This window comes from Arthrobacter sp. 05T423 (genome assembly GCF_056396245.1).
Genome location: NZ_JBFTLC010000038.1, coordinates 1 through 49,548 on the forward strand (window position 1 = coordinate 1; position 49,548 = coordinate 49,548).

Annotated in this window: 47 protein-coding genes, 1 tRNA gene and 2 riboswitches; of the genes, 27 read left to right on the plus strand and 21 right to left on the minus strand. The window is 67.4% G+C overall.

Annotation, left to right across the window (positions count from 1 at the left end; genetic code table 11):
- The coding region (locus tag AC1DFE_RS20815; RefSeq protein WP_476907763.1) for an L-serine ammonia-lyase, iron-sulfur-dependent, subunit alpha at nucleotides 1-189 on the plus strand (189 nt) is incomplete at its 5' end.
- 33 nt (nucleotides 190-222) lie between these two features.
- On the opposite strand, the gene AC1DFE_RS20820 is transcribed toward AC1DFE_RS20815, so the two are convergent.
- Nucleotides 223-795: a TspO/MBR family protein gene (locus AC1DFE_RS20820; RefSeq protein WP_476907764.1), complete on the minus strand. Its 573-nt coding sequence runs from the start codon at nucleotides 793-795 to the stop codon at nucleotides 223-225.
- A gap of 85 nt (nucleotides 796-880) precedes the next feature.
- On the opposite strand from AC1DFE_RS20820, the gene AC1DFE_RS20825 reads away from it, so the two are divergent.
- The 3 genes from AC1DFE_RS20825 (at nucleotide 881) to AC1DFE_RS20835 (ending at nucleotide 4,459) form a co-directional block, all read left to right on the plus strand.
- Entirely contained in the window at nucleotides 881-1,711 is an 831-nt protein-coding gene (locus AC1DFE_RS20825; protein WP_476907765.1) for a DNA/RNA non-specific endonuclease, read from the plus strand.
- A gap of 125 nt (nucleotides 1,712-1,836) precedes the next feature.
- Nucleotides 1,837-2,910 (plus strand): lipid II:glycine glycyltransferase FemX, encoded by a 1,074-nt coding sequence (locus AC1DFE_RS20830; RefSeq protein WP_476907766.1) that lies wholly within the window; start codon nucleotides 1,837-1,839, stop codon nucleotides 2,908-2,910.
- A gap of 52 nt (nucleotides 2,911-2,962) precedes the next feature.
- On the plus strand, nucleotides 2,963-4,459 hold the full coding sequence (locus AC1DFE_RS20835) for a threonine/serine exporter family protein (RefSeq protein WP_476907767.1): 1,497 nt from the start codon (nucleotides 2,963-2,965) through the stop codon (nucleotides 4,457-4,459).
- 8 nt (nucleotides 4,460-4,467) lie between these two features.
- Here the strand turns inward: AC1DFE_RS20835 and AC1DFE_RS20840 are convergent, their stop codons facing one another.
- Together AC1DFE_RS20840 and AC1DFE_RS20845 are read right to left on the minus strand one after the other, a co-directional pair.
- On the minus strand, nucleotides 4,468-5,307 hold the full coding sequence (locus tag AC1DFE_RS20840; protein WP_476907768.1) for a siderophore-interacting protein: 840 nt from the start codon (nucleotides 5,305-5,307) through the stop codon (nucleotides 4,468-4,470).
- A gap of 15 nt (nucleotides 5,308-5,322) precedes the next feature.
- On the minus strand, nucleotides 5,323-6,132 hold the full coding sequence (locus AC1DFE_RS20845) for a uracil-DNA glycosylase (RefSeq protein WP_476907769.1): 810 nt from the start codon (nucleotides 6,130-6,132) through the stop codon (nucleotides 5,323-5,325).
- Nucleotides 6,133-6,300: 168 nt separating this feature from the next.
- Between AC1DFE_RS20845 and AC1DFE_RS20850 the strand changes: the two genes are divergently transcribed.
- From AC1DFE_RS20850 to AC1DFE_RS20875, 6 genes are all read left to right on the plus strand, one after another.
- Nucleotides 6,301-6,675, plus strand: coding sequence for a DUF3263 domain-containing protein (locus tag AC1DFE_RS20850; protein WP_476907770.1), 375 nt, complete (start codon nucleotides 6,301-6,303; stop codon nucleotides 6,673-6,675).
- 48 nt (nucleotides 6,676-6,723) lie between these two features.
- Nucleotides 6,724-7,365 (plus strand): LytR C-terminal domain-containing protein, encoded by a 642-nt coding sequence (locus tag AC1DFE_RS20855; protein ID WP_476907771.1) that lies wholly within the window; start codon nucleotides 6,724-6,726, stop codon nucleotides 7,363-7,365.
- 158 nt (nucleotides 7,366-7,523) lie between these two features.
- Entirely contained in the window at nucleotides 7,524-7,727 is a 204-nt protein-coding gene (locus tag AC1DFE_RS20860) for a cold-shock protein (RefSeq protein WP_476907772.1), read from the plus strand.
- A gap of 47 nt (nucleotides 7,728-7,774) precedes the next feature.
- Nucleotides 7,775-9,046 carry an ABC transporter substrate-binding protein gene (locus tag AC1DFE_RS20865; protein ID WP_476907806.1) on the plus strand — a complete coding sequence of 424 codons (1,272 nt, stop codon included), beginning with the start codon at nucleotides 7,775-7,777 and terminating at the stop codon, nucleotides 9,044-9,046.
- A 290-nt stretch (nucleotides 9,047-9,336) separates the two neighbouring features.
- The gene (gene groL / locus AC1DFE_RS20870; protein ID WP_476907773.1) at nucleotides 9,337-10,965 is read left to right on the plus strand and encodes a chaperonin GroEL; all 1,629 of its coding nucleotides are present in this window, start codon (nucleotides 9,337-9,339) and stop codon (nucleotides 10,963-10,965) included.
- A gap of 105 nt (nucleotides 10,966-11,070) precedes the next feature.
- The gene (locus tag AC1DFE_RS20875; protein WP_476907774.1) at nucleotides 11,071-12,108 is read left to right on the plus strand and encodes an RNase H family protein; all 1,038 of its coding nucleotides are present in this window, start codon (nucleotides 11,071-11,073) and stop codon (nucleotides 12,106-12,108) included.
- Nucleotides 12,109-12,131: 23 nt separating this feature from the next.
- On the opposite strand, the gene AC1DFE_RS20880 is transcribed toward AC1DFE_RS20875, so the two are convergent.
- From AC1DFE_RS20880 to AC1DFE_RS20905, 6 genes are all read right to left on the minus strand, one after another.
- Nucleotides 12,132-12,419, minus strand: coding sequence for a WXG100 family type VII secretion target (locus tag AC1DFE_RS20880; protein WP_476907775.1), 288 nt, complete (start codon nucleotides 12,417-12,419; stop codon nucleotides 12,132-12,134).
- Nucleotides 12,420-12,546: 127 nt separating this feature from the next.
- Nucleotides 12,547-14,142 carry a sensor histidine kinase gene (locus AC1DFE_RS20885; protein ID WP_476907776.1) on the minus strand — a complete coding sequence of 532 codons (1,596 nt, stop codon included), beginning with the start codon at nucleotides 14,140-14,142 and terminating at the stop codon, nucleotides 12,547-12,549.
- Between the two features lie 2 nt (nucleotides 14,143-14,144).
- Nucleotides 14,145-14,858: a response regulator transcription factor gene (locus AC1DFE_RS20890; protein ID WP_043419482.1), complete on the minus strand. Its 714-nt coding sequence runs from the start codon at nucleotides 14,856-14,858 to the stop codon at nucleotides 14,145-14,147.
- 61 nt (nucleotides 14,859-14,919) lie between these two features.
- Nucleotides 14,920-16,563 carry a DNA repair helicase XPB gene (locus AC1DFE_RS20895; RefSeq protein WP_476907777.1) on the minus strand — a complete coding sequence of 548 codons (1,644 nt, stop codon included), beginning with the start codon at nucleotides 16,561-16,563 and terminating at the stop codon, nucleotides 14,920-14,922.
- A gap of 12 nt (nucleotides 16,564-16,575) precedes the next feature.
- On the minus strand, nucleotides 16,576-19,068 hold the full coding sequence (locus tag AC1DFE_RS20900) for a helicase-associated domain-containing protein (RefSeq protein ID WP_476907778.1): 2,493 nt from the start codon (nucleotides 19,066-19,068) through the stop codon (nucleotides 16,576-16,578).
- A 10-nt stretch (nucleotides 19,069-19,078) separates the two neighbouring features.
- On the minus strand, nucleotides 19,079-19,312 hold the full coding sequence (locus AC1DFE_RS20905) for a hypothetical protein (RefSeq protein ID WP_476907779.1): 234 nt from the start codon (nucleotides 19,310-19,312) through the stop codon (nucleotides 19,079-19,081).
- 183 nt (nucleotides 19,313-19,495) lie between these two features.
- On the opposite strand from AC1DFE_RS20905, the gene AC1DFE_RS20910 reads away from it, so the two are divergent.
- Together AC1DFE_RS20910 and AC1DFE_RS20915 are read left to right on the plus strand one after the other, a co-directional pair.
- Nucleotides 19,496-19,879, plus strand: a complete 384-nt coding sequence (locus AC1DFE_RS20910) for a cold-shock protein (protein ID WP_476907780.1) — start codon at nucleotides 19,496-19,498, stop codon at nucleotides 19,877-19,879.
- Between the two features lie 8 nt (nucleotides 19,880-19,887).
- On the plus strand, nucleotides 19,888-20,433 hold the full coding sequence (locus AC1DFE_RS20915; RefSeq protein WP_476907781.1) for a DUF3027 domain-containing protein: 546 nt from the start codon (nucleotides 19,888-19,890) through the stop codon (nucleotides 20,431-20,433).
- 145 nt (nucleotides 20,434-20,578) lie between these two features.
- Here AC1DFE_RS20915 and serC read toward each other — a convergent pair whose 3' ends face one another.
- A complete protein-coding gene (gene serC / locus AC1DFE_RS20920) occupies nucleotides 20,579-21,709 on the minus strand; it encodes a phosphoserine transaminase (RefSeq protein WP_476907782.1) in 1,131 nt (376 codons plus the stop codon).
- Nucleotides 21,710-22,055: 346 nt separating this feature from the next.
- Here serC and AC1DFE_RS20925 point away from each other — a divergent pair, with 346 nt between their 5' ends.
- From AC1DFE_RS20925 to AC1DFE_RS20970, 10 genes are all read left to right on the plus strand, one after another.
- Nucleotides 22,056-22,751, plus strand: a complete 696-nt coding sequence (locus AC1DFE_RS20925; protein ID WP_476907783.1) for an iron-dependent transcriptional repressor DtxR — start codon at nucleotides 22,056-22,058, stop codon at nucleotides 22,749-22,751.
- 150 nt (nucleotides 22,752-22,901) lie between these two features.
- A riboswitch (cyclic di-AMP (ydaO/yuaA leader) is annotated at nucleotides 22,902-23,146 on the plus strand.
- 11 nt (nucleotides 23,147-23,157) lie between these two features.
- Nucleotides 23,158-23,982 (plus strand): M23 family metallopeptidase, encoded by an 825-nt coding sequence (locus AC1DFE_RS20930; RefSeq protein ID WP_476907807.1) that lies wholly within the window; start codon nucleotides 23,158-23,160, stop codon nucleotides 23,980-23,982.
- Nucleotides 23,983-24,118: 136 nt separating this feature from the next.
- A riboswitch (cyclic di-AMP (ydaO/yuaA leader) is annotated at nucleotides 24,119-24,288 on the plus strand.
- A gap of 52 nt (nucleotides 24,289-24,340) precedes the next feature.
- Entirely contained in the window at nucleotides 24,341-25,051 is a 711-nt protein-coding gene (locus AC1DFE_RS20935) for a C40 family peptidase (protein WP_476907784.1), read from the plus strand.
- 103 nt (nucleotides 25,052-25,154) lie between these two features.
- Nucleotides 25,155-25,940, plus strand: a complete 786-nt coding sequence (locus AC1DFE_RS20940; RefSeq protein ID WP_476907785.1) for an NlpC/P60 family protein — start codon at nucleotides 25,155-25,157, stop codon at nucleotides 25,938-25,940.
- A 221-nt stretch (nucleotides 25,941-26,161) separates the two neighbouring features.
- On the plus strand, nucleotides 26,162-26,662 hold the full coding sequence (locus tag AC1DFE_RS20945; RefSeq protein ID WP_306921098.1) for an HNH endonuclease: 501 nt from the start codon (nucleotides 26,162-26,164) through the stop codon (nucleotides 26,660-26,662).
- Between the two features lie 35 nt (nucleotides 26,663-26,697).
- Nucleotides 26,698-27,291: a molybdenum cofactor guanylyltransferase gene (gene mobA / locus AC1DFE_RS20950; protein WP_476907786.1), complete on the plus strand. Its 594-nt coding sequence runs from the start codon at nucleotides 26,698-26,700 to the stop codon at nucleotides 27,289-27,291.
- 36 nt (nucleotides 27,292-27,327) lie between these two features.
- Nucleotides 27,328-27,675, plus strand: coding sequence for a DUF6457 domain-containing protein (locus AC1DFE_RS20955; protein WP_476907787.1), 348 nt, complete (start codon nucleotides 27,328-27,330; stop codon nucleotides 27,673-27,675).
- Nucleotides 27,672-29,207: a molybdopterin molybdotransferase MoeA gene (locus AC1DFE_RS20960; protein ID WP_476907788.1), complete on the plus strand. Its 1,536-nt coding sequence runs from the start codon at nucleotides 27,672-27,674 to the stop codon at nucleotides 29,205-29,207. The genes AC1DFE_RS20955 and AC1DFE_RS20960 overlap by 4 nt, the downstream gene beginning before the upstream one ends.
- Nucleotides 29,208-29,330: 123 nt before the next feature.
- Nucleotides 29,331-30,215, plus strand: a complete 885-nt coding sequence (gene fdhD / locus AC1DFE_RS20965; protein ID WP_476907789.1) for a formate dehydrogenase accessory sulfurtransferase FdhD — start codon at nucleotides 29,331-29,333, stop codon at nucleotides 30,213-30,215.
- A gap of 176 nt (nucleotides 30,216-30,391) precedes the next feature.
- Nucleotides 30,392-33,418, plus strand: coding sequence for an alpha-mannosidase (locus AC1DFE_RS20970; protein ID WP_476907790.1), 3,027 nt, complete (start codon nucleotides 30,392-30,394; stop codon nucleotides 33,416-33,418).
- 157 nt (nucleotides 33,419-33,575) lie between these two features.
- On the opposite strand, the gene AC1DFE_RS20975 is transcribed toward AC1DFE_RS20970, so the two are convergent.
- The 7 genes from AC1DFE_RS20975 to AC1DFE_RS21005 form a co-directional block, all read right to left on the minus strand.
- Nucleotides 33,576-34,430: an amino acid ABC transporter ATP-binding protein gene (locus AC1DFE_RS20975; RefSeq protein ID WP_476907791.1), complete on the minus strand. Its 855-nt coding sequence runs from the start codon at nucleotides 34,428-34,430 to the stop codon at nucleotides 33,576-33,578.
- A complete protein-coding gene (locus tag AC1DFE_RS20980; RefSeq protein WP_476907792.1) occupies nucleotides 34,417-35,082 on the minus strand; it encodes an amino acid ABC transporter permease in 666 nt (221 codons plus the stop codon). The genes AC1DFE_RS20975 and AC1DFE_RS20980 overlap by 14 nt, the downstream gene beginning before the upstream one ends.
- Nucleotides 35,083-35,907: an amino acid ABC transporter substrate-binding protein gene (locus AC1DFE_RS20985; protein WP_476907793.1), complete on the minus strand. Its 825-nt coding sequence runs from the start codon at nucleotides 35,905-35,907 to the stop codon at nucleotides 35,083-35,085.
- Between the two features lie 301 nt (nucleotides 35,908-36,208).
- Nucleotides 36,209-36,946, minus strand: coding sequence for a hypothetical protein (locus tag AC1DFE_RS20990; protein WP_476907794.1), 738 nt, complete (start codon nucleotides 36,944-36,946; stop codon nucleotides 36,209-36,211).
- A complete protein-coding gene (locus tag AC1DFE_RS20995; protein ID WP_476907795.1) occupies nucleotides 36,943-37,689 on the minus strand; it encodes a hypothetical protein in 747 nt (248 codons plus the stop codon). The genes AC1DFE_RS20990 and AC1DFE_RS20995 overlap by 4 nt, the downstream gene beginning before the upstream one ends.
- A 35-nt stretch (nucleotides 37,690-37,724) precedes the next feature.
- The gene (locus AC1DFE_RS21000) at nucleotides 37,725-38,459 is read right to left on the minus strand and encodes a hypothetical protein (RefSeq protein WP_476907796.1); all 735 of its coding nucleotides are present in this window, start codon (nucleotides 38,457-38,459) and stop codon (nucleotides 37,725-37,727) included.
- Nucleotides 38,456-39,229 (minus strand): hypothetical protein, encoded by a 774-nt coding sequence (locus AC1DFE_RS21005; protein WP_476907797.1) that lies wholly within the window; start codon nucleotides 39,227-39,229, stop codon nucleotides 38,456-38,458. Before AC1DFE_RS21005 ends, AC1DFE_RS21000 begins: the two co-directional genes overlap by 4 nt.
- Before the next feature lie 195 nt (nucleotides 39,230-39,424).
- Here AC1DFE_RS21005 and AC1DFE_RS21010 point away from each other — a divergent pair, with 195 nt between their 5' ends.
- Nucleotides 39,425-41,089: an ABC-F family ATP-binding cassette domain-containing protein gene (locus AC1DFE_RS21010; RefSeq protein ID WP_476907798.1), complete on the plus strand. Its 1,665-nt coding sequence runs from the start codon at nucleotides 39,425-39,427 to the stop codon at nucleotides 41,087-41,089.
- On the plus strand, nucleotides 41,086-42,999 hold the full coding sequence (locus AC1DFE_RS21015; RefSeq protein WP_476907799.1) for an ABC transporter ATP-binding protein: 1,914 nt from the start codon (nucleotides 41,086-41,088) through the stop codon (nucleotides 42,997-42,999). The genes AC1DFE_RS21010 and AC1DFE_RS21015 overlap by 4 nt, the downstream gene beginning before the upstream one ends.
- 7 nt (nucleotides 43,000-43,006) lie before the next feature.
- On the opposite strand, the gene AC1DFE_RS21020 is transcribed toward AC1DFE_RS21015, so the two are convergent.
- The 3 genes from AC1DFE_RS21020 to AC1DFE_RS21030 all read right to left on the minus strand — a co-directional run bounded on the left by AC1DFE_RS21020 (nucleotide 43,007) and on the right by AC1DFE_RS21030 (nucleotide 44,060).
- Nucleotides 43,007-43,411: an NUDIX hydrolase gene (locus AC1DFE_RS21020; RefSeq protein ID WP_476907800.1), complete on the minus strand. Its 405-nt coding sequence runs from the start codon at nucleotides 43,409-43,411 to the stop codon at nucleotides 43,007-43,009.
- Nucleotides 43,408-43,986, minus strand: a complete 579-nt coding sequence (locus tag AC1DFE_RS21025) for a DUF6314 family protein (RefSeq protein ID WP_476907801.1) — start codon at nucleotides 43,984-43,986, stop codon at nucleotides 43,408-43,410. The genes AC1DFE_RS21020 and AC1DFE_RS21025 overlap by 4 nt, the downstream gene beginning before the upstream one ends.
- A 1-nt stretch (nucleotide 43,987) precedes the next feature.
- Nucleotides 43,988-44,060: transfer RNA gene (locus AC1DFE_RS21030), tRNA-Arg, on the minus strand.
- 88 nt (nucleotides 44,061-44,148) lie between these two features.
- Between AC1DFE_RS21030 and AC1DFE_RS21035 the strand changes: the two genes are divergently transcribed.
- Nucleotides 44,149-44,931, plus strand: coding sequence for a DUF998 domain-containing protein (locus tag AC1DFE_RS21035; protein WP_476907802.1), 783 nt, complete (start codon nucleotides 44,149-44,151; stop codon nucleotides 44,929-44,931).
- A 14-nt stretch (nucleotides 44,932-44,945) separates the two neighbouring features.
- Here the strand turns inward: AC1DFE_RS21035 and AC1DFE_RS21040 are convergent, their stop codons facing one another.
- The gene (locus AC1DFE_RS21040; RefSeq protein WP_476907803.1) at nucleotides 44,946-45,605 is read right to left on the minus strand and encodes a hypothetical protein; all 660 of its coding nucleotides are present in this window, start codon (nucleotides 45,603-45,605) and stop codon (nucleotides 44,946-44,948) included.
- 85 nt (nucleotides 45,606-45,690) lie between these two features.
- Here AC1DFE_RS21040 and AC1DFE_RS21045 point away from each other — a divergent pair, with 85 nt between their 5' ends.
- The gene (locus AC1DFE_RS21045; protein WP_476907804.1) at nucleotides 45,691-46,539 is read left to right on the plus strand and encodes an inositol monophosphatase family protein; all 849 of its coding nucleotides are present in this window, start codon (nucleotides 45,691-45,693) and stop codon (nucleotides 46,537-46,539) included.
- Nucleotides 46,540-46,658: 119 nt separating this feature from the next.
- Nucleotides 46,659-49,202 carry a DNA helicase PcrA gene (gene pcrA / locus AC1DFE_RS21050; protein ID WP_476907805.1) on the plus strand — a complete coding sequence of 848 codons (2,544 nt, stop codon included), beginning with the start codon at nucleotides 46,659-46,661 and terminating at the stop codon, nucleotides 49,200-49,202.
- Nucleotides 49,203-49,548 lie beyond the last annotated feature (346 nt).

Here is a 49,548-nt window from a genome sequence, read left to right on the forward strand (position 1 = left end):
ATCGAACGGAACGCCATCGCTGCGGCCAAGGCCATCAACGCCGCCAAGATGGCGTTGTGGGGCGACGGCTCGCACCGGGTCTCGCTCGACGAGGTCATCGTCACCATGCGCGAGACCGGCAAGGACATGAGCTCCAAATACAAGGAAACCGCGATGGGTGGTCTGGCGGTCAACGTCGTCGAGTGCTGACCGGTGATTGAGCCTTTCCCCGGCGGCTGAGACCTAGTTATGGCTGGCCGCCCAGAGGTTCAGGCTCGCCGCGAAGATCACCCATGACAGGTAGGGCAGCATCAGCAGCCCCGCGGTGCGGCGGATCGGCCCGAACAGGAGCACGGCTCCGGCGACGGCCGCGGCCAGCACTACGATGATGCCCAGCGCCAGCCAGAGCGCCGCCGCACCCCACACCGGGTACAGCCCAAAGAAGACCGGCGTCCACGCCAGGTTCAGGGCCAGCTGCACGCCGTAGACGGTGAGCGCCGTCCTCCGGCCTGGGCTGTGGCTTCGCCACACCAGCCAGCCCGCCACGGCCATGGCCGTGTACAGCACCGTCCAGACTGGCCCGAACACCCAGTTGGGCGGGGACCACGGCGCCTTGTCCGCCGTCGCGTACCAGCCGGTGACGTTGCTGATGGTTGCCTGCGAACCCAGCCAGGCCACCAAGGCGGAGGCCGCCAGGAAGGCCAGGAGTGCAAGAAGGTCGACGGCGGTGCGCCGCTGCCGGGGATGTGCGCCGTCGCCTTTGATGTGGGCGTCTTTCCCGGCTCCCGCGGCTGGCGCACGGTCACTGCTTGTCATTTCACTACAGTTGCCAAGGCCGCAGCCAGAGTCAAGGCGGGCCGGCCTCGGGGGCCGGCGCAAATTGTCAGGCGGGCATGCCACCATGGGAGTCATGGGCGATGGCTACGATCCCGGCTTCCTGCGCGAAGCCCTTGACCTGCCAGGCCCGGACGCGCCCACGGTCCTGCTCAACTACACCCACTTTTCCGTGCGCCTCATGCCCGCACGCAGGCTGGCGGCCATAACAGGTGTCAACATCGACGGAAAATCGCTGGTGCCGCTCCAGCGTTCGGGAACCTGGCACTACGATTCCCGGGTGCCGCAGGAGCTCCAGACCGGACCCGATGTGTACCAGCACAACGACCTGGACCGGGGCCACCTTGTCCGCCGCCTGGACCCCGTGTGGGGTGATGACCCCACCGCTGCGACCGCAAACCAGGACACCTTCTCATACCCGAACGCGGCGCCGCAGGCAGCTGAATTCAACCAAGGCAAGGAACTCTGGGCAGGCCTGGAAGACCATGTGCTCAACCATGCCAGCCAATACGACGCCAGAATCAGCGTTTTTACCGGACCCGTCCTCGACGCCGGCGACCTTCCTTACCGCGGGATCCAGATACCCCGGAAATTCTGGAAGATTGCCGCCTGGACCATGGATGGCCTGCTGGCCGCGGCCGGCTTCCTGCTGGACCAGTCCCCGCTGCTGGGGCCGGAGGAACTGGCGCGCACCGTCCGGGAACGACTGCTGGCCGACGAGCCGCCGCCGCTCGGCCCCTACCGCACCTTCCAGGTCCCCATCCCGCACATCGCGGCCCTGACCGGCATGGCGCTCACCCGCCTGGCCGGCGCGGACCGGTTCGCCGCCGGCGTTCCGGAAGGCACGCCGGGCGGGGCCGCGCTGGCGCTCACTGACCTTCGGCAGGTGCGGCTCTGACCAGGATCACAAACCGCCCGGGATCACGTGCCCGGGTCAAACGGGCCGGGAGGCCGGCCGGATAGACTTGAGGCTGCTTCTCCGGCACCTGCACGAAACGTAAGCGAAGATTGGACACGGCACACTTGCGAGAATTCACTGCCCGCTTTGCCACCTCCGAAGAGGTCGCAAACTGGGACGCCCACGTCACCGCGAATCCGAACGGCGGAAACCTGCTGCAGTCGGAGGCCTTCGCCGAGGTCAAGCAGCACTTCGGCTGGAAGACCCTGCACCTCGTCTACGAGACAGCCGACTACACGAGCTACAACCTGGTGCTGGAAAAACGCTTCCCGGTCCTCGGGAAGCTGTGGTACCTCATCAAGGGACCGGACGTGGCCGGCGTCGAGGACATCCCGGGCATCGCCGCGGCAAATGCAGAACTCGTCAAGCGCGCACGGCTGGGCGTCTTCGCCATCAAGATCGAGCCGGACATCGTGCTCAGTGACGCCGCCCGCCGGGTCATCGAGGGGGCCGGACTGGTCAAGACCCACAATCTGCAGCCCAACGACTCCACGGCGCTCCTGGACATTTCCCCGGAGGAGAACCAACTGCTCCGCAACCTCCACTCGCGGGGACGGAACGCCGTCCGCCGGGCCATCCGCGAGGGCGTGGAGGTGCACAACGTGGAGCCCAGCGAGGAAAACTTCAAGGCGATGTATGCGCTGATGACGGACACGGTCCAGGCGAAGTCGCAGGTCCGGGTCCGGGAATACGACTACTACCGCCAGTTCTGGACCAACTTCATCAAGCGCAGCCAGGGCAGGCTCCTGTTTGTGTACGAAAACGGCGTGCCGTCGGTGGGTGCCTTCGTCATCAACTACGGCCGAAAGGGCACGTACAAGGACGGCGGATCGCTGCAGAAGCGCAACCAGTACGGCGACTCACACCTGGTGCAGTGGACCGCGATCAACCAGCTCAAGGAGCTGGGCTGCACGGAATATGATTTCTGCGGAACGCCGCCAAGCGACAAGCTCAAGGACACGTCGAATCCTTTTCACGGACTGGGGCTGTTCAAGACGAGCTTCAGCAAGACCGTCACGGATTTTGTGGGGTGCTATGACCAGATCATCAGCCCGCTGAAGTACAAGGCATGGATTGCCGCCGGCGAACGCGTCGCCCGGCAGCTGTACACCCGTCGCACGGGGCAGCAGTTTTACTGAGGACAACGGCTAAGGCACTGAACGGCTGAGGCACTGAACGGAGGGAGCCCTGATGGCCAAACAACCCCGCGGCGCCAACCGGCCGCCCACGGACGGGCTGCCCAAGACGGAGCCGCTCACGCCCTCGCAGATGCACCAGGACGCGGCAGCCAAGCGCATGCTGCGCCGGCTGGTCCAGAGCGAAAGCCCGCCGACGGCGCCGCTGAGCATCGTGGACCGGCTCGCCGGGAGCCCCTACGCCAACCCCATGATCCAGGTGGGCGGCGTCGACACGTCGGCGCGCAAGACCATGGACTTCGCGCTGCATCTTGCCGAGTCCATGTTCCGCTACGGTGCAGGGTCCCTCGAGGTGGAGACCAGCATCATTGCCGTCACCGCCGCCCTGGGGCTGAAGAACATCGAGGTGGACATCACCAACCAGTCCGTGGGCATCAACTATGCCCCCAAGGACCAGACACCCATCTCCCTGCTGCGGGTGGTCCGCTCCTGGACCAACAACTACGCCGGCCTGGCCAAGGTCCACCAGCTGGTCACCGACATCGTGGCCGGAGGCGTTGGCAGGGACGAGGCGATCCGGCGGCTGGACGAGATCATCCGCAGCCCCAAACCGTTTCCACGCTGGATGGTAACGGCCGCGTTCGCTGTGTTCTCGGCCGTGTTCGTGGGCGTGATCGGCGGCGGCCCCGGCGCGTCGGCGGTGGCTTTCGCCTCCAATATCCTGATCAGCCTGCTGGCCAGGAAACTGGGCCGCTGGCGGACGCCTGACTTCTTCATCACGGCGGCGTGTTCCTTCGTGGTGACGGTGGTCGCGCTGCTCATGTGGAAGTTCGGCAGTCCCGTGGGGTTCCGGCTGGCGCCCGCCATTGTGGTGGTGGGCGGCATCCTGCTGCTGCTTCCCACCGGGCGTCTGGTCTCCTCGGTGCAGGATGCCATCAACGGCTTCCCCGTCACGGCGGCCGGACGGTTCCTGTCCACCCTGCTGACGTTCGGTGCGGTGGTCGCCGGGATCGCCGTCGCGTTCGTGGTGGGGGACCGGATCGGCATGGAGCCGATCGACGTCACCGAGACGTTCCCGCCCGCCTACCCGCTGTGGGTGCAGGTGATCTTGGTTGCCGTCGCCGTTGTGGCGATCGGCATCACCGAGCAGACGGACTGGAAACTGCTGCTTCCGACGGCTGCTGTCGGCGTGGTGGGGCACCTGGCCCTCATCGGCAGTGACGTGCTCGGCGTTGGCCCGCGGTTCTCGCCGGCGCTCGCCGCCATCATAATCGGCCTGCTGGCCCGCGTGGTGGCGCTGAGGATGGGCGCGCCCCAGCTTGTGGTCGCCGTGCCGGCCGGCCTGATTCTCCTGCCCGGCCTCACCATATTCCGGTCTATGTATGTCCTGACCATCGAGGAATCCGAGATCCTGCTCGGGGCCGGCGGGATGCTCAGTGCCGGGGCCATCGTGTTCGGCGTGGCCGGCGGCATTGTGCTTGGTGACACGCTGGCGCGGCCGCTCACGCGCAGCCTGGCCAGCAACGAGCGACGGCGGGCGCGCCGCCGCTAGAGGCCGAACTAGATCTTGCCGATCGGCAGTTTCTTCTCGGCCTGGAAGACATCCTCGACGCGGCCCTTGGCCCAGTAGCCGGACAGCGAAACCTGGCTGCGGTCCAGGCCGCGCTCGCGGAAGAGCACCTCCCGGAGGCCCTTCATGTAGCCGCGTTCGCCGTGCGCAAAAACATCAACCTTGCCCTCGGGCCAGGCGGCGTCGCGAACCGCCTGCACCAGCAGGTCACTCTCGCCGGCGGGAACGTCGCCGCGCCGCAGCCAGACCAGTTCGAGTCCGGCCGGCGCGGCTATCTCCTGGACGTCCGCGTCGGACCCTGCCTCGAGGAAGGCAACACCGCGGGCGTGCGCGGGGAGTGACTCGATGACGGCGGCAACGGCCGGCAGCGCTGCCTCGTCCCCGGCCAGCAGGTACCAGTCCGCTGACGGATCAGGGTTGTAGCCGCCGCCGGGGCCGGTGAAGATGAGGTTGTCGCCCGGTTTGGCCGACGCGGCCCAGGGGCCGGCCAGGCCTTCGTCTCCGTGCACGACGAAATCAATGGCCAGTTCGCCGGCTGCCGTATCCACCCAGCGGACCGTGTAGGTCCGGGTGTGCGGCCACTGCTCCCGCGGCATCGTCTCCCGGACGGCCCACAGGTCCAGGGGCTCGGGGTAGTCCACGCCGGGCTGCGGAAAGACGATCTTGACGTACCGGTCCACGAAGTCGTTGTTGACGTAATCGGCAAACCCCGCGCCGCCGGCCACGATCCGCACCATGTGGGCGGAAAGCTGCTCCCGCCGGAGGACAGTCAGGGTGACCTGCGGGCGGGATTTCTTGGTGGCGGTGGTGTCGGCCGGAAGGGAAGTCATGCAGGTGAGCCTAGCCTAAGTACCTTGGCCGGAGCTGAGTAGCGGCACCGCCGGGAGTTCCCAGTCCACCGGCCCGGCGCCCTGCTCCGTCAGCAGGGCGTTGGCGCGGCTGAACGGCCGGGAGCCGAAGAAGCCCCGCGAGGCGGACAGCGGGCTGGGGTGGGCGCTGGCCACCACAGGGGTGCTGCCCAGCAGGGGGCGGACGCTCTCGGCATCCTTGCCCCACAGCACGGCGACCAGCGGCGCGGTGGTTCCCTCTGCCGTGCGGCGCCCGGCGACGGCGGCAACGGCCGCCGTCGAAATCGGTTCCCAGCCCTTGCCGCGGTGGGACCCGGCTACGCCCTCCCGCACGCTCAATACCCGGTTGAGCAGCAAGACGCCCTGGTCAGCCCAGGCGCCGAGGTCGCCGTGGATCCGTGGCGGCAGGCCCAGGTCCGATTCAAGCTCCTTGTAGATGTTGGCCAGGCTGCGGGGGATGGGACGGGTGCCGGCGTCCACGGAAAAGGCGAGCCCCACGGCATGTCCGGGGGTGGGGTAGGGGTCCTGGCCCACGATCAGGACCCGCACCTCGTGCAGCGGCTGCCGGAACGCCCGGAGAACGTTCGACGCCGACGGCAGCAGCCGGTGCCCGGCAGTCTCTTCGCGTGCAAGGAAAGACAGTACGGACCTCAAGTCGGCCTCGGCTCCGGCCAGGGCGTCGGCCCAGTCGGGCGCCATCAGCTCGCCGAAGGGCAGCCTGGCAAGCTCCGCAAAGTCCAGGCCGGCCACCCCGGAGGGCTCCAGCTCGAAGAGTGGTTCAGGCTCGAAAAGAGGTTCAGGTTCCATCACGGTGTCCATTGTCCCAAACCATGGCCCGGCGGCTCCCGCCGGTCACCGACGGCCGCCATGCCCGCGCATCTAAGGCCGCTGTGGCCCGTGCCACAAATGACAATGCTGTTATTCCTCCGTAACATAGGGGAGGTACTTTGACCGGATTCAGCTAAGGAGAGCGCAGTGGCCGAGCCGTTGCAGGACCACCTCGCGGAGCGGGATTCAGGGCAGGAATCAGGGCAGGATTCACCGCAGGAGCACGGGCTGCGGAGCGGCTCGCTGCTGGACGACTTCAAGCTGCGGGACTCGCCGCTGAGCGAGCGGGAACAGCAGATTCTCGCCCTGGAACGGCAGTGGTGGAAGTATGCCGGTGCCAAGGAACAGGCCATCCGCGAGCTGTTTGACCTGTCCGCGACGCACTACTACCAGATCCTTAACGCCCTGATTGATACAGAGCACGCACTGGCCCACGACCCCATGCTCGTGAAGAGATTGCGTAGACTACGTACGTCACGTCACCGGGCTCGCACCGCACGCCGCCTTGGATCTGACGCGTAACTGCTAGTGCCGGACTGCCGGCGAAACCAACAAGGACACCCCTTCACCATGACTAATTTTGCTCGGGACGAATTCGACAGGGTACCTGAGGTCTCCTCCCGGCAGGGCGTACACCGCGCTGTCTCCGCGCCGTCCCGCCCGAAGTTGTGGCCGATACTTTCCACGGGAATCGGCGCGCTTGCCGTGGGTCTTATCGCTTTTCTCCTGTTGCCGCAGCTGGGTTTCCAGCCCGCCGTCTCGTCGCCCTCCGCAGCGGCAGCCGTTTCCACGCCATCGGACAGTCCCAGTCCGTCGCAGACGCCGTCAGCACGTGCGACGTCCGGCGCTGCTGCCTCGGCATCGCCGTCCGCCTCGGAGACTGCTTCCCCCTCCGCCGTGGAGCCCGCCACCTCGGAAACCATTGCCGGAGCGGCAGTGGACAAGTCGCAGCCTGTCTCCATCTTCAACGGAACGCTGACCTCCGGACTGGCCGGACGCGTGGGTGCCACGGTCAAGTCCGACGGCTGGGTGCTCGGCAAGGTGGCCAACTGGCAGGGGTCGCCCCAGCGGCAGTCGGTGATCTTCTACTCTGACGCCGACCACCGGGCCAACGCGGAGGCGCTCGGAGCTTTGCTGAACATCCCCACGCTGGTGGAAAGCGCCGAGTTCCAGACGCCCGTGGCGGTGGTCCTGGGCCCGGGCTACCAGTAGCCATTCCGGTTACGCCTGAATAACTATTGCCTCCTCTTCGGGCCGCTGGCCTGCGCCCCGAAGGTCCTGAATGGATAGAGTGATGGCAGGCTTCGAGGCGTAATTTACGGCACACACCGACGTGGGCCTTACGGAAGCAACCTGAAAGTGTGGGGATCATGGCATTGGGAACCGTGAAGTGGTTCAACGCGGAAAAGGGCTACGGCTTCATCACTGTTGACGATTCAGGCGACGACGTCTTCGTGCACTGGTCGGTCATTCAGACCGACGGGTTCCGGGCACTGGATGAGGGCCAGCGTGTGGAGCTGGAAGTGGGCGAAGGCGAAAAAGGTCCACAGGCAGAAAAGGTCCGGCCCGTCTAGTGGCGCGCCGCACGGGTCCCCGGGATTCAGCTGTCCGGGGAACAGCAATCCGGGACACGGCTGCCTGGTGGGCAACTGTCTGGGGTACCGCCGTCGTCCTGACGCTGGCTGCCTGCTCCGGAGCCGGGGACACCGCCCGGACAGCACCGGTTGAGGCCAGCGGCGACGGGATCCTGCGGATCGGGCTGATCCTCGACAACACCGGACCCCAGGCCTTCCTGAACGCCGCCCAACAGGCCGCGGCCAAACTCGCAGTCCAGGAGATCAACGCGGCGGGCGGGCACAAGGGCCGGCCGGTGGACCTGCTGCCCGCAACCACCGTGGGCGACACCGCCGCGCAGGCCCGGGAACTCGTGGATGCCGGGGCGGACGTAGTGATCGGTCCCACCGACTCAAGCCGCGCACCGGCCGCCATTGACGTGCTGTCCAAGGCCAGGATCACGCTCATCTCTCCGGCCAATACGGCCCCGGAACTGAGCAGCTACAAGAGTGGCGGCTACTACTTCCGCACCGCGGCGGCGGACATCGCCCAGGCTCCTGTCCTGGTGAAACTCGCCAAGGACGCCGGGGCCAGAAGCCTCGCCGTGGTGTACGAAGACGGCAACTACGGTCAGGACGTGTCTGCAGCAGTGTCCGCTGCCGCCAAGGCCGGCGGGCTGAACCCCGTCACGCTCTCCGGCTTCACGCGCGGCGAGGCACAGAAGTCCGTGGCGGCTGCACGTGACGCGGCCCCGGATGCTGTCGTCGTCATTGCCCGGGACGGTGCGCAGGGCGCGATCGCCGAGCTCACCAACGCCGGATTGGCGGGCAACAAACTCATTCTGGGCGACGGCGGCTTCAGGCAGTACGGCTCCGCGCTCGGGTCGAAGTCGCTGGAAGGAACGCGCGCCCTGGTGCCCGGCGTCTTCCCCTCGGCGCACTTCCAGGCAGAACTCGTGGCCATCGATGCGGGGCTCAAGGACACGACCTTTGCGCCCGAGACTTATGATGCCGTAAACCTGGCAGCGCTGGCCGCCGCTGCGGCAGAGGACGACGCCGGTGCCTCCATCGCCGGTACGCTCATTTCCGTCTCGGGCGGCACCGCCGGGGGCCGGGCATCCTCCGCGCCCTCCGGCCAGCCGGCCGTCTGCACGACCTACAAGGATTGCCTTGCGGCCATCCGGGCAGGAAAGGCCATCGACTACGACGGCGAGTCGGGGCCCGTCCGCTTCGACGCCAACGGTGACGTCACGGCCGCGAAGTATATGGTGTTCACGTACGGAGCGGACAACAAGGCCAGGCTCACGGGCAGCGAGGCCGCCGGCAGGTCCGCCCGCTGATCGCTGGTAGCGAATACTCCGCCCGCGCGCGGGATAAACAAGCGCATCTGCTTGCACTCTCCCCGGGGGAGTGCTAATTATTGATTAGCACTCCAGCGTGCCGACTGCTAAAGGGTGGCCCCGGTTCAGGCCGATACCACCCCGGCAGCGGCGCAAGGAGCGAAAGAAAAACCTGGTTGGGGTGAGATCCGGACCGTCGGGCGTACAGAGGCCTGCGGAAAGGATCGTCCGTCGCGGGCACCGCAGCAAGGGTCCTTCTTAACGACTGTCCCGAAAGGACTACTGCCGTTATGGCCAAGATCATTGCATTTGATGAAGAGGCACGCCGCGGTCTTGAGCGGGGCCTGAACACCCTCGCCGACGCCGTGAGGGTCACCCTCGGCCCGCGTGGCCGCAACGTCGTCCTCGAAAAGAAGTGGGGCGCCCCCACGATCACCAACGATGGTGTTTCCATCGCCAAGGAGATCGAGCTGGACGATCCCTATGAGAAGATCGGCGCCGAGCTGGTTAAGGAAGTTGCCAAGAAGACGGATGACGTCGCTGGCGACGGCACCACCACGGCCACCGTGCTGGCCCAGGCACTGGTCAAGGAAGGCCTGCGCAACGTCGCGGCCGGCGCTGACCCGCTGTCCCTCAAGCGCGGCATCGAGAAGGCCGTTGAGGCCGTCACCGCTGAGCTGCTGAACTCCGCCAAGGAAATCGAAACCAAGGAAGAGATCGCAGCCACGGCTTCCATCTCTGCCGGTGACGACGAAATCGGCGCCCTGATCGCCGAAGCCCTGGACAAGGTGGGCAAGGAAGGCGTAATCACGGTCGAGGAGTCCAACACCTTCGGCCTCGAGCTGGAGCTCACCGAAGGCATGCGCTTCGACAAGGGCTACATCTCCGCTTACTTCGTCACGGACACGGAGCGCCAGGAAACGGTCCTCGAGGACCCGTACATCCTGATCGTCAACTCCAAGATCTCCAACGTCAAGGAACTGGTTGCTGTCCTCGAGAAGGTCATGCAGTCCAACAAGCCGCTGCTGATCATCGCCGAAGACATCGAGGGCGAGGCCCTGGCCACCCTGATCGTCAACAAGATCCGTGGCACCTTCAAGTCCGTCGCCGTCAAGGCTCCGGGCTTCGGTGACCGCCGCAAGGCGCAGCTGGCCGACATCGCCATCCTCACCGGCGGACAGGTCATCGCCGAGGAAGTCGGCCTCAAGCTTGAGACCGCCGGCCTCGAGCTCCTGGGCAAGGCACGCAAGGTTGTCGTGACCAAGGACGAGACCACCATCGTCGAAGGTGCAGGCGACGCCGACCAGATCGCCGGCCGCGTTTCCCAGATCCGCGCCGAGATCGAAAACTCCGACTCCGACTATGACCGCGAGAAGCTGCAGGAGCGCCTGGCCAAGCTGGCCGGCGGCGTTGCCGTCATCAAGGCCGGTGCCGCCACGGAGGTTGAGCTCAAGGAGCGCAAGCACCGCATTGAGGACGCTGTCCGCAACGCGAAGGCTGCCGTTGAAGAGGGCATCGTCGCCGGCGGTGGCGTTGCGCTGATCCAGGCAGGCCTCAAGGCATTCGCCAACCTGAACCTGACCGGCGACGAAGCAACGGGCGCCAACATCGTCCGCGTTGCCATCGACGCCCCGCTGAAGCAGATCGCTTTCAACGCAGGCCTCGAGCCCGGCGTAGTGGTTGACAAGGTCCGTGGCCTGCCCGCAGGCCACGGCCTGAACGCTGCCACTGGCGAGTACGTCGACCTGCTGGCTGCCGGCATCAACGACCCGGTCAAGGTAACCCGCTCTGCCCTGCAGAACGCGGCTTCCATCGCCGGTCTGTTCCTCACCACCGAGGCCGTCGTGGCCGACAAGCCGGAGAAGAACTCCCCGGCCGTCGGCGGCGGCGACGAGATGGGCGGCATGGGCGGCTTCTAGCCTCCCGCTGCTCCCAGCTGCCTGAAGAGTGCGGCCCCCTCCAACGAGGGGGCCGCACTCTTTTGCCGGCACATTTTTGTCCGCGCAGTCTGGCAGGATGGTTCGGTGACGATTACTGCAGCAGCCGACGGTTCGGCATTGGGAAACCCGGGGCCCGCAGGGTGGGCCTGGTACGTGAATGACGACTGCTGGCGGGCCGGCGGCTGGCCCCACGGCACCAACAACCAGGGTGAGCTGATGGCCGTTCTGGACCTCTTCCGTTCCACCGCGCACCTCCCGGACGAGGACCTGCACATACTCTGTGACAGCCAGTACGTGATCAACTCCGTGACAAAGTGGATGCCCGGGTGGAAGCGCAAAGGGTGGCGCAAGGCTGACGGCAAGCCCGTACTGAACGTGGACATCCTCAAGGACATCGACCGGGAGCTCGCCGGACGGAAATACAGGTTCGAATGGGTCAAGGGCCACGCCGGGCACGAACTGAACGAGGCCGCGGACGAGCGCGCCAGGGCCGTGGCAACCGCCTACCAGCAGGGCGTTGCCGCCCGATCAGGGCCGGGATTCCCCGACGCCGAACCCGTGCCGGGCCGGCGGCCCGTGAAGGAGGGCCGCGGGGAGGCCGGCATACCGGCACTCTTTGAACCTGAAACGCCGGCCCGTGGTGGCGAGAACCGTTCGTCCCGCAGCGAGGCCGTTACTCGGGGCCGCAGCGACTCCGGGACGCCGCCCCTCTTCGGATCCGACGAGCCTGATCTCTTCAGCGAACTGGGCACCGAGGCGTTTTCGGAGCCCCCGGTGGGCACCCGGCCGGAACAAATCGTCGAGGAACTGGAACGCGAACTCCTTCTGCCGGACGTCCGCAGCGACATCGGGCGGACGGGGCAGCTCCTGCACCCTGACTTCATGGAAATTGGCACCGCCGGACGGCTCTGGACCCGCGACGCCATGATGATGTCCCTTGAGGAAAGCCCGGCCGGTCATGTGGACCTGGACGTGCTCGGCGCCGACCGGATTGGCCCGGACACGGTCCTGCTGACGTACCGGAGCCACTCCCGTGCGGGCTCAGCCCTGAGGAGCTCCCTGTGGGTCCTGGATGGTGAACAATGGCGCCTTAGGTTCCATCAGGGCACACCCGAGGCCTGAGTTCGGGACCCAGCCGCCGGCAGTCAGCTGAACCGCTGCGCGTTGCCCTGCTCCGCCTGCGCATAAGTGTCCGCAGCCGATGACAGGGCCATGGTGATGGAGGCGAGGGAGGCCTCCACCTTGCCCTGCGTCAGGGTCCACTCGGCAACCAGCGCCTGGAAGTTGGTGGCAGCCGAACCGCGCCACGTGGCCTGCAGTTCGTCCAGGCCATGCTTCATCGCCTGGACGTCGGCGCTGATCCGGTCAACGGTTGCCCGCACGTTAGCGGACTTCACCTGCAGTAAGTCTGTATCGACGGAAATGATGCTCATGGCGGGCCTCTCGACAACGTGTGGGGCTGCCCCTGCGGGGCAGTCGCTGTGGCTGGCGGACCGGCCGTTCCGGTCCGCTATGTCGAGCCTAGGAAACCGCCCGCAGGCCGTGCCACACCGGGTTCCCCTATGTGGATAAACGGTTCCCGCCCGCAGCCCGGTTACCGGCAGAGCTATCCCCGCCGACACTGTCCCGGTCAACGCGTGCCTCTGCAGCGTCGTCCGAGAATGTCCCGATGCCGTCCACGTCGTGGCCCTCGACCTCTATGCCATCCACATAGTCGCCATCCGCCTCGGACGGGTCCTCGCGGAGAGGGAGGCTGACCACGAGAGTTGCGCCTCCGCCGTCGGTCCCGTCCACCCGGACGGAGCCGCCGTGGGAACCGACGATGGCGGCCACAATCGCCAGGCCGAGCCCGCTGCCGCCCGTCTCCCGGGTTCGCGAGGTGTCGGCCCGGTAAAAGCGCTCAAAGACCTTGGGGGCCTCCGTGTCGGAGATTCCGGGCCCGTGGTCCCGGACCTCCAAAACGGACTGGGCGGAGCCGTCGTCGGCGCGGCGGACGCCCACGGCGAGTTCGATCGGTGTTCCCGCGGGCGTGTAGCGCAGCGCATTGCCCACCAGGTTGCCGATGACCTGGCGCAGCTTCGCCTCGTCGCCGAGCACAGGTGCCGGTTCGGCACTGCCGTTGTGCAGGCCGGTCAGGGTGATGGCGCGCGTTCGTTCGCTGGCCTGGGTGTCCACCACGGCGTCATGCGCGAGGAGCTGCAGATCGATCGGCTTGCGCTGCAGCGGCCGCTGCTCGTCCAGCCGTGCCAGCAGCAGCAGGTCCTCCACCATGGACCCCATCCGTTTGGCTTCGCTCTCGATCCGGCCCATGGCGCTGGCAACATCCTCCGGGGACTGCAGCGCACCGTGCCGGTACAGTTCCGAGTAGCCCCGGATGGTCACCAGCGGGGTCCGCAACTCGTGGGAGGCATCCGCGGCAAACCGGCGCATCCGGTCCTCGGAGGCCATCCTGGCCGCGAAGGCCGCCTCGATATGGGCGAGCATGGCGTTCAGCGACCTGCCGAGGCGGCCCACCTCCGTGGAGGGGTTCTCCACGTCCACACGGCGGGACAGGTCTCCGGCGGCAATGGCGGCGGCGGTCTTTTCCACCCTCGCCAGCGGGCGGAAGGACCGGGTCACCGTCCAGTTGGCGATGAAGAAGGCAAGGATGAGGGTCAGCAGGCCGACACCCACCACTACCAGGCTGATGTGGCGCAGAACCTCATCCACCGTGGACAGCGGAAGGCCGATGACCACCACTGCCCGCTGCTGTTCAGTCCCGACAACAACAGGTACTGCCACCACGCGCCAGTTCTTGCCGTCGGTGCCCCGCACCTGGTACGGCCGGAAGTCGCGCTGGTGGGCCTCATCAACGGAGATCGACGCGATGTCGGGGCGGGCGCCCTTGTCGTCGATGGGGTCCGGCGCAGTCCCCGGATAGTAGAGCGTCACCGTGTAGTCCGTCGGTACTGCGGGGTTGGCAATGGGGGAGATGGACCGCTGTGACTGGGCTGCAGAGACGGCGGCCTGCAGTTTGCCATCCACTTGGCCCTCGAGGTAGCCGCGCAGCAGCGTCAGCGCGCCCGCCCCGGTCACCGCCAGGGCCACCAGCAGGAGGGCCATCATGATGGCCACCAGCTGGGACCGGAGGGTGGCGGACTTCCAGCGCTCCAGCAAAGTCAGCGCTTTTCTGCTGTCCGCAGCACATAGCCGACGCCGCGTTTGGTCTGGATGAGGGCCGGGGCGTCGGGATCGATGTCCACCTTGCGCCGCAGGTACGAGATGTAGGACTCGACAATGGAGGCGTCACCGTTGAAGTCGTATTCCCACACGTGGTCAAGGATCTGCGCCTTGGACAGGACCCGGTTCGGATTGAGCATCAGGTACCGGAGCAGCTTGAACTCGGTCGGGGACAGTTCGATCACCTTGCCGCCGCGGCGCACCTCGTGGGCGTCGTCGTCGAGCTCCAGGTCATCGACCCGGATGACGGCCTCGTCATCCTCCAGCATCGGCTGCGTCCTGCGGAGCACGGCACGGATGCGGGCCACCACCTCATCGAGGCTGAACGGCTTGGTGACGTAGTCGTCCCCGCCCACTGTCAGCCCGGTGACCTTGTCCTCGGTGTCGTCCTTGGCGGTCAGGAAGAGAACCGGGAAGTGCTTGCCCGCGGCGCGCAGCCGGCGGGTGACGGTGAAGCCGTCCATGTCCGGAAGCATGACGTCCAGCACCGCGAGATCGGGGGCGTGCGCCTCGACGGCAGCCAGCGCCTCCCGCCCGTTCCCGGCGGACACCACTTCAAAGCCGGCGAAGCGCAGGGACGTGGAAAGCAGCTCGCGGATGTTCGGTTCGTCATCAACCACGAGGAGCTTCGCTTCGGCGCTGTTCTTTTTCATATTTCCCATGATGCTCCCAGAATCTGGGAGTTTTCTGGATGTACGTTGTGTGTTGCTTGAGTCAGCAGGATTCGACGTCCTTGGCGTCCATGATCCGGTACGCGTAGCCCTGCTCGGCCAGGAAGCGCTGGCGTTTGGCTGCAAAATCCTGGTCCAGGGTGTCGCGGGCAACCAGCGAGTAGAACCGCGCCGCCCGTCCGTCCTGCTTCGGTCGCAGCAGCCGGCCGAGCCGCTGGGCCTCCTCCTGACGGGAGCCGAAGGACCCGGAGACCTGGATGGCCACGGACGCCTCGGGGAGGTCGATGGAGAAATTGGCCACCTTGGACACCACCAGGGTCTGGATCTCCCCGGCCCGGAAGGCGTCAAAGAGCTTCTGCCGCGACTTGACGGACGTTTCGCCCTTGATGACCGGGGCGTTCAGCCGCTCGCCGAGTTCGTCGAGCTGGTCGATGTACTGCCCGATCACGAGGACCTGCTCGCCCCGGTGGCGCTCCACCAGCTGAACGGCCACGAGGGTCTTTGTCTCGGACGTGGCGCATAGCCGGTACTTGTCCGCGTCCTCGGCCATGGCGTACGCCACGCGTTCGTCCCGCGGAAGATCAACGCGCACCTCCACGCAGTCCGCGGGGGCGATGTAGCCCTGGGCTTCAATGTCCTTCCACGGCGCGTCATAGCGCTTGGGGCCGATGAGGCTGAAGACCTCGCCTTCCCGGCCGTCCTCCCGCACCAGCGTTGCCGTGAGGCCGAGGCGCCGCCGGGCCTGCAGGTCCGCCGTCATCCGGAAGATCGGCGCGGGCAGCAGGTGGACTTCGTCGTAGATGATCAGGCCCCAGTCATGGCCGTCGACGAGCTCGAGGTGCGGGTACAGGCCGCCGCGCTTGGTGGTGAGGACCTGGTAGGTGGCGATCGTCACCGGCCGGACTTCCTTGACGGCGCCTGAATATTCGCCGATCTCCTCCTCGGTCAGCGAGGTGCGCCTGAGCAACTCGTCCTTCCACTGCCGCGCCGAGACCGTGTTGGTGACGAGGATCAGCGTGGTGGTGGAGCTGGTGGCCATCGCCGCGGCGCCCACGAGCGTCTTTCCCGCACCGCAGGGGAGCACGACGACGCCGCTGCCGCCGGCCCAGAAGTTTTCCGTGGCCAGTTTCTGGTACGGCCTCAGCGTCCAGCCCGACTCGTCGAGCATGATGGGGTGCGGCGTGCCGTCGACATAGCCTGCCAGGTCCTCCGCCGGCCAGCCGATTTTCAGCAGCAGCTGCTTCAGCTGCCCGCGCTGGGAGGAATGGACCACCACGGTCTCGGCGTCGATGCGCGGGCCCAGCAGCGGTTGGATCTTCTTGGCCCTGCTGACCTCCTCCAGCACCGGGTAGTCGCTGGTGCGCATGACCAGCCCGTGCTGGGGGTCCTTCTCCAGCCGGAGCCGGCCGTAGCGGGACATGGTCTCTTCGATGTCGATCAGCAGCGAATGGGGCACCGGGAACCGGGAGTACGTCAGCAGCGTGTCCAGAACCTTTTCCGCATCGAGCCCTGCGGCCCGCGCATTCCAAAGACCCAGCGGGGTGAGCCGGTAGCTGTGCATGTGCTCGGGTGCGCGCTCCAGCTCGGCGAAGGCCGCGATGGCGTGCCTGGCCTCCGTCGCCTGCTCGTGGTCCACCTCGAGGAGGATGGTTTTGTCGCTTTGGACGATCAGCGGGCCGTCATTCATGCGGTGGAACCTTCACTGCTGGAATTCCTCTGCTGCTTCGATATCGATGATCCGGTGGATGGAGAGCACCCGCTCCGTATCCTTGGCGGGGTCGAAGACCCGGACGCGTCCGCCCGCCACGGATACGGGAACAACCGTTTCCAGTTTCGCATTCCCCAGGCTGTCCACCACGTTCATCACGACTTTCTGCCGGAGCCGGATGGCCTTGTGCAGGGTCTCCAGTCCCAGCTGGGTTGCCTCCTCGCCGCCGGCGGCAGCCGGACGGGAACCGTTGGGGGCGGAACCGGCGCCCACATGGCTGCGGAGGACGGCGAGCTGGGCGGCGACGTCGGCGTCGGGAAGAGCGGTGCGCGGAGCGCTGTAGAGGGGACGCCCGCTGCCCGGAAGCGGCGCGGTGCGGTTCAGGCGGACGACGGCGGACGCGGCGTCTTCGACGGCGGGCGACAGTCCCAGCCCGCGCAGCACCAGGGCCGTCTGCCGGGGGGAGGCCGTGGAGACCAGGACGGTGGGGGCGATCCGGACCAGGCCCAGGGACGCGGCCGCCGCCTCGCGGGCCAGCTCCGTGAGCGCGGCTTCGTCGTCGCTCTGGATGAAGCTGGCGGCCGCGCCGACCCGCAGCTTGCCGTGCCTGGCGGCAGTGTCCTCCACCAGGTACTCCAGCGGCTGCGGCACGGCGGTGGCGGAGTGCCCGCGGAGGAAGTCGAGGATGGCTGCCGCGTCCTGGCCCGAGTCCAAAGCCCGGCGGATGGACTCTACGGAGAAGCGGTACGTGGTGGCCGGGCCCTGCCCCTCGGCGTCGGCCATCCGCAGGAGCTGTGCCGTCAGGTCGGGGGCCAGGTATCCCGGCGCCACCGCGGTGAGGTCGGCCTGCAGGAGCACGTGGTTCAGGGCCGCAGGAAGGTGCTCGCCGAGGAGGTCCATGGCTTCGTCGGCAGCGTCTGCGGCAATGGCGGCGCCAAGCTGGCTGAGCGCGCCGGAGCCGATCAGCCCCAGCATCTCCGCCTCGGCAAGAACGCCGCCGATCAGGGAACTGAACCGCCGCGCCATGCGGGGCTGCGACCACTCGGCACGCTGCAGCACGGCCTCCGCGTTGAGCACCGGCGCCGCCCCGTCGGGCATCTCCGCCTCAAGCGTCAGCTCCCGCAGGATCTCGAGGATCCTCTTGCGGACGACAGGCGCGTCGGACCGCTGGGCCTCGGCGGAGAGGGCGTTGACGGTGGCCCCGGCGACGGGCCGGTGATTGGCTGGCCCGGCAGATTGACCATTGACTGGCTGTCCTACGAGCGACGGAGCGCGCTCGCTGGCCAGCCAGGCGTTGACGAGCCACAGCCACTGTTCCTGCCGCGGCAGCCCAAGCCACTCCAGGTGGGGTGGCTGCACCCAGCACGAGCTGTCCACGTCCAGCCGGATCAGGCCGGCCAGCGCGCAGAGCTCCAGGAACACGGCTGTGGTGTGGTGGTCCACGCGGAGCGCCTCGGCGAGCCGGCGCATTTCGCGGATGCCCACGCCGCCGCTCCGCAGGGTAGCCAGGGGCTGGTCCTTCACTGCATGGAGCAGTTCGCCTGAAAGGCGCAGGGTCTCGGCGATGGCGCCGAGCGAGGCGTTGCGGCGGAGTGCGGCGGTGGTGATACCCAGCGACGGCGCCGGGGGAGTCATGGAGAAGTTGTCGATGATGGCGCCGCCGCGCAGGGAGATGCCCACACTGTGGGGCAGCTCCACATGGGCGGCGTCCAGCGGCACCAGCAGGCCCCGGGCCAAGAGCCAGTCGACCGGCCCGACGTCTGGACCTTCAGTTGTGACGGAAGCCTTCCGCTGTGCCTGGGGGACGGCACCCATGGCCCAGTTGCTGAACCGCGCCAGCAGCGCTGTCGTGCGTTCCGGCGCGGCGGCAAGGAGCGAGTGCAATCCCTCGGGGGAGGACGTCCAGTGCTGCAGCGCCAGCGCTGCGTCCATCGGAGTGGTGGCCGCCTGCACGGCGGCGCCGCTGCGGTGCAGTTCCGCAACGAGCTGGACGACGCGCTGGGCGAAGGCCGGCTGGAGCCTGACCAGCTCGGTGTAGCTGCGCCCCAGCCCGGCCGGATAGATCCCGACCACGTCCTTCAGGCTGCTCACCGGAAGGTAGAAGCGCTGCCTCTGCGCGCCGGGGCCTGCGCCGTGCGGCGGTTCCGCCCGCTGCACGAGGGCGAGGTCGTGCAGGGACTGCAGAAGCTGTTCGACGGCGGCCACTGTTGACCCTGCGATGGCCTTCTTCAGCACGGCTGCCGATGCGCTGTGCCCGGTGTCCGTGTTGGTGCACAGGTGCAGGGTCTCTAGGACCTGCATCTGCGGACGGTTCAGGCGTTCGAGGGCCCGCTGAACGCTGACCCTCGCGCTGGCGCGTGCGGCCAGGGCGGGGAAGTCGGGAACGCCCGGGGAGATCAGGTCCGGCCGCGCAGCGAACAAAGCACGGAGCGACTCGTCGCTGCGTGCCTCCAGTTCCTTGCTGAGCGCACGAATGAGGGACATCAGTCCAACGTTACCGCCCGCCGGGGGTTCCTGCCCGGCGGCGGGCGGCAACGCCGTCGGCCACCAGGACGAGCATCAGCAGGAAGGCCGCCGGAAGGCCGTAAAGTGCGGCTGACGTGATCCACTGCGGCGCGGCCTGGCCCGCCGCGGCCAGAGCCATGACCGTCCCAACGGCAGCGACGGAGAAAACTGCAAGGAGCACTGCGGCGGCCATCAGTGGCCGCCGGATACGCGCGGATGTCATGGATGTAACGCTAACAGCAGCGCCGCGGCCGCGCCTCAAAGCGGGATTAGCCTGCCAATCAGGATAACCTTGAAGGAACAGACCAACATGGACCAGGCAGTCATACCCTGAACCCGCACATCGGTGCGGATGCGGTGACAGCCGGCCATGTTCCAGAACACCAGAACGAAGAAGGTTGATTAGGTGCCTACCGGCAAGGTCAAGTGGTACGACAAGGACAAAGGTTTCGGATTCCTCGCGGGCGAGGACGGGCAGGAAGTGTTCCTGCCCAAGTCGGCGCTGCCGGCAGGCCTTACGGAACTGAAGGCCGGCACCAGGGTTGAGTTCGGCGTCGCAGACGGGCGCAAGGGAGCCCAGGCCCTCGGCCTGCGCGTCCTCGAAAAGACGCCGTCCATCGCCAAGGCCAAGCGTCCCAGCGCGAGGGATCTTGCCCCGCTGGTGCAGGATCTGGTGACCGTACTGGACAACCTGTCCGGGACGCTGTCGTCCGGCAAGTACCCGGACGGCAACAAGGGCAAGGCTATTGCCGCTGCCCTGCGTAAGGTTGCCGACGAGCTGGACGCCTAGGCCTCCCGATGAACCCGGAACCTGAACAGGCCGAATCCAAGGCTGAACCCAAGGCTCCCAGGAACCGCGCCGGCGTCCCGGTGTGGCGGACAGGGAAACCCGACGCCGTGCTGGCCGCTGCCGTGGACGCCGCCCGGACCGCCATTGAGGGCATTGCGAAGGCATCCGAGATCGGGGACCACCTGGCCGCCCGCACCGAGGGCGACCGCGTCGTGACGCACCTTTTCGAGTCACGGCTGCCGGGATATCTCGGCTGGCAGTGGTATGCCGTCCTGACCCGCAACTCGCGCTCCAAAGTGATCACCGTGAACGAGCTCGGCCTGCTCCCGTCCGAGGACTCGATCCTCGCCCCGGAGTGGGTGCCGTGGGCCGAGCGGGTCCGCCCGGAGGACGCCCAGGAGCAGGACGCGGAAGACGCGCAGGACGGCGCCGCCGACGGCTCTGCTGACGCGGCCGCGGAAGCGGGTGCCGACGGAGTTCCGGCGGAGACTACGGAGGACTCCGAAGCAGTGCCGGAGTCCGAGACAGAGCCGGCCAGCCCGGAGCAGGACTGATCACTTCGCACAACGGCAAACGGCGCCGTCCGGACGCAAGCCCGGACGGCGCCGTCGAACTTTAAGGGAAGAGTTTTTGTCCAGATAATGGGGCTAAACGGCCTTCGAACCCCGAATATCTGGACAAAAACTCCCCACTGGCGGCTTACTTCTTCAGCTCGCCCACCACGTAGTCGATGCACTCCAGCAGCGCCGAGACATCGGAAGGCTCGATGGCCACGAAGGTGGCGATGCGCAGCTGGTTCCGTCCCAGCTTCCGGTAGGGCTCGGTGTCCACGATGCCGTTGGCGCGGAGCACCTTGGCAATGGCGGCGGCATCAATCGAATCGTCGAAGTCGATGGTGGCGATGACGTTGGAGCGCTCGGCTGCGTTGGCAACGAAAGGCGTGGCAAATTCGGATGCTTCCGCCCACTTGTAGATGCGCCCGGCCGAGTCCGCCGTTCGGCCGGCGGCGAAGTCCAGGCCGCCGTTGGCGTTGAGCCACTGCACCTGCGCGTCCAGCGTGATGAGCGTGGACAGGGACGGGGTGTTGTACGTCTGGTTCAGCTTGGAGTTGTCGATGGCGGTCTTCAGGTCCAGGAAGTCCGGGATCCAGCGTCCGCTGGCCTTAACGCGCTCGGCCCGCTCCAGCGCGGCCGGGGAGAAGAGGCCCAGCCACAGCCCGCCGTCGGAAGCGAAGTTTTTCTGCGGTGCGAAGTAGTAGACGTCCGTCTGGGCCACGTCAACGTCCAGTCCCCCGGCAGCCGAGGTTGCGTCCACGAGCATCAGGGCGCCGTCGTCAGCACCGTTCACCCGCTGGACCGGCGCGGCGACGCCCGTGGAGGTCTCGTTCTGCGGCCAAGCGTACACGTCGACGCCCGCTTCGGCCTTGGAAGCTGGGCAGGTGCCCGGCTTCGACTTGATGATGGAGGATTCCGCAAGGAACGGTGCCTTATTCGTGGCCGCGGCGAACTTGGACCCGAACTCGCCGAAGGACAGGTGCTGGGCCTTCTCTTCCACCAGGCCGAAGCTGGCAACGTCCCAGAACGCGGTGGAGCCGCCGACGCCGAGGACCACCTCATAGCCTTCGGGAGCGCAGAAGAAAGTGCTGAGGCCTTCGCGGACGGATCCCACGAGGTTCTTCACCGGGGCCTGGCGGTGCGAGGTGCCAAGGAGCGTCGTGGCCGCGGCGGAGAGCGCCTCGATCTGCTCGGGCCTGACCTTGGAGGGACCGGCGCCGAACCGCCCGTCCTTGGGCAGGAGGTTTGCGGGAATAGTGATGCTGGTGTCGCTCACAGGGGCTCCAATTTTCGGCATGGAAGTGCGGTTCGGCTGGGTCGCGGCGGAGGCCGGCAGGCAACCATGACCGCCACGAAGACCCTCCTTATTCTGCCCGAAGCGCGGATACCGCGGGAACATGCCCCGTCATAGTCCAGTCATTGAGACGGTGCCCGGCGCCGCTCGGCGGAATTATCCGGACTAATTCAAAATAGGCTAAGCTTGCCGTGGACGTACGGGCAGACAGCAGATGCTGCACCGCCGTCGAAAAAGCGACCGCCGCTGCAGCTTGCCGGATCCCGGTGCGGCGGGCCCGCGGTACGGTGGGACGGCCACAAATACTGTGCTCGAGGAGCTGAGCTGAATGACGGATCTGATCGACACCACGGAGATGTACCTTCGCACCATTTTGGAGCTGGAGGAAGAGAACATCGTGGCGCTTCGGGCACGCATCGCCGAACGTCTCCGCCACTCGGGACCCACCGTTTCGCAAACCATCGGACGAATGGAGCGCGACGGCCTCGTCGTCGTCTCCGGCGACCGCCATCTTGAACTGACTGAGGTGGGGCGGAAACGTGCCACCGAGGTCATGCGCAAGCACCGGCTTGCCGAGCGCCTTCTGGCGGACGTGATCGGCCTGGACTGGGCCTACGTTCATGACGAAGCCTGCCGGTGGGAACACGTTATGAGTGAGCGGGTGGAGCGCAGGATCTATGAGCTGCTCGACCATCCCACGGAGTCCCCCTACGGCAACCCGATTCCCGGGCTGGCCGCACTTGGCGGGCAGCCCGCCCGCCCGTTCTCCGACGGCGTGGTGAACCTGCTCGACGCCATGACCAGCTACGGCCCGGAGTCCAAGGTCACAGTCAGCCGCCTGGCGGAACCCATCCAGGTGGAGCCGGAACTGCTGCTCCAGCTGGATGAAGGCGGGATCCGTCCCGGCGCTGCCGTCTCGCTGGAGCGAGTGGGGGAGTACATCTCCGTCCGCGTCCCCGGGTTTGAGGGCGCACTCGAGCTGCCGCCGGAAGTCGCTGCGCACGTGTTCGTGCGGCTCGACTAGTTCCTTCATACGCGGCGGACCGGACGCTCCCGGCTGTCTGACATCTGCAGGCAGGATGACCTACCACTTTTGCACAGTGTATATAACGGAATTATTACCGCCCTCTTTAATCGCCTATAGTTAAACGGCAACGCCGATACAAAAACGTTACCTGATCTGGAGCCGAACCCTGCCAGCAGATCAGCAGCACGAGTCACCCACTGGCAGGGGCGGGGGAACCACAACCGGCTGTTCCGACAGCCTTGGGGTGAAGTCCGCAGCAGCAAGTCTCTTCCGCAGAAGGAATCCTTCAGGGGATACCCCTGTGCCGGGATGGCTTGTGTAGCGGACCGGGTCTACGAACTCTCTGACCCGAATCCGACAGCTAACTTCGCAGGCTATTCCAGAGAGGAAGCAGTAGTTGTCCATGCAGAATGCCCGGGGCCGACGCCGCGCGTCCGGTCCCGCTTCGGAGCCGCGCCTCGCGGAGGCCATTGCCGCGGACCGTCCCCGGGACGCCCAGCGCGAAGCGCGCCGCCGGCGCCGGGGTCCGTTCCGACAGGTTACGGACTTCGCCTCGGCCAGTGGCGTTGGGCAGAAGGCCGGCGTAGCCCTCGCCGCCACCGGCTTGCTGCTGACCGTTACTGTCCCGGCGACCAGCCCGGTCCTGGCTGCCGGTGACCAGCAGGGAGGGGCGTCCTCATCTGCCGCCTCGCTGGCCCAGCCCAAAGTCTCGGCCGAAGCGGCCGCCAAGATTGACTTCAGCCGCACCTCCGTAGCCACCACTGGTGACCCGGACGGAAAGCTGAAGCAACTCCTGAGTGCCCAGTCGGCCGGCAGCATCAGCCGGTCGGCATCGCTGGGCACCCTGGGAGGTCCGCTGACCACGCTGGTCAAGTCCTCGCCGTTCGGTTACCGGGTCAGCCCGATCACCGGCGGAGCCGGCGAGTTCCACCGCGGCCAGGACTTCGCTGCCCAGTGCGGGACGCAAGTGCTCGCTGCGGCCAGTGGCAAGGTCACCTTCTCGGGCTGGCATCCGTACGGGGGAGGCAACCGCGTGGTGATCGACCACGGCAATGGCCTCGAAACCACGTACAACCACCTGTCGTCCTCCAGCGTTCAGGTTGGACAGAAGGTGACCCGCGGCGAAGTGATTGCCCTCAGCGGGACCACAGGCGCTTCCACCGGCTGCCACCTCCACTTCGAGGTGATGGTCAACGGGGATGTCGTTGACCCCATGGGCTGGCTTTAAGCCAAGTCGATGGAGCACTCTCATTCCTGTGACACGCCGTGACCTGAATGTGACATTCGTTCCGAACTGCTGTACCGTCTAAACCGCGTCAACTTTTCCGAAGTTGACGCTCTTGAGTGGATTGCCTAACTCTGCCACCGCTCAAGGTCCGTTCGCATTACATCGTCTGGCAGGGGCGGGGGAACCAATTTTGGTCTTCGCAAGAAGGCCTTGGGGTTAAGTCGCAAAGCTTCCCAGGAAGCAGAGTGGCCGGGTGACTCCCATCCGAATCCGACAGCTCACCTCGCAGGCATTGGGAGAGGCTACCTTCGTGTCTTCACGCCACAATGCCGCGCGCCACCGCGCGCAAACGGTTCGTATGAACCCATTGGACTCCGTGTCCAAGGCGGTTAGCGCCAATGCCGGCACAGTAGGTCGCCAGGCAGCTGTCATCGCGGCTGCTTCAGGTCTCATCCTGAGCGTTGGCATGCCGGCCAACGCAGCCGACGCCAACATTGGTGTTTCCGCCTCTTCGGAGACCGGAACCCAGGCCGCGCAGCTCGCTGTGACCGCCGCGCCCACCGCCACTGTCTCCTTCGAGCGTCCTGCTGTCACCACCGTGGCAGCCCCGGTCGTCGAAACCGTCGCCGCTCAGTCGAGCGATGACAGCAAGGCGGGCGACGCAGGCCAGACCAGCGACGAGAACGCCGGTGCTGCCAAGGCCGTCACCGCCAAGTCCACCGATGGTGCGGCCTCCGCCGCAGCCGCCGGACTGGCCGCCATCGCGTACACCGGCATCGGTCACCCCTACGTGTGGGGTGGCACCACCCCCGACGGCTGGGACTGCTCCGGCTTCACTCAGTGGGTCTACGCTCAGGCAGGCATCAGCATTCCCCGCGTCAACGCGTGGAACGCCATGAAGCCCACCTCCACGCCTGCTCCCGGCGACCTGGTCATGCAGAACGGCGGCGCCCACGTGGGCATCTACGTCGGCAACGGCATGATGATCAGCGCGCTGAACCCCTCGGACGGCACGCTCCTGCTCCCGGTGACCGCAACGGGCACGTCCGCTTTTTACACCCTTCGCTAAGAATCCCATTCGAGACGGGCCGGCTTACCCCCAAGATGCCGGCGCGTCGATAACCCACGTCCTGCTACCGCGGTCCGTGGAATACGAAAGAGAGAAATTTTAAATGACTACACGTGCGACCATTGCACGCCACCGCGCCGAGGTCACCAAGACCAACTCGCTGGCCGTCATTGCCAAGGCCGTCGGCGACAACGCCGGTGGTGTGGGCCGCCAGGCCGCAGTTATCGCTGCTGCTTCCGGTCTTGTCCTGACCAGCGGCATCGCCGCCAACGCTGCTGAGGCCAACGTTCAGCGCGAATCCGCTCCGGCCTCCACGCTGGAGGTCCAGTCCGCTGCGCCGGCCACCATCTCCGCTGCTTCCAGCATCGCCATCTCCTACGAGAAGCCGGCCGTCTCCACTGCACCGGCTCCCGTCGTCGAGGCCCCCAAGCCTGTTGTCAAGGTCCAGGAATCCACCCCCGCCGTTGACGCTGCACCGGTTGCAGACGCCGCACCGGCAGTTCAGGCCACAGCCGCCGTCGATACTGCTGCCCCGGCAGCGTCGACGACCGCCGCCAGCGGCCGCGGCGCTGCGATTGCAGCTGCTGCCTACGCCCAGCTCGGCGTCTCGCAGGACTGCACCGCCCTGGCCACCAACGCCCTGGCTGCCGTTGGCATCCACTACCACGGCTGGCCGGCAGGTTACCTGTCCCTCGGCCGCACCGTCAGCGCTGCTGAAGCTCGGCCGGGCGACCTCGCCTACTACCAGAACGGCGGCATGGGCCTGGCCCACATCGCTGTTTACGTCGGCAACGGCATGGCCGTCCACGGCGGCTGGAACGGCGGAACCACCGCACTGTTCAGCGTGAACGTCGGCTCCGGCCCGGTCTTCATCCGCGTCGGCGGCTAAGATATCCCAAGCATTACGGAGGACCCCCGCCAACTGGCGGGGGTCCTCTTTTTGCCTTCCCTGCATGACTAATTGGGCGACACACCAGGGCGATGCTTGCGCTCGATTCGCTCATCTGCCTACTGAGTGTTTACTCTTATGGTGTCGATCCATAGCCCGGACATGCAGAGGGCAGCCGGCCCTCGGGCCTCTGCCGGGTGCGGCCGTGAAGAGGTATGTGCATGCGCACTCTCGTTCTTAATGCTGGATATGAACCGCTGGCGGTAGTGACCTTCCGCCGGGCGCTGGTCCTTGTGCTCACCGGAAAGGCAAGCGTGGTGGCCGAAGGCGACGATCCTGTCGTCGGGCCGCAGGACATCATGGGCCGTCCGTCCGTGATTCTCCTCAACCGCTACATCCGCCCCCGGTACAACATGATCACCGCGGTGAGCAGGCGCGGCGTGCTTCGCCGCGACGGCCACCGGTGCGCCTACTGCGGCAAGGCAGCCCACACCATAGATCATGTCCAGCCCAAATCCCGGGGCGGTGCGGACTCCTGGGAGAACCTCGTCGCCGCCTGCCTCCGGTGCAACAACGTCAAGGGTGACCACACGCCCGGTGAAATGGGGTGGAAGCTCCGGTTTGACCCGGCTCCGCCGGTGGGCACCATGTGGCAGATCAAGGAACTGGAGAAGCCCACACCGGCGTGGGATCCGTTCCTGCTTCCCGAAAGAGCAGCCTGACCCCGGCCTGAGCCTCACAGGATTACGCTGGGTGTGTGGACTTTGACGCAATAATCCTGGCCGGCGGCCGCTCCTCGCGACTGGGCGGCACGCCCAAGTCTGCGCTGATGTTCGACGGCGGCACCCTCCTTGAGCGATCACTCGCGGCAGCCGCGGATGCCGGGCACACGGTTGTGGTGGGGCCAGAGACCGGGGGCCTTCCGGGCGGCGTGCTCACCTCCCGTGAGGATCCGCCGTTTGCCGGCCCGGCAGCGGCGATCGCTGCCGGGGTTGCAGCGCTCCGGAGTGCGGGGCCGGCGGACATGGTCCTGGTCCTCGCGTGCGACATGCCGCATGTGGGTGATGCCGTGCGCGTTCTTCGGGACGCCCTCCCGGGCGCGTCCGCCGACGGCGTCATCGCGGCATCGGCGGACGGCCGGCTGCAGCCGCTGGCTGGTTTCTACGGCGCGGCGGCGCTGGCGCGTGCCGTGGGAGAGGCTGCCGCACGCAACGCCCTGGTCCACGGGTCAGTTTTCGCCCTCCTTGCTAGTCTTGACGTGCAGGCTGTGGTTGTCCCCGCCGGCTCCACGGATGACGTGGACACCTGGGATGACGCGGCCGCGTTAGGAGTCGCTGTCCGGGAGCAATGAGCCGCGTTCCGGGCCGCCGTGGATTTGGAGGCAGGCATGAAAAGCCAGGACGAAACACTTGAGGAGTGGTGCCGTCTGCTGCTGCGGGCCTTTGAGCTCGAGGATGTGGACGTGGACATCAACGAGGTGCTGTCCGTCGCGGGAGTGGCTGCGCACTCCGTAGTGCGTCCCGCCGCGCCTCTCACCACCTTCATTGCGGGGCTCGCCGCCGGCCTCGGCTGCGCTTCGGGCCAGGCACCGGACGTGCACGCCATGCAGAAAGCCATGGACGTGGCGCGCACCGTTGCCAAGGCCTACACGGCCAATGAGGCGCAGGCTGCGGCATCGACCCCGGCCGGAGGCACGGCCGGAACATCGGCGCCCAGCGGGACACCGGGGGAATGACCGCAGCGCCCGAGCGCCGCTCTGACGACCTGACCACTTCCGGGGACGCAGCTGCCGCGGACGATGCAACCGTTGCCGGCGACGAACCCGCCGCGACAGACGCAACCGACTCCGACGCCGACTCCGCCGCGACAGCGGAGCCTGACGCGGCAGGGGAACGGGCCGCTGCGGACGAGCCGGATTCGCCGGGGGATCCGGCCACGCCGGCCAGGCATTTGGCGCACACCTGGGAGGAGGCCCGGCAGGCCGCCTTCGACTGTGCTGCCCCGATACCTGCCGCACCTGTGCCGCTGCGCGACGCAGTGGGCCGGACTTTGGCCGCGGACATTACCGCCCGGCAGGACATGCCCCACTACGCGTCGTCCGCCATGGACGGCTGGGCCGTTAACGGAAGCGGGCCGTGGATCCTGGCCGAGCCAGGGCAGCGGCTGGCTCCGCACCAGGCGAGCGTGATCGTCACAGGCGGACTAATTCCGCCAGGCGCCAAGGCAGTGCTGCGCACCGAGAGCGGCGTGATCTCCACGGACGAGGACGGGCTGCCCGTCCTGACGCTGGGAGGTACCGCCCGGCCCGGCGAACCCCGCAACGGCCAGCACATCCGGAAGGCCGCAGAGGAAGCGGCCGCGGGGGATGTTCTGGTGCGGGCGGGTATCGTGCTGAATCCCGCCCATGTGGCACTCGCTGCCCTGGCCGCGTACGACGAGGTGGAGGTCCTCGGCAAGCCGGTGGTGAAGCTGCTGCTGACAGGCTCCGAGGTGGTGGACCACGGATTGCCCGGGCCCGGGCGGGTGCGCGACACCTTCGGACCCCAGCTGGCCGCGGTCGTGGAGATGCTGGGCGGCCTGTGCCGTCAGCAGGCCCGCATCGGGGACGGCTATAGGGAATGGCTGGTGGGCCTCGAGGACTCAGGCATCCCTGAGGCACTAAACCTGCCGGCCGACGTCGTCATCACCACCGGCGGCACGGGCCGCTCCGGAACCGACCATTTCAGGCGTGCCGTGGCTGAACTCGGCGGACGGCTAGTCATCGACGGCGTGGCGATGCGGCCGGGACACCCGGCCGTCCTGGCCGAACTGCCGGACGGGCGCTTCGTGCTGGGGCTGCCGGGCAACCCGCTGGCGGCCATGATGGCCCTGTCCACTGTGGGCGCGCCGCTCCTGGCGGCCCTCGGACATGGCCAGCTGCCGCCGGTCCGGGAGGTCCCCTGCGGCACCATGCTCGAACCCGAGCCCGGCCGTACCCGCCTGATGCCTTTCCGGCTCCTCTACGGCATGGCTTCGCCCGCGCAGCACACGAGCCCCGGCATGATGCGCGGACTGGCGTCGGCCGACGGCGTCCTGGTGGTGCCGCCGCATGGCGTGCAGCTGGGCGAGATGGTCCCGGCCTTCGCGCTGCCCTGGGGGCCGGCCATCCCCGAGCCCAAGTCCGCCGAACCCAAGCCCAGGAGCCCGGCGCGGAAGTCCGCTTCCCGCACCTCCGCCAAGCAGGGAGCCCAAAACGGGCCGGTGGACTGGAGCGCCCTGCTCGACTGACGTGCAGGGCGTCTGAGGCGGCGTCCGGGGGCGGCGCGTCCGGCTGGCGGGACGGGCGTTGGTGTACACCGGCCAGGCTTGCAATGATGGACTCATGAACAGCCACTCAGCGCGGAGTTTCTCATGGGCCGTGTAACGCAACGACGCAAGGTGCACCGCTACGTCCTGGACGGCTCGGCCGCGGCACTGGAGTTCCCGGTCCGGCACCGTGAGGACGTGCTCGCCGTGGAGGAACCGCTGGAGATCCGGCTGGGCAGCCTTTCGTACTCGGTGACGATGCGCACACCAGGGGACGACTTCGACCTGGTGGCAGGTTTCCTCGTCTCCGAGGGCGTCATCTGGGAGGCCGACCAGCTGATCTCGCTTCGGTTCTGCGCCGGCGAGGACGAAAACGGGGTCCAGACGTTCAACGTTGTTGAAGCCCAGCTCCGGCCCGACGTGCCACTGCCGGACACGGGCCGGAACGTCTATACGTCCAGCTCGTGCGGGATCTGCGGCACGGATTCCATCGAGGCGGTAACGAAGTCCTCGCACTTCGACCCCGCCGCGGACCGGCTCACAGTTCCGGTCGAAACGCTGGCCTCCCTGCCGGACAAGCTGCGGGCGGCGCAGGCCGTGTTCGAGGTGACCGGGGGAGTGCACGCTGCCGGACTGTTCAGGATCGACGACGACGGCCGTGCGGAACTGCTGTGCCTGCGGGAGGACGTGGGCCGGCACAACGCGGTGGACAAGGTGGTTGGCTGGGCGCTGCGTGAACGGCGGCTGCCGCTCACGAACACCGTGCTGCAGGTGTCCGGACGGGCCTCCTTCGAGCTCGTCCAGAAAGCGGCGCTGGCGGGTATCCCCGTGCTCGCCGCAGTGAGCGCCCCCTCGAGCCTTGCCGTGGAGCTGGCCGAGTCCACCGGCGTCACGCTGGCAGGGTTCAGCCGGGGAACCAGCCTGAACGTCTATGCAGGCGCCAGCCGCATTTCCACCCCGGCCCCGGCCCCGGCCCCGGTCCCGCGGTAGCCGGCCTCGGCCCTTGGCGGCCGGACGCACACGCAGTAGATTTTATCCATCGAATGGAAACGTTGATCCGCTCACACGGCCGCTGAACTGCCGGGACGCAAGCTGACCGCGACGCCCATGCCCGCACGAAAGCCAGCACAGCCCGCTTCAGCTTTCACGTACTAAAGAGGTACACATTGCACGACGACCGCCGGATCACGGAAGTCCGCCTGGACCGCTTTGTCCGCGAACGGATCGCCCCCGCCGTCTACGGCCGCAGCGTGCCTCTGGAGCTGAGCAGCTGGGATGTTCCCGATGAACCCGTTCCGGTTTTGGAGGCCCTGCGCCAGGAGTTCGTGGCGCAGGAACACGGTGCCGCGTGGGGACGCCCGTGGAGCACAAAGTGGCTGCGGCTGCAGGGCGAGGTGCCGGACGCCTGGGGAACCGGGCCGGACACCGAGGTGGAGATCGTGGTGGACCTCGGGTTCACGACCGAGATCCCGGGCTTCCAGTGCGAGGGAATCGCGTGGCGCCCTGACGGCAGCATCATCAAGGCCATCTCGCCCCGCAACCAGCACATCCCGCTGAAGCTGCTGGGCAGCGGACTGGCCGTGGACTTCTACGTGGAGGCGGCAGCCAACCCCGACGTGGCGCAGGGCTGGAGCTTCGCGGCGACTCCGTACGGGGACAAGGCCACCGCGGGCACCGAAGCGCAGTACCGCCTGGGAAGAATCGCCATCGCCGAGCTGAACCGCGCCGTCTGGGAGCTCCAGCAGGACGTGGTCACCCTCAGCGGACTCATGCACGAGCTCCCCACTGAACTGCCGCGCCGGCACGAGATTCTCCGTGCGCTGGAACGCATGCTGGACATCATGGACCCCGATGACGTCGCCGGCACCGCGGCGGCCGGCCGGGCAGCGCTGGCCGAGGTCCTGTCCAGGCCGGCCTACGCCTCCGCGCACCACCTGCTCGCCACCGGGCACGCCCACATCGACTCGGCCTGGCTGTGGCCGGTGCGGGAGACCATGCGCAAGTGCGCCCGGACCTTTTCCAACGTGGTGGCCCTGATGGACGAGGACCCGGGCTTCGTATTCTCCTGTTCCTCCGCCCAGCAGCTGGCCTGGATCAAGGAGTACTACCCGGAGCTCTTCGGGCGCATCCGGGAGAAGGTGAAGTCCGGCCAGTTCATTCCCGTGGGCGGCATGTGGGTGGAATCCGACACCAACATGCCCGGCGGGGAGGCCATGGCCCGCCAGTTCGTGGAAGGCAAGAGCTTCTTCCTCAAGGAGTTCAACGTCGAGTGCAGGGAAGCCTGGCTGCCGGACTCCTTCGGGTACTCCGCCGCCCTGCCGCAGATCGTCAAAGCCGCCGGCAGCCGCTGGTTCCTGACCCAGAAGATCTCCTGGAACCAGATCAACAGGATGCCGCACCACACCTTCAACTGGGAGGGCATTGACGGCACCCGTATCTTCACGCACTTCCCGCCGGTGGACACCTACAACTCCGAACTCAGCGCCCGGGATCTGGCGCACGCCGAGCGCAACTACCGGGACCATGGCTACGGAACCATCTCGCTCGTTCCCTTCGGCTACGGCGACGGCGGCGGAGGACCGACGCGGGAGATGCTCGCCGCCGCGCACCGCTCGGCTGACCTGGAAGGCTCGCCGAAGGTCCGTCTCGGTTCGCCGCGCAGCTTCTTTGAGCGGGCCGAGGCCGAGTACACTGCGCTGCCGGTCTGGGTGGGCGAGATGTACCTGGAGCTGCATCGCGGCACCTACACCAGCCAGGCCAGGACCAAACAGGGAAACCGCCGGTCCGAGCATCTCCTCCGGGAGGCGGAGCTGTGGTGCGCCACCGCCTCGGTGCGGTCCGGCGGGGAGTATGCGTATCCGGCGGCTGAGCTGAAGCGGCTGTGGCGGCTGGTGCTTCTGCAGCAGTTCCACGACATCCTGCCGGGCAGCGCTATCGCCTGGGTGCACCAGGATGCCGAACGCAACTACGCGGCCGTGGCCCAGGGGCTGGAAGCGCTCATCAGCGAGGCAACCGCGGCCCTGCTGGGCGAGGGCACGCAGGAGTTCCAGCTCAACGCCGGCCCCCATGCCCGCTCCGGAGTGCCGGCGCTCGCGGCGGCTGTGCCTGCGGCAACCGGGGATGCAGTTCAGGCTACGCCTCAGAATGGCGGCTTTGTCCTGGACAACGGCATCATCCGGGCCGTACTGGATGACAACGGGCTGCTGACGTCCCTGCGGGATCACGGAACGGGCCGTGAGGCCATCGCGCCCGGCCAGTTCGGAAACCATCTGGAACTGCACCGCGACACCCCGAACGAATGGGACGCCTGGGACATCGACGAGTTCTATCGGCGGAACGTAGTCTCCGTGACCGATGCCGCCGCGGTGAGCCTGGCACGGCACGGCACTGACGCCGTCGTTGTGGTGGAACGGCTCGCCGGTTCCTCCCGGATTACCCAGCGGATCACGCTGGCGGCGGGCAGCCCCTCCCTGGGCATCTCCACCGAGGTCGACTGGCAGGAACGCGAGAAGCTCCTCAAACTTGGTTTCCCGCTGGACCTCAGGGCCGACCGGTCGGCGGCGGAGACCCAGTTCGGCCACGTCTTCCGGCCCACCCACGTCAACACCTCGTGGGAGGCGGCGAAGTTCGAGATCTGCGCACACCGCTGGCTTCACGTCGCCGAACCCGGGTACGGCGTTGCGATCGCCAACGCCTCCACGTACGGGCACGACGTCGCCCGGACTGTCCGGGACGACGGCGGGACCACCACCACCGTCCGGCTCTCGCTGCTGCGCGCGGCCAAGTTCCCCGACCCCCAGGCCGACCGCGGCCGGCACGTGCTGGACGTCTGGGTCCGCCCGGCAGCGGGGATCGCCGAGGCCGTGGAGGAAGGCTACCGCGCCAACCTCGTGCCCAGGACGGTCAGGGGCGCGCACCCCGCCGAGGCGCTGGTCACGGTGGACAACCCGGCCTTGGTGGTTGAAGCCGTAAAGCTCGCCGAGGACGGCTCCGGGGACGTCATCGTCCGGCTATACGAGGCACTCGGCCAGCGCTCGGCCGGGCGCCTGAGCGCCAATTTCAGGGCTACGGGGATCCAGCCCGTGGACCTGCTGGAGCGGCCGGTTGACGCAGCGGGTGTGGTGGCCGGGACGGACTCCGTTGAGCTCACCCTGCGGCCGTTCCAGCTGGTCACTCTGCGGCTCGCCCGCTAACACGACCCCGTCGCCCGCGCGCACGGTCCGTCGATTTACCAAAAAGGGCCGCTCGTTTGCTTGCTGGGCGGCCTTTTTTGGCAAAACGGTCAAGGCTCTGGGCGCGTACTGGCGGCCGCGGCTCGTCTAGCAGGAGGCGGCGGCCGCTTGAAGGCGCTCAGAATTCGTGCAGCAGCCGCCGGACGAACTGCCGGGTTCGGTCCTGCCGCGGCGCCCGGAGGACCTCGGCGGCCGGTCCGCGCTCCACCACGAGCCCGCCGTCCATGAAGATGACCTCGTCCGCAACCTGCCGGGCGAAGGCCAGCTCGTGGGTGACGATGACCATGGTCCAGCCCTCGTCGGCGAGTTCCTGGATGACGCCCAGGACGTCGCCCACGAGTTCCGGGTCCAGGGCCGAGGTGGGCTCGTCGAACAGCAGCAGCTGGGGTTTCAGGGCCAGGGCGCGCACAATGCCCACGCGCTGCTGCTGGCCGCCGGAGAGCTCGAACGGATAGGCGTCGCGCTTGTCCGCCAGCCCCACCCTTGCCAGGAGCTTTTCGGCGTCAGCCACGGCCTCGGCGCGCTTGCGCTTCTGCACCTGGACCGGGCCTTCAATGACGTTCTGCAGGACAGTCATGTGGGGGAACAGGTTGTAGTGCTGGAACACCATGGCGCTGCGGTCCCGCAGGTCTGAGATCTCCTTCTTGGAGACCTTGGCGGAGAAATCCAGCGCCAGATCGGTGCCAGTCCCAGCTGGAGTGCCTGGACCTGCGGAGGTGCCCGGCCCCGCAAAGGTGACGGTCCCGGCGTCGGGCGTTTCCAGTCCGTTCAGTGAGCGCAGCACGGTGGTCTTGCCCGAGCCGGACGGCCCGATCAGGGCCACGACGTTGCCGCGGCGCACGTCGAGATCGATGTCCCGCAGCACCACGTTGCTGCCGAAGGCCTTGGCCAGGTTGCGGACTGACAGCACCGGCCTGCCTTGGGAGGCGGCAGCGTGGGCAGATGGGTGTGCTGCTCCGTCAGTGGGCGACATAGCGGTCCAATCTCCTTTCAAGCACGGACTGCCCGGAGGAGAGCGCCAGGCAGATGACCCAGTAGACCAGGGCCGCCTGGAGGTACAGCGCCATGAACTCCTGGCTGAACGCCGCGATCTGCTGGGCGTTGCGGAAGAGCTCCGTGACCAGGATCAGCGAGGCCAGCGACGTGTCCTTCACGAGCGAAATGAAGGTGTTGGACAACGGCGGCACGGACACTCTCGCGGCCTGCGGCAGGATGATGCGGCGGAGCGACTGGCCCCGGGACATGCCGATGGTGTGGCCGGCTTCCCACTGGCCCTTGGGCACCGACAGGATGGCCGCCCGGATGACCTCCGCGGCATAACCGCCGATGTTCAGCGAAAAGGCGATGATGGCACTGGGCCACGGATCGAGTTTCACGCCCAGGCTTGGCAGGCCGTAGAAGATCACAAAAAGCTGCACCAGCAGCGGCGTGCCGCGGATCACCGAAACGTAGAACCGCGCCACACCCGACACAAGGGCGTTCCGGCTCAGCCGCATCAGCGCCACCAGCAGGGCCAGCGCGAGGCCGATGGCGAATGAAGCGAGCGTCAGCGGGATGGTGCCGGTTACTGCGCCCGTGACAATAGGGCCGAAGGAGCTCCAGATGAGGTCCCAGTTCAACGGCATCTACTTGGAGACGTCCGTGCCGAAGTACTTCTCCGAGATCTTCGTTAGCGTCCCGTCGGCGCGGAGATCATCCAGTGCCTTGTCCACCGCGGCGGTGAGCTCCGTGGAGCCCTTGCGGAACACGAAGGCGCTTTCCGACTTATCGGTGGTTTCGGCGGCGATCTTCAGCCCGGCATCCGGATTGGTCTTCGCGTAGTCGAGGTACGTGAGCTTGTCATTGACGATGGCATCCACGCGTCCCTGCCGGACCAGCGTCACGCCCTGGGCCCAGCCCTCCACGGACTGGACATTGGCGCCGGCGTCCACGGCCAACTTGTAGAAGTTGCTGGTGAGCGACTGGGCTGTGGTCTTGCCCTTGAGGCTCTCAAAGCTGGTGATGCTGCTGTTGTCCGCCTTGGTCACGATCACGCCCGTGGAGACGGTGTACGGCTTGGAGAAGTCGTATTTGGCCTTGCGTTCGGCGTTGATGGAGATTTGGTTGGCGATGGTGTCGAAACGCTTGGCGTCGAGGCCGGCGAAGATGCCGTCGAACTGGGTCTCCTGGAACGTGGCCTTCACGCCGAGCTTCGCGGCAACGGCGCGGGCAATCTCGACGTCGTAGCCCGTCAGATCACCGGCTCCTTCCGCGTGGAAGCTGAAGGGCTTGTAGGTGCCCTCCGTGGCGATCACGATCTCGCCCTTGGATTTCACATCGCTGAGCGACGTGTCCGAGCTGCTGGCGGCCGGAGCCTGGGAACCGCCCCCGCCGCCGCACGCCGTCAGGGCCAGCGCCAGTCCGGCAAGGGTGGCTGCAAGGGCGGAGCGGCGGGAATGGACACGGTTCATGGTGGGATACCTTCTTCTTCAGGCGGCGGCGGCGGTGCGGCCGCGGCGGCCGGGGCCACTTGCGACGCTACTGCGTGCAACGCATTTGAAAAGACCTTTTATTTCGCCATCATACGGGGGCTGTTGGGCCGTTAGAGAAGCGCTGTTAAAAAGGCTGAGTGGGGGCGGTCCCCAACGGCCGCCACCACTCATCCCCCCAATGTGCGATCCGGCAGGCGCCACAGCTTGTGAGCCAGGCAGCAACTGCTTTCACACATTCATGATTCTCTCACGGTCTAATGATTTTGTGAATCCCGGTTGGCTACCTTTCGGTAGATGACGTTCCGTGACTCCTGCGTTTGGCGGCTTTTACCCGTGCCAGCCAGACCATGACGAGGCCGGAGGTGTAGAAAACCACCGCCCCGTTGTTCACCGCCGGTGACACGACGAGAAGCTCGGGAGGCGCGAACTCAAGGAAGAGGCCGGCCACCGTGGCGACCGCGCCGGCCGCCATCAGGCCGGCCCCGGTCCTGACCAGCGGGGGCAGTCGTTCCTTGACGCTGCGGAGCAGGGCAGGCAGCAGCGCGAGGGAGACATATGCCAGATAGCCCCGGGCCGCCGCCCAGTAAAACGGCAGCAGGGCCCCATTCCTGGGGCTGACCGATCCCACGTCCCGGAAGCGGACCGATGAGGCGGAGGCGTCCATCATGAGGAAGACAGTCACCAGGGCCACGGAGAAGATCGCCAGCATGGCCAGCCCGGGACGGCCGGCGATCATACGGTGCGCGTCAGGGGCGCCGAACCCCTTGGTGACGCGGACCGCGATGAGGTAGATCGTGGCGAAGACGATCAGGCGCAGCAGGACTTGGGCAATGTTGATGCCGCCCAGGGCGCCGTCGATGGCAGCGTAGAACTGTTCGATGCTCAGGACCCCTGCGACCGTCGCCAGCAGGAAAATGAAGAACAGGGCGGGATTGACGCCGCGCAGGGTGCTCGGGATCCGGGCCAGGGCGGCAACGGCGCAAATCAGCAGGGTTATCCAAGGGAGAATCTCGCTCATACCAGGTTCTCCCAGATTCTTTCGGTCTGTTCCTGGTCCTGTTCCTGCCGCCGCAGGGCCTTTCCCATCGCCTGCAGGCGCTCGCCGGCCAGGGCGGTAAGGTCGCCGTCGCTGAGCCGGTCCAGGGCCGCCTGCCGTGCGCCGGGCGGCCAGCCGGCTTCGGCTTCGGTGACCAGTCCGGTGGCCACCAGTCCGCCTGCCAGTCCGACGCCGGCGGCCCGGGAGGTGGCGACGGCCAGTTCCGGGGCGAGCCGGTTGGCGGTCAGCTGGGCTGAATAGTTCTGCGGTGCGACGCCGGTGGCGGCGGAGACGCGGTGGCGGAGCTCGCCGTCGTCGATCGCGTCCACCCAGTTCTTCACCGAGGTGGCATGCGGCGGCGGGCTGAGGTCCGGCAGGTCCATGCCCGTGGAGCCCGTGCCGGCGGAGCCTTTGGGTGCGGTGCGGACGATGACCGCCCGCAGCAGGTCCACGGTGGCGATTTGGCTTACCAGTTCCTTGTCGGTGGGAGGGATGGAGGAACTGGCGAGGTCGCTGTAGGGGTCGAAGGTGGCCAGTGCGGCAACCGGATTGATGCTGTAGGCCCGGCTGATGCTCACGACTGTCGTCTCGGCAACCTTCCCCCGCACCATCTGCTGGGCGAGGGTGGTTCGCTTGACTCCCGAGACCCTGCAGATATCGGCCGTGCTGGTATCCGGTGCTACGCCACTAAGCCAGCGCTGGAATGCTTTGGCGGGGAGGGGCATGAAACGCTCTCTGCTGAACGAATGTTTGACTCATACTAGCGGCGTCGGGCGGACAGCGGCCCGTGCTTCCGGCCGGCCCGGCCGCTGGCCACCCAGATGAGCGCCAGGCCGACGACGAAGCACAGGATGGCTGTGTAATTGACCACGAAGCGCAGGAATCCCAGCCCCGGCGGGACGACGGGGAACAGCAACGAAAGGGGGATCGCGATGCTGCCCACGGCCAGAAGCGCCGCGCTCATCCGCAGCAAGGCAGGCAGCGGTCTCCTGATGGTCCGGAGCATCCCAGGCAGGATCGCGAGACACACGTAAGCCGGGTAAGCACGGCCGGCGGCGCCGTAGTACTCGACCAGGAGGGCGTTTTGCTGATTCTTGGCGGCCACGTCCACGAGCCCCGCCGACGATCCCGACGTGTCCATCAGGACAAAGCAAACCACCAGCACGGCAGAAATCAGTCCCAGGGCAAGCATGCCAGCGCCGCCTCGGATCAGCTGGACTCCACGGCTGTCCCCAAACCCGGCAGCAATCCGAAGAGCAAGGAAGAAGATGGCCCCGAAAATGATGAAGCGCAGCAGCAGGTTGGCCACGTTTGTGCCGCCAAGCAGGGCATCGACCGCCAGGTAGGGACCGGGGATGCTCAGCAGGATGGCCAGCGTCAGGAGCGCAAGGGCATAGAAGATGGACCTGTTTTTCCGCCGGACCAGGTTCGGGATTCGGCTCAGCGCGGCGGCGCCGCACGCGACCAAGGTGGTCCACTGCAGGATTTCAATCATCCGAGGTTCTCCCAGATCGTTTCGGTTTGTCGTTGGTCGTGTTCCTGCCGCCGCAGGGCCTTTCCCATCGCCTGGAGGCGCTCGCCGGCCAAGGCGGTAAGGTCGCCGTCGGTCAGCCGGTCGAGTGCCGCCTGCCGGCCTCGGGGCGGCCAGCCCGCTTCGGCTTCGGTGACCAGTCCGGTGGCTACCAGTCCGCCTGCCAGTCCGACGCCGGCGGCCCGGGAGGTGGCGACGGCCAGTTCCGGGGCGAGCCGGTTGGCGGTCAGCTGGGCGGAGTAGTTTTGGGGGGCGACGCCGGTGGCGGCGGAGACGCGGTGGCGGAGTTCGCCGTCGTCGATGGCGTCCACCCAGTTCTTCACGGAGGTGCCATGCGGCGGCGGGCTGAGTTCGGGAGGCTCTGTGGCTGCCGCAGTGCCGGTTCCCGGGCCGGTACCGCCCGTGACGCCGGTGCCGGCATCCGGATCGGTGCGGGCAATGATGGCGTGCAGCAGGTCTACGGTGGAGATCTGGCTGACCAGTTCCTGCAGCGTCGGCGGGATCGGCGGTTCTCCCAGATCCCTGTACGGTTCAAAAGCCGCCAAGGCGGCCACCGGATTGACGTTGAAGGCCCGGCTGATGCCCACCACAGTTGCCTCGGCCACCTTCCCGCGGACCAGCTGCTGGGCCAGGGTGGTGCGCTTGACCCCGGAAGCCCTGGCAACATCAGCAACGCTGGTGTCGGGCGCGACGCCGTGCAGCCAGCGCTGGAAGGCCTTGGCGGGTAGGGGCATGGAACGCTCTCTGCTGACGTAAGGGGGTGGCGCGGGGTGGCGGCCCGCAGGCCTCGATTTTACGTAGCGCGCCGCTTCAACTATGCTAAGTGGTCGAACCCGCTGGTCCGTACACCCCCCAAGTCCGGACCAGCGGGTTCTTTCATGCCCGCCTGATTTTTCGGGCGAAACGGGCAGCGGTGAGAGGATGGATTGATGACTGCAACCCTTGTTGCGAAGGACCTTTCGGGCGGTCATGATCACCGCACGCTCTTCTCCGGGCTGTCCCTCACAGTGGCCCCCGGGGACGTTGTTGGCGTGGTCGGCGCCAACGGTGCGGGCAAGTCCACGCTGCTGAGGCTCCTTGCCGGGGCGGACCAGGCACAGGACGGCACGGTCAGCCTCGCGCCGGCCGACGCCTTCGTGGGCTGGCTGCCGCAGGAACACGAACGGATCTCCGGCGAGACCATCGCCGCGTACATTGCCCGCCGTACCGGCTGCGCGAAAGCCACCGCTGAGATGGAGTCCACCGCCGAGGCCCTCGGCTCGGGGGCGCCCGGAGCCGATGACGCCTACTCGCTGGCCTTTGACCGGTGGATGGCCTCAGGCGCCGCGGACCTGGATGAACGCATAGCGCCCGTCCTCGCGGACCTTGGCCTGGACGTCGGCCCCGAGGCCGAGATGACCGGGCTCTCCGGCGGACAGGCCGCGCGCGTGGCGCTCGCCGCCCTGCTGCTGAGCCGGTTCGACGTCGTGCTGCTGGACGAGCCCACCAACGACCTTGACCTGGACGGCCTGGCCAAGCTGGAAGCGTTCGTGCAGGGCCTGCGCGGCGGTGTGGTGCTGGTTTCCCACGACCGCGAGTTCCTTGCCCGCTGCGTGACCTCGATCGTGGAGCTGGACCTCGCCCAGAACTCGGTGGCCGTGTACGACGGCGGCTACGAGGCGTTCCTGGAGGAACGCGCGGTGGCCCGCCGCCACGCCCGTGAACGGTACGAGGATTTCGCCTCGACTAAGGCGGACCTGGTGTCCCGCGCCCGCACCCAGCGGGAATGGAGCTCCCAGGGCGTCCGGAACGCGATGCGGAAAAGCCCTGACAACGACAAAATCCGCCGTGCCGCCGGCACCGAGTCGTCCGAAAAGCAGGCGCAGAAGGTCCGGCAGATGGAATCGCGCATCGCCCGCCTGGACGTGGTGGAGGAACCGCGGAAGGAATGGCAGCTGCAGTTCAGCATCGGCCAGGCGCCCCGTTCGAGCTCGGTGGTGGCAACCCTGCGCGACGCCGTCGTCCGCCGGGGCAGCTTCACCCTGGGACCGGTGAACCTGCAGCTCAACGCCGGTGAGCGGATCGGTATCACCGGGCCCAACGGCGCCGGCAAGTCGACGCTGCTCCGGCTGCTTCTGGGCACCCAGGAACCGGATTCCGGCGACGCTTCCCGCGGTGCATCCGTGGCCGTCGGCGAAATCGACCAGGCCCGCGGGTTGCTGGCCGGGCCCCTGAAACTCGCCGACGCCGTCGAAGCCGTCCTGACCGACTACACGTCTGCGGAGGTCCGCACGCTGCTCGCGAAATTCGGCCTCAGGGCGGACCACACCGCGCGCACCGTGGACTCCTTGTCGCCGGGTGAGCGGACCCGCGCCGCCCTGGCCCTGCTGCAGGCCCGCGGCGTTAACCTGCTGGTGCTGGACGAGCCCACCAACCACCTGGACCTCCCGGCAATCGAGCAGCTTGAGGAAGCACTGGAAAGCTACGACGGCGCGCTGCTGCTGGTCACCCACGACCGGCGGCTGCTGGAAAACGTCCGCCTGGACGTGCGCTGGAACGTGGACAACGGCGTCGTCACCGAACTGGTGGCCGGCAAGATGGAGCAGAAAAAATGAGCATGGACGGCGTTGCCTGGCGCTCGCTATACAACATCACCACGGCCAAGAGCGGCTCCCGGCCGTTCTCCAAGGAGACCCTGAAGCGCGTCATGGGGTTCGCCCGGCCGCACCAGGGACGGCTGATTGCGTTTGTGGCCGTCTCTGTCGCCATGGCCTTCCTGGCGGTGGCCACGCCGGTGCTGGCCGGCCAGGTGGTCAACACGATCGTTGCCCGCGCCGATGCCGGCGAGGTGATCCGGCTGGCGGCCCTGATCGCCGGCGTCGCCGTGGCCGAGGCAGCCCTGGGCATGGTGAGCCGCTGGCTGTCCTCCACCATCGGCGAGGGCGTCATCGTGGATCTCCGCACCAAGGTGTTCGACCATGTGCAGAGAATGCCCATCGCGTTCTTCACCCGGACCCGCACCGGCGCCCTGGTCAGCCGCCTGAACAACGACGTCATCGGCGCGCAGTCCGCGTTCGCCGGCACCCTGTCCGGTGTGGTCAGCAACGCGGTGGCCCTCATCCTCACCCTCGTGGTGATGCTGAATACCTCATGGCTGGTCACCGTGCTGGCCATGATCCTGCTGCCGATCTTCCTCATCCCGGCCCGCCGGATGGGCTCCCGGCTGGCGGACCTGCGGCGTGCGGCGGCCGAGAACAACGCGGCCATGGGCACCCAGATGACCGAGCGCTTCTCCGCCCCCGGCGCCACCCTGGTCAAGCTCTTCGGACGGCCTGACGAGGAATCCCGCGAGTTCGCGCTCCGGGCCGGCAGGGTACGCGACATCGGCGTTCGGACGGCCATGCTCCAGTTCACGTTCGTCACGGCGCTGACGCTCGTTTCCGCACTGGCCCTCGCCCTGGTCTACGGCCTGGGCGGCTGGCTGGCCATCGGGGGCCAGCTCGCACCGGGCGACGTCGTGGTCCTGGCATTGCTGCTCACCCGCCTCTACGCGCCGCTCACCGCACTGTCCAACGCCCGCGTTGAGATCATGAGCGCCCTGGTCAGCTTTGAACGGGTCTTCGAAATCCTGGATCTCGAGCCCCTCATCCAGGAAAAGCCCGATGCGCTGGAAGTTCCGCCCGGGCCCGTGGCCGTGGAGTTCGACGACGTGCGCTTCTCCTATCCGTCCGCGGACAAAGTCTCACTGGCTTCGCTGGAGGAGGTCTCCACGCTGGACACCCGCGGCGGCGAAGAGGTGCTGCACGGCATCAGCTTCCGGGTGGAACCAGGACAGACCGTCGCCCTGGTGGGGTCCTCCGGCGCCGGCAAGTCCACGGTCGCCCAGCTGCTCTCCCGGCTGTACGACGTCGATTCCGGTGCCGTGCGCCTCGGCGGCCGGGGCCCGGCCTCCGGCCTGGACGTGCGCGACCTGACCTTCGATTCCATCCGCGCCACCCTCGGCATGGTCACCCAGGACGGGCACCTGTTCCACGAAACCATCGCCTCCAACCTCAGGCTGGCCCGCCCGGAGGCCACGGACGAGGACATGTGGGCGGTGCTGCGCCAGGCCAGGCTCGAAACGATGATTCGTTCCCTTCCGGACGGACTGGAAACCGTGGTGGGGGAGCGCGGCTACCGGCTCTCCGGCGGCGAACGTCAGAGGCTCACCATCGCCCGGCTGCTGATCGCCCAGCCCCGGGTGGTCATCCTCGACGAAGCCACCGCTGCCCTGGACTCCACAAACGAAGCCGCCGTCCAGGCGGCGCTGGCCGCGGCGCTCGAGGGGCGCACCGCCGTCGTCATCGCCCACCGGCTTTCGACCATCCGTGCCGCTGACGCCATCCTGGTGGTGGAGGACGGCCAGATCGTGGAACGCGGCACCCACACGGAGCTGCTGGCCGCGGACGGCCGCTACGCCGAGCTGTACCGGACCCAGTTCGCCGAGGCCACGGCCGTGGCGGAGGAAGCGGTCCCGGAGTACTGAGTCAGCGTCAGCGCGCTGACTCCGCCAGTGCCGGCAGGATGTGGTCGGTGAGCAGCGGGGCCAGGTCGGCGGGCCATTCCGCCGCGAGGTCCAGCCACCTGATCTCGGCGATCTCCGCGGAGGGGTGGGCCACCCAGCTGCCCGGTGCCGTGAAGACGGTGGCTTCGATTTCCGTGGCCGCCTCGTTGGCCGCATCGGCCAGCCAGACGCCCATGAGGGTCAGTTCGCGGGGATCGACAATGATGCCCACTTCCTCCTGGAGCTCCCTCGCGGCGGCCTGCACCGCGGTCTCGCCGGGCTCGGGCTTGCCGCCGGGATGCATGAACTTGTCCGTGCCGCGCTTGCGGACGGTCAGGAGCCGGCCTGCGGCGTCGTAGACACACACGGCGGAGACGATGATGCGTGGATTCACGGTGTCGAGCCTAACCCGTCTGCCGCCGCGGTTGCGGGCAGCCGCCGCAGCACGGATTCCAGCAGCAGGTCTTTGCGCGGGCCGGTGACATCCCAGACATAGCTGAACTCGTCCTCGCTGTGACGGACGTAGGTGACCCGGTAGGTGTCCGGATCGCACCAGTGCCGGTCCTGGCTGGCGTCCGGCGCGAAGCTCATCCGATGGAACGGCCGGCCGTCCGGAAACAGCATGTCCATGGCATCGGGCGTGTCCGCGGGCCGGAGCAGGTAATCGCGGGTGGCCGGGCCGGTGTAGGTGTCGCCGTTCCCTGCCGGCGAACCCGCTGCGGGCCGGTTCACTGAAGGCCAGACCACGGTCCCCTCCTCGTGGAAGCGGAGGCCGCCGTCGCCGTCGGGCGAAAGGATCACGACGCCGGTAAAGGTGCCGCGGGTGCCCGCGGCCCGGTCCAGCAGGGTCCGCTCCACGGACCACCGGCCCGCACTGTGGTCAGGAACGGTGTTGTCAGGGGAGGCGGGATCCGCCGGCGTTGCGCCCAGCAGATAGTCGCGGAGCCCGGACGAGTGCTGCAGATTCAAGTGCCCTCGATTGGAATCGAACCAACGACACCGGCTTTAGGAGAGCCGTGCTCTATCCACTGAGCTACGAGGGCGGGCGCCCGCCGCGGCCGGCGTTTTGCACCGGCCCGTTCGGACACGCTTACAAGCATACAAGGTGACGGCGCGTACTACGCTCTTGCCATGGCCGCCGCAGCTCAAGTCCCCACCGCCCGGGCAACGTTCTTGCCTGACACCGCCTCCACCAGGGATTACATCGGGGCGTGGGCGGTGCTCAGCGTGCTCCAGTATTTCGTGGCAGAGACCGCCGTCATCGGGGCCTGGGCCGGACCGGGCCCCTACAGCCGGCGGACCGGCCTGATCAGCGACCTGGGCGCCATTAGCTGCGGGCTCTACAACGGCCGCAGTATCTGTTCGCCGCTGCACGTGCTGATGAACTCCTCCTTCGTGGTGCAGGGCCTGGGGATGCTCCTGGGCGCACTCCTGCTGAGCTCGGCGCTGCTGCGGGTAGCTGCCCGTGCCGGCGTGCGGGTGCAGGCAAGCCATCCGGGGGAGGTGCCCTGGTACACGGCAGTGGCGGCGCGGATCCTTACCGGGACGGCCGGCGCCGGCACGATCATCGTGGGGCTGGTCCCGGAGGACCTGGAGTCCGGCTGGCATTACGCGGGGGCCGTGATGTACTTCATCGCCGGGTCGCTCGCGCTGCTGCTGCTCGGATCGCTGTGGCTCCGGCAGACGCCGCTGGGCTGGTTCGTCCTGGCCTCCGGCGGAGTGTCCGCGGCCGCCCTCGTCACGGCGGCCGTGACCGGCCTGGACGTCCCCGAGCCGGGAACCCTGGAACGGCTCATGGGCTACCCCATCACCATTGGCCTCGCCGCCGCGGGCCTGGTCGTCGCCCAGCGCGTCCGGCGGGAACGGCAGGTGCGCAAGGCGTTTGCGCGGGCCGAGGCAGCCCGCATGTCCTAGGCTGCAGGCTGCGCCTAGGCTGCCGGCTTCGGGCCGGCCGGTTGGCCGGCGGCCGGCTTCGGGCCGCGGCGCTTAAGGAACACGGCGGCTCCGCCGGCGAGCAGGCTGGCCACGAACAGCACCCAGCCGGCCACGGTAAGGCCGGACGCCAAGACGACCTGGCCGGCGTCGAGGTTTACCGCCGCGATCATGGAATCGATGGTGATGTTGCCCCACAGCCGGACCACCACGAACAGCAGCGGCAGCGCCCAGAGCGCCCAGCGCAGCGCCTTTTTGGCTACGTTGGTGCCGATCAGAAGTAGCCAGGTGAAGCCGAAGATCAGCGGAAACAGGGTGCCCGCCGTCTTATGGACGTAGTTGAGCTGGCCGCGGGCGTCGCCGTCCAAAGCACGGCGGAGCTGCTCGGCGTAGCCGGTGTCGAAGCCGCCGATCAGGGAATCGGGCATGGCCAGGCCGCCGGACAGCTGAGTGAGCTGGTTCAGCGTGAGCAGGTGGACGTACCAGAACAGGAACAGGCTGGCCACCACGCCGGCAATGACGATCAGGTTGGCGTTGTTCTGCGCCTTCGCGGGAGGGCGGTCCGTGCCGCGGTTGATCACCGGCGGCAGGTGGTGCTGGGGTACTGCGGCCTTCGCGCCGTGCTTCTTGATCCGCTGTGCAGGTGTTTTGGCCATGCGTCCATTATCGCCCGGCCACACGGCTCCCTGTTCCGGCACGGCCGCTGTTCAGGGCACGCCCGGCGCCGATAGGGTGGGAACCGTGACGGAACTGGGCAGACACAAACTGGGCAAACACAGCGCCACCAACCTGAGCCCCGAGCTCGACGACTACGAGCTGGCGGCGGAACTGGTCCGCGAGGCCGGGCAGCTGGCCCTGATGATGCGGCAGGGCGGCCTCGACGCCCAGCGCAAGACCTCCATCTCCGACGTCGTCACCGCCGCGGACCATGCGGCCGAAGCGTACGTGCTGGAGCAGCTCCAGCGCTGCCGCCCGGACGACGGCGTCCTGGGCGAAGAAGGCTCCGCGGTGCACGGCAACAGCGGGCGGACCTGGGTTATCGATCCGGTGGACGGGACCTACAACTTCCTGCAGGGCTCCACCTACTGGTGCTCAGCCATCGCCCTCAAGGACGAAGCCGATGTGCTGCTCGGCGCCATTTTCCAGCCCGAGGAGGACAAGCTCTGGATCGGCGGCAAGCAACGCGCCACCACACTCAATGGCGACCCCGTCACCACCTTCAAGGAGGACGGAACAAACCGCAACGCCGCCGATCTCTCCCACCTGGGCGCCGCCACCTACATCCACCCGCGCTGGCTCTCCGATCCGATGTGCGCCATGCCGTGGCACGCCGCGGCAACGTCGGCCGCGACGCTGCGGATGCTCGGGTCCGGCTCGTGCGACCTGGGGCGCGTCGCTGACGGACAGCTTGGCTGCTGGTTCCAGCACAGTTGCCCCGAATGGGACTGGCTGCCCGGAAAGGCGATCGTGACGGCCGCCGGCGGCGTCGCAGGAAGCGTCCACGTCAACGGCCTGGAATGGTTCATGGCGGGAGGAACGACGGCGGTGCACCAGTTACGTGCAGCGCTTGAGTCAGGCTCTGTCGACTAGCTTTCCGCCGCACCGACCTGCCGTCCTGAGGCTTACCCGCCGCGCGGATCTGCCCGGCGGCGGGGTTATCCACAGGGCGGAATTCAGTGTCAGTCCCACCGCCTAGACTTGTAGTCACCATGGATATGTTGTTTGACCCCTACGCTGACGGTCCGTTCAAGGCTGGTTCCCACGCCGGTGCCATCACCAAGTCGCGCCCCGAAACCGGGCTGATGACGCCCGCGTTCGGCGGCGGCCCGGGCGAGTCTGCAGGCCGCATGGCAGCGGCAGGTCCGGGGACAGGTGGCCAGGGCGCTCCGGCTGAGGAGCACGCCCGGCACCATCTCCCTGACGCCGGCTCGCTGCTGGCGGGGCTGAATCCGCAGCAGGAGGAGGCGGTCAAACACTCGGGCAGCGCGCTTCTGATTGTGGCCGGGGCCGGCTCCGGCAAAACCCGCGTCCTCAGTAACCGGATCGCGTACCTGATCGCCACCAAGCGGGCCCACCACGGCGAGATCCTGGCCATCACGTTCACCAACAAGGCCGCCGCTGAAATGCGCGAACGCATCGAAGCCCTCGTGGGCAACAGGGCCAAGGCCATGTGGATCTCCACGTTCCACTCGTCCTGCGTCCGAATCCTGCGGCGTGAGGCCGCCAGTGTCGGCTTGAACTCCAACTTCTCCATCTATGACTCCGCCGACTCCCTGCGGCTGATCACACTGGTGGCCAAGAACCTGGACCTGGACCCCAAGAAGTTCGCGCCCAAGGCCATCCAGCACAAGATCTCCGCGCTCAAGAACGAACTGATCGACGACGACTCCTTCGCGTCCGCCGCCAACCACAGTGACCCGTTCGAAAGCGCCGTGGCCGACGTCTTCAAGGGCTACACCCAGCGGCTGCGCCAGGCCAACGCCATGGACTTCGATGACCTGATCGCGCAGACCGTCTACATGTTCCGGGCATTCCCGGCGCTCGCAGATTCCTACCGGCGCCGGTTCCGGCACGTCCTCGTGGACGAATACCAGGACACCAACCACGCACAGTACGCCCTGGTCCGGGAAATCGTCGGCGAGGGGCCGGGAGCGGCCGAACTGACCGTCGTTGGCGACTCCGACCAGTCCATCTACGCGTTCCGCGGGGCGGACATCCGCAACATCGTGGAGTTCGAGAAGGACTACCCCGATGCCCGCACCATCAAGCTGGAACAGAACTACCGCTCCACCCAGAACATCCTGAGCGCTGCCAACTCCGTCATCTCCCGCAACCCCAACCGCCCCGAGAAACGGCTCTGGACCGCGGAGGGCGAGGGCCACAAGATCATCGGCTACGTGGGCGAGAACGAACACGACGAAGCCCAGTTCATCGCCAAGGAAATCGACCGGCTCCAGGACGAGGACAACCTCCGCCCCGGCGACGTCGCCATCTTCTACCGCACCAACGCCCAGTCCCGCTCCATCGAGGACGTCCTGGTGCGCGTGGGGCTGCCGTACAAGGTTGTGGGCGGCACCAGGTTCTACGAGCGCAAGGAAATCAAGGACGCCTTGGCGTACCTCCGGGTGCTGGTCAACCCGGACGACGACGTCAACCTCCGCCGAATCCTCAACGAACCAAAGCGCGGGATCGGGGACCGGGCCGAGGGCGCCGTGGCTGCCCTCGCCGAGCGGGACCGCACGTCCTTCATCGCCGCGGCCCGCCGTGCAGACCAGGCGCCCGGCATGGCCACCCGCTCGGTCAACGCGGTGCTTGGCTTCGTGAAGCTCCTGGACGACCTCGCCGAGGTCGCCGCGGGCTCGGGCGCCGCGGCCGCGCTCGAGGCGGTGCTGGAACAGACCGGCTACCTCGCCACGCTGCGCTCCAGCACGGATCCGCAGGATGAGTCCCGGGTGGAGAACCTGGCCGAGCTCGTCGCCGTCGTCCGTGAATACGAGCGGGACAACCCCGAAGGATCCCTGGGCGCCTTCCTGGAGCAGGTGTCCCTGGTAGCGGACGCCGACCAGATCCCGGACGCCCCCGGCGCCGACATCGACGCCGCGGTGGCGGAGGCCAAGCGGCTGGGTGTGGTCACCCTCATGACGTTGCACACTGCCAAGGGTCTGGAGTTCCCCGTGGTGTTCCTGACCGGCATGGAGCACGGGCTCTTCCCGCACCAGCGTTCGGCCACGGACCCCAAGGAGCTGGCGGAGGAGCGCCGGCTCGCCTACGTGGGCCTGACGCGCGCCCGGAAGCGGCTCTACGTCACGCGTTCCGAGGTCCGCAACATGTGGGGGCAGAGCCAGTACAACCCGGCCAGCCAGTTCCTGGAGGAAATCCCCTCCGAGCTCGTCGAATGGAAGCGTGAGGGCACCAGTCGTCACGCAGGGGGCTGGGGGAGCGGAGCGGCCATCGGGTCGAACCGGTACAGCGGGTCCTTCTGGGGCGCCGGAACGGCGCGCGGCACCCGTGCCGATTCCTCCGCGGGCTTCAACGCCGACGTCCCGGCCGCCGTCGCGAAAAACCGCGTGCAGCCGCAGAAGGAAGTCATCGCGGTCAGCGTGGGGGACAAGGTCAACCACACGAGCTTCGGCAACGGCACCGTGCTCGCCGTCGAAGGCGCCGGGGACAAGACCGTAGCCAAGGTGAAGTTCGACATCGGCGAGAAGCGGCTGCTTCTGCGGTACGCGCCGCTGACCAAGATCGACGCCTGAGCGTGCCGGTGCGGCGCCTGGAACGCGGTGCCGCCCGGCCGGCCGCAAAGTGGGGCCCGCCGTTCCCATTAGCCCTGCTGTTCCCGCTGGCGCTGATGCTCTCTGTGGTGCTGGCAGGCTGTTCGGTGACCGTGGCGGATCCTGAGTACACCCCGCCGCCTCCGCTGCCGGCCCTGGAACAGCTGAAACAGGCACCGCTGACGGTAATGATGGAAGTGGTTATGTTGCGGTGTGACTCTGCCACTGACTGACGCCCGAAGGGTTTGTCTTCCAATTGATTTGTCCGCCGCAACATGACTGCTGTAAACGCGGCGGCCAGATGGACATGACCTCATAGGAGCCTGTT

What these genes read in the sequence shown, in the direction of transcription:
- fdhD (WP_476907789.1), top strand. Translation starts at nt 29,331, where the DNA reads ATGGGCCGTGTAACGCAACGACGCAAGGTGCACCGCTACGTCCTGGAC.
- AC1DFE_RS21015 (WP_476907799.1), top strand. Translation starts at nt 41,086, where the DNA reads ATGAGCATGGACGGCGTTGCCTGGCGCTCGCTATACAACATCACCACG.
- AC1DFE_RS20890 (WP_043419482.1), bottom strand. Translation starts at nt 14,858, where the DNA reads ATGAAAAAGAACAGCGCCGAAGCGAAGCTCCTCGTGGTTGATGACGAA.
- AC1DFE_RS20940 (WP_476907785.1), top strand. Translation starts at nt 25,155, where the DNA reads ATGACTACACGTGCGACCATTGCACGCCACCGCGCCGAGGTCACCAAG.
- AC1DFE_RS20990 (WP_476907794.1), bottom strand. Translation starts at nt 36,946, where the DNA reads ATGAGCGAGATTCTCCCTTGGATAACCCTGCTGATTTGCGCCGTTGCC.
- AC1DFE_RS20840 (WP_476907768.1), bottom strand. Translation starts at nt 5,307, where the DNA reads ATGACTTCCCTTCCGGCCGACACCACCGCCACCAAGAAATCCCGCCCG.
- AC1DFE_RS20905 (WP_476907779.1), bottom strand. Translation starts at nt 19,312, where the DNA reads ATGACATCCGCGCGTATCCGGCGGCCACTGATGGCCGCCGCAGTGCTC.
- AC1DFE_RS20825 (WP_476907765.1), top strand. Translation starts at nt 881, where the DNA reads ATGGGAGTCATGGGCGATGGCTACGATCCCGGCTTCCTGCGCGAAGCC.
- AC1DFE_RS20835 (WP_476907767.1), top strand. Translation starts at nt 2,963, where the DNA reads ATGGCCAAACAACCCCGCGGCGCCAACCGGCCGCCCACGGACGGGCTG.
- AC1DFE_RS20985 (WP_476907793.1), bottom strand. Translation starts at nt 35,907, where the DNA reads ATGAACCGTGTCCATTCCCGCCGCTCCGCCCTTGCAGCCACCCTTGCC.
- AC1DFE_RS20955 (WP_476907787.1), top strand. Translation starts at nt 27,328, where the DNA reads ATGAAAAGCCAGGACGAAACACTTGAGGAGTGGTGCCGTCTGCTGCTG.
- AC1DFE_RS21005 (WP_476907797.1), bottom strand. Translation starts at nt 39,229, where the DNA reads ATGCCCCTACCCGCCAAGGCCTTCCAGCGCTGGCTGCACGGCGTCGCG.
- AC1DFE_RS20820 (WP_476907764.1), bottom strand. Translation starts at nt 795, where the DNA reads ATGACAAGCAGTGACCGTGCGCCAGCCGCGGGAGCCGGGAAAGACGCC.
- AC1DFE_RS20915 (WP_476907781.1), top strand. Translation starts at nt 19,888, where the DNA reads ATGAACCCGGAACCTGAACAGGCCGAATCCAAGGCTGAACCCAAGGCT.
- AC1DFE_RS20895 (WP_476907777.1), bottom strand. Translation starts at nt 16,563, where the DNA reads ATGAATGACGGCCCGCTGATCGTCCAAAGCGACAAAACCATCCTCCTC.
- AC1DFE_RS20880 (WP_476907775.1), bottom strand. Translation starts at nt 12,419, where the DNA reads ATGAGCATCATTTCCGTCGATACAGACTTACTGCAGGTGAAGTCCGCT.
- AC1DFE_RS20855 (WP_476907771.1), top strand. Translation starts at nt 6,724, where the DNA reads ATGACTAATTTTGCTCGGGACGAATTCGACAGGGTACCTGAGGTCTCC.
- AC1DFE_RS20935 (WP_476907784.1), top strand. Translation starts at nt 24,341, where the DNA reads ATGAACCCATTGGACTCCGTGTCCAAGGCGGTTAGCGCCAATGCCGGC.
- AC1DFE_RS21040 (WP_476907803.1), bottom strand. Translation starts at nt 45,605, where the DNA reads ATGGCCAAAACACCTGCACAGCGGATCAAGAAGCACGGCGCGAAGGCC.
- AC1DFE_RS20925 (WP_476907783.1), top strand. Translation starts at nt 22,056, where the DNA reads ATGACGGATCTGATCGACACCACGGAGATGTACCTTCGCACCATTTTG.
- groL (WP_476907773.1), top strand. Translation starts at nt 9,337, where the DNA reads ATGGCCAAGATCATTGCATTTGATGAAGAGGCACGCCGCGGTCTTGAG.
- AC1DFE_RS20930 (WP_476907807.1), top strand. Translation starts at nt 23,158, where the DNA reads ATGCAGAATGCCCGGGGCCGACGCCGCGCGTCCGGTCCCGCTTCGGAG.
- pcrA (WP_476907805.1), top strand. Translation starts at nt 46,659, where the DNA reads ATGGATATGTTGTTTGACCCCTACGCTGACGGTCCGTTCAAGGCTGGT.
- AC1DFE_RS20975 (WP_476907791.1), bottom strand. Translation starts at nt 34,430, where the DNA reads ATGTCGCCCACTGACGGAGCAGCACACCCATCTGCCCACGCTGCCGCC.
- AC1DFE_RS21035 (WP_476907802.1), top strand. Translation starts at nt 44,149, where the DNA reads ATGGCCGCCGCAGCTCAAGTCCCCACCGCCCGGGCAACGTTCTTGCCT.
- AC1DFE_RS20945 (WP_306921098.1), top strand. Translation starts at nt 26,162, where the DNA reads ATGCGCACTCTCGTTCTTAATGCTGGATATGAACCGCTGGCGGTAGTG.
- AC1DFE_RS20960 (WP_476907788.1), top strand. Translation starts at nt 27,672, where the DNA reads ATGACCGCAGCGCCCGAGCGCCGCTCTGACGACCTGACCACTTCCGGG.
- AC1DFE_RS20995 (WP_476907795.1), bottom strand. Translation starts at nt 37,689, where the DNA reads ATGCCCCTCCCCGCCAAAGCATTCCAGCGCTGGCTTAGTGGCGTAGCA.
- AC1DFE_RS20900 (WP_476907778.1), bottom strand. Translation starts at nt 19,068, where the DNA reads ATGTCCCTCATTCGTGCGCTCAGCAAGGAACTGGAGGCACGCAGCGAC.
- AC1DFE_RS20860 (WP_476907772.1), top strand. Translation starts at nt 7,524, where the DNA reads ATGGCATTGGGAACCGTGAAGTGGTTCAACGCGGAAAAGGGCTACGGC.
- AC1DFE_RS20845 (WP_476907769.1), bottom strand. Translation starts at nt 6,132, where the DNA reads ATGGAACCTGAACCTCTTTTCGAGCCTGAACCACTCTTCGAGCTGGAG.
- AC1DFE_RS21000 (WP_476907796.1), bottom strand. Translation starts at nt 38,459, where the DNA reads ATGATTGAAATCCTGCAGTGGACCACCTTGGTCGCGTGCGGCGCCGCC.
- AC1DFE_RS21010 (WP_476907798.1), top strand. Translation starts at nt 39,425, where the DNA reads ATGACTGCAACCCTTGTTGCGAAGGACCTTTCGGGCGGTCATGATCAC.
- AC1DFE_RS20980 (WP_476907792.1), bottom strand. Translation starts at nt 35,082, where the DNA reads ATGCCGTTGAACTGGGACCTCATCTGGAGCTCCTTCGGCCCTATTGTC.